Here is a 57,671-nt window from a genome sequence, read left to right on the forward strand (position 1 = left end):
GATTTTAATCGGTTTTTTGAATTTTGGTATGTCAGTTGAATTTTTGAAATGTACCTTTCGATAAAAAAAACAGTACAATCAAACTTGTTATACAACTGCAATCATTGCGTGGCATAAAAGGGTAAGCAATATGGCATTACAGCGCGGCATCTATCAACACTATAAAGGACAACTTTATCAGGTCTTCAATGTGGCTCGTCATAGTGAAACCGAAGAAGAGCTGGTTGTTTACCAATGCCTATATGGGGATTACTCCATGTGGGTACGTCCATTAGCGATGTTTCGTGAAACGGTTCAACTGGCTGATGGACAAATCCAGCCCCGTTTTAAATTGATTCAAGCGACTTAAGCGTAATTTGCTGACTTGGTATTGGGAGGGGCAGAGATGACCAGTAGTGTATTCTTACAACGTATTTCTGATTTATATGATCAGTTCAAGCAACATGATGCTCAACAGTCTGATCGTCTGAGTCGCTATCGGAATATTGAAGCTGAGTCGGCAAAATTATTGGCAATGTTGGTTCGTTGCCAGCAATCAAAACGTATTCTGGAAATCGGTACTTCTACTGGTTATTCAACCTTATGGTTGGCTGAGGCTGCCCAAGCGGTAGATGGCAACGTTCAAACTGTAGAAATTGATCCTTTACGTAGTGCTCAAGCGAAAAAATATGCAGAAGAATTTGAGTTAGAACAGCAAATTGATTTCTGGGTGGGAGACGCAGCGGATTTTCTGGCCCAAGCCAGTGAACCGTTTGATTTTATTTTACTGGATGCAGAGCGTATTCATTACGTGAGTTACTGGGCCGATTTAAAGCGTTTATTACAAAACGCTGGCAGTACCTTGATTATTGATAACGTAATTTCTCATGCTGCCGAAGTAAAAACCTTTTTGGAATTGATCAAGCATGATGAACATTACATGAGTACAACTTTGCCGATTGGCGCGGGCTTATGTATGGTGATCTTGAAGTGAATTGATTTTATCTTGGTGGTTTAAGCGATAAGCTTGTGGACTACAACCCATCACTTTATTAAAGGCACGGGTAAAATTGGCAGGGTTGGAATAACCCAGTTCATAAGCAATCGCTGTAATGGTAAAGCTAGAATTCTCTAACAAATCAATGGCACGTTCAGTGCTGATCTGTTGTTTTAATACCTGAAACTCAACACCTTGCTGCTGCAAATAACGCTGTAAGGTTTTGGTAGAAATGTTCAAGACCTTGGCGCATTCAGTTAAGGTAGGGACTTGATTGGCTTGCTTGAGCATCATGCTGACCCATTCCACAATTTCACCTTGGTGATAGATTTTCTGAATTTGTTCCTGACAACGTTGTTCAACCACTTTTAAACTATGCGCATCTGCCAATGGTAAGGGCAGTGCCAATTGTTGTGCATCAATGACAACCCGTATGCCTGAGATCCAGTTGTAGTTAAAGTGGAAATTGGCTTTGACTAAATGTAGATAACGTTCCTGATAAACTGGTTCTGGGATACTTAAATAGACTTGATAGCGTTGTAATTGCTGACCCGCCAACTCTAATAAGCTGTAGTAAAAGGCTACCGCAATCGCTTCAATATGAAAGGCCAGACACTGCTTGTTCATGTGTAAAATCGGTTCAAATAACAGTTCAACCTTGTTTGATTCTGCTGGAAAATGAATGCTCAACTTAAAGCTCGGCATAATCAGTCTAAAGTACTGTGCAATCAGTCTAAGTGCATGCTCTAGATGAGGACTGGTCATCAGGGCATAACCAACCAAACTGTGTGAACTCAGTTTTAGGTTTTTCCCTAGTTCAAAGGCGAGGTCTTGGGTATTGGGTAGGCTTAAACCAATCGCAATGAATTGTTCAATTTGTTGAACTGACAGCAGTTCTGTTTTCGCAAGTTCATCTTTTAAACGGATGAGCAAATCATTATCGTATTGATGTGTACTGATCAGTATTTCAATCAGCCGCAAATAATAACGCGATGGAATTACGGGAATTTGCTGCTTTTGCACAAGAATTGTTCATTAAAGTCTTAAAATGATAATAGCAAGTCTTAAAATGATAATATAGAGGGGCGATAAAAGCACACACTCAATTCAGGCAAAACATTTTGTGTTTGATTGAGGAAATTTTAATGAATATGCATACTCAAATTGATGTAGAGCAGGCAACAACAAACTTTAAAGATAAAAAACGTCATTTATGGTTATTGGGGTTGGCTGTCCCTACAATTGCAATGAGCGGTCTGGCGGCTTATCAATTTGGCCCGAAGAAAACCAAAAAATTCTTCGCTTCTTTTGGTCCATTATTTATTCATGGCGTTATTCCTGCACTGGATAAACTAATTGGTGAAGACACGGAAAATCCGCCATTAGATGCAATCGCAGACTTGGAAGCAGATCCTTATTATTCACGTATTGTGAAGCTTTTCATACCATTACAATATGCGACCAATATTTATGGCGCTTATTTAGCCAGTCGTAAAAATACACCCGTCGCGGATCAAGTTTTACTTGGAACTTTGGTGGGCATGGTCAATGGGATTGCGATTAATACCGCGCATGAACTTAGCCATAAAACTGGGCGGCTTGAACATTATCTTTCCCACTTGGCCTTAGTACCATCGGGGTATAACCACTTCCGCATCGAACATCCATATGGACACCATCGTCGTGTTGCGACACCAGAAGATCCTGCATCGTCACAATTTGGCGAAACTTTCTGGAAATTCTTACCACGTACTGTCATTGGCAGCTTTAAATCCGCGATTGAAATTGAAAAGAGTCGTTTAGCACGTAAGAAGTTGCCTTTCTTCTGTAAGGAAAATGAGTTGATACATGGCTGGGCGATGTCTGCCGTGTATCATGCGGCTATGTTTAGCAAGTTTGGCATGTGTTCGGTACCGTTCCAAGTCACGCAAGCCGCTTATGCAATTACTTTATTCGAATCAGTGAATTACATTGAACATTATGGTTTAAAGCGCGAGAAAAAGGCCAATGGTCAATATGAGCGTACTTTACCTGAGCATAGTTGGAACAATAATAATGTGGTGACCAATTTGTTCTTGTATCAATTACAACGCCATTCGGATCATCATGCCAATCCAACTCGAAGCTTCCAGACCTTGCGTCATTTTGAAGATGCACCTCAATTACCAGCAGGGTATGGCGCAATGATTTTACCTGCGTTTATTCCATCGTGGTGGTCAAAAATTATGGATGATCGAGTGGTGCAGCACTACAAAGGTGATTTAGACAGAATTAATGTTTATCCTGAGGCCAGACAGAAAATGTTAGAGAAATATGCTGAACAACATAGTGCCACTTAAAGCTCAACCAGATCCAATGCAAATCAGCCCAATTGGGCTGATTTTTTATATTTTAAGCTGAGATACAGAGCCGTTTAAAATGTAGATCAAATTCAAGATATTTGTGCACAAAGGCTGTTTTATCGTTGGTACGAAGCAAATTATTGTAGATAAACTCTGGAACAGGATGATAAAGCTCGCCTGAGCCATTGCTATAGAAAATTTTTAAATAGCGTGAAGAAACATCGTATTTCCAAGAGGTTACAACAACCGGTTTTTCCATATATTCGTCCCCATATTGATTTGATCTTTTAGTACATAATGAATAACTCTGGTGTTTCCTCATTTGACAGTACTCCAACTGGGACGGTCTGACAATTCATATGTGCAGCTTGCTATAAACTTATAAGTATAAGAATTGTAAAAAATTAGCTATAAAATTATAGGATTACTAATCTACGATTTTGAAAAAAACAGGCAAAAAGAAACCACCCTAAAAAGGGTGGTTTCAGACGACTAGGTCTAATCTAGATAATTAGATTTTACCAACTAAGTCGATAGATGGAGCAAGTGTAGCTTCGCCTTCTTTCCATTTAGCTGGACATACTTCACCTGGGTGAGCGTGAACGTATTGAGCAGCTTTAACTTTACGAAGAAGTTCAGATGCATCACGACCGATACCACCCGCGTTGATTTCAACGATTTGGATTTTGCCTTCTGGATCGATTACGAAAGTACCACGGTCAGCAAGACCAGCAGCTTCGATTAATACCTCGAAGTTTTTAGAAAGAGTCCAAGTTGGATCGCCGATCAATGGATATTGGATTTTACCAATAACTTCTGAAGTGTCGTGCCAAGCTTTGTGCGTGAAGTGAGTATCAGTAGATACGCCATAGATTTCAACGCCTAATTTTTGGAATTCAGCATAGTTGTCAGCAAGGTCGCCTAACTCAGTTGGACATACGAAAGTGAAGTCAGCTGGGTAGAAGAATACAACAGACCATTTGCCTTTAAGATCAGCTTCAGATACTTCAACAAATTGACCGTTGTGGTACGCAGTTGCTTTAAATGGTTTAACTTCAGTATTAATTAAGCTCATCATTGTCTCCATGATTGAGGTTTTATTGAGAGGCTAACGCCTTACTTGTTTACGAGATCAAGAATAAATAATTTTTAGTTATTGGGGAAATAGTATTTTTACATGACTAAAATCGGAAAATTGAATAACTCAATCAAAAACGACTTTCACCCAAGGATATCTGCCTTATTTGACTGCATACAGATGAAGCAAACATGACAAACTATCCAAAACTAATGTGCATAACAACATGAAGTCTACGCTGTTAAAATTCAAGGGTAAAATTGAAAAAATCTAAAAATATATAAAAAACCAAGATATACGATTAAATTTTCTACGGCTATCTGTTTTGTTTTTGAGTACTATCTGGTCGTGATCCTTGAGCGTTAGGATAGATTTGCAAAAGAAAAAATACGAATACGATAAGGAGAAGAGAAATTAGTTTGATGAGATTATTGATTTGTTACTATAAAAATACAGGAATTAATTGGCAGGAGTGAAGGAATGGAATCATATAGTGGTCTAGTAAGTCTTACACAAGCAAAAACTTATCTCCCAAAAGAGGGGGCAATATTTATTCCAAATTGTCAGGCAGTTGATTTATTCTCATGTTCGATGATTGTATTGGATGCAAAACAAAGTCAGCAAGAAATAAGAGAAGGCGCTATTTTCATTCCAAAAGTATTAAAAGGAAAAGGTTATCAACACTGGTTACAGGTCTCTACTTTTCTTAATCTTGTCGTTGATTTTGATCCAAACGAAGTAAGTGAATCAAAATTAAGGTCTGTTTTTATTGTTTCAGCTTCGGATGAATAATTATTTAACTTGATTCAAGATCTGAATTTTTAGTGCTAAGCCTCTGCGGTCGCTAAGGTCTAGAAAAGCTTTCTTTGCATAGCAAGGTTTTAAGGCGTAAAATAGGCGATTCTTTTTATTTTCAGGAAAGCTGTTCAGTGCAGAGTCATTTAAATGTAGATCAATGGGTTATGGCACGTGACCGTCACCGTTTAAATCGACTGCGCAAGGATAAGAAAACAGAAAAAGCAGACATCGAAAAACTATTTGAACAGTCCAATCATAAAGTTAAACAGCGTTTAGCCCGTATACCGCAAATCAAGCTCAATCAAGACTTGCCTGTTACTCAATATACAGATCGCCTGATTGCTGCGATTCAAAAGCATCAAGTCATTATTGTGGCAGGGGAAACTGGCTCTGGTAAAACCACGCAACTACCGCAAATTGCGATGCTGGCGGGTCGTGGTCTTACAGGCATGATCGGTCATACGCAACCTCGTCGTCTGGCTGCACGCAGTGTCTCGCAACGCATTGCGGAAGAAGTGGGCGAGAAGCTTGGCGAATCAATTGGCTTTAAGATTCGTTTTAATGAGCAAGGTTCGCAAGACTCCATCGTCCGTTTGATGACGGATGGTATTCTGTTAGCAGAGCTCACCAATGATCGTTTCCTGTCGAAATACGACACGATCATTATTGATGAGGCGCACGAACGTTCACTCAATATTGACTTTATCATGGGCTATCTCAAGCAGTTATTGCCAAAGCGTCCTGATTTAAAAGTCATCGTGACTTCGGCGACTTTAGATGTAAACCGTTTTAGTCAATACTTTCATAATGCCCCAATCTTTGAAGTGGAAGGGCGAAGCTTCCCTGTTGAAGTACGTTATCGTCCCATCTCCGAGCTGAGTATTGTCGGTAGTGATGATGATGAGTTCGATGACTTTGAAGAAAATCTACCACGTGCTGTGGTACAAGCAGTCGAAGAATGTTTTGCCGATGCAGAAAGTCGTGGTCATCCTGAACATGCCGATATTCTGATTTTTGCCAGTACCGAGCAAGAAATTCGGGAATTACAGGAAACCTTGCAAAAGCATGGTCCTCGACATACTGAGGTACTGCCTTTATATGCACGTTTGGCGCTGGCTGAACAGCAAAAGATTTTTAGTCCAAGTGGTAAAGGACGGCGCATTATTATTGCCACCAACGTGGCGGAAACGGCGTTGACGGTGCCGAATATTCGTTATGTGATTGATAGTGGTTTTGCCCGTATTTCCCGCTATAACTACCGTTCACGGGTACAGCGCTTACCGATTGAAGCGATTTCGCAGGCAGCAGCCAATCAGCGTAAAGGCCGTTGTGGTCGTATTGCTGCGGGTGTCTGTATTCGTTTGTACAGCGAAGAAGACTTTTTAAGTCGTCCTGAGTTTACCGAACCTGAGATTAAAAGAACTAACTTGGCTTCCGTGATTATGCAGATGCAAAGTTTAGGTCTGGGCAGTCTGGAAGATTTTGATTTCATTGAACCACCTGATTTTCGTCTGGTGAATGATGGTCGCAAACTCTTGATTGAATTGGGGGCATTAACAGATAAAAAAGCCCCTCTTTCCCAAAGAGGTGAGGAACAAACGATGTTCCGCAAGGGAGATTCATCTAGAGATAATCCCCCTCAATCCCCCTTTACCAAAGGGGGAAGCCCAGATAGCTTAACCAAAGTCGGTCAAATGATGGCGCGTATGCCGATTGACCCACGACTGGCACGAATGCTGATTGGCGGTGCGCACTTTGGCGTATTGAAAGAAACGCTGATTATTGTCAGTGCCTTGGCCATTCAAGATCCGCGTGAACGTCCTGCCGATAAACAAATGCAGGCAGATCAAAAGCATGCTTTATTTAAAGAAGCTGACTCTGATTTTCTATTCTATTTAAAACTTTGGAATACCATTCAAACCAGTCCAGATACACAAACCGAAAACAAGCGCCGTCAGTTTGCACGGCAACATTTCTTGAGTTGGTTACGCTTACGTGAATGGAAACAAACCCATCAGCAGTTAGTAGAGCTGGCTGAAGGCTTAAAACTCAGTTTTAATGAAAAATCAGCCAACTATGAAAACTTACATCGTGCGCTGTTAACTGGCTTGCTTTCATTTATCGCCAACAAAACCGATGAACGTAATACTTTTATGGCGGTACGCCAGCAGAAGGCCAAAGTTTTTCCTGCCAGTACCTTACATAAGACCAATACTGCTTGGGTCATGGCCTTTGAGATGGTGGAAACCTCTCAGGTGTATTTACGTACCTTGGCCAAAATTGATCCAGAATGGATTTTATTGGCAGCACGCGATCTATTGAAATATCATTACTTTGAGCCACATTGGTCGAAAAAAGCAGGCATCGTCAATGCCTATGCGCAGATTTCATTGTTTGGTTTAATCATTGAACCGAAACGCATGGTGAATTTTGAGAAAGTAGATCAGCCTGCGGCACATGAAATCTTCCTACGAGATGCTCTGACTACAGGTAATTTAGGTGTTACACCGCCGTTTTTAAAGCACAACCTGTTGAAGCTCGAAGAAGTTGAACGGGTAGAAGATAAGTTGCGTCGTCGCGATTTGGTGGTCGATGAGGAAACCATTTACCAGTTCTATGCCGAGAAAGTGCCAGAGGAAATTGCCAGTCGTCGTAGCTTTGAAGATTGGCGCGCAACAGTAGAAACAGAAAATCCACGTTATCTTTTTGTAGAAGACGATGCTTTGTGGATGAATGATCGTCCGACCACGCAACAATTTCCAGATTATCTGCATAATGGTCAGTTACGTTTGGCTGCAAGCTATCGTTTTGATCCAAGTCATGATGAAGATGGGGCAACGGTTAAAATTCCTGTACAGGCTTTACCGCAAGTGGATGAAAAGCAATGGTCTTGGGGAATTCCAGGTTGGCGACAAGATTTAATTGAAGCTTTACTGAAGGCACTTCCTAAAGATAAACGTCGTAATCTGGTTCCGATTCCAGATACGGCAAAAAAGTTGATGCAAGGCATTGATGCGGTACATTTACGTGAGCATCTATTTAATTATTTAGCCTTTGCGTTACGTGGCGAGCAGATCACGGAAAAAGATTTTTCTTTTGAGCGGATTGATCAATATCTGGTGCCTTTTATCAAGGTGTTAGATGAAAAAGGTAAACTCATTGCTCAAGGCCGTGACTTAGACGAATTAAAAGCACGTTGTCGTGTTGAAACTCATCGTCCAGTGAAACAGCAAGCCGGTGAGTTCCAGACCTTCCCTGAGAATTTTGTATTTGAAGCCTCACAAAAAGTGACGGGCGTGATCGTTAAGCAATATCAGGCGTTGGTTCCAAGTAAGCGATTTGCTGAGCTTGATGCCAAAGATGAATCGGGCGTGGTGATTCAAACCTTCAATGATCAAGATGAAGCGATCAAGCAACATCGTGAAGGGGTGATTCGTCTGGTGCATATGCAATTGGGAGATTTAATCCGTCAATTGAAAAAGCAGATTTCCAAGCCGTTGGCATTGGCTTATTCACCGTTGGGAGATCGTGCCAAACTGGAACAAATGCTGGTCTATGCAACCTTACAGGTTTCGATTCAGGAGCTACCTAAAAATTCAGATGAGTTTCAGCAACTACTGACTGAAACCAAAAAGCAGTTTTTAGCAAATGGTCAACAGACATTAAGTGATTTAACTGAAATATTTACCCAATGGCAGCAGATTCGCCGTGAATTATTGGTCTTGGATCAGACGATCTTTGGCCGAAGTGTAGATGATATTGAAGATCAGCTTGATTTAATGTCTTTGGCAAACTTTGTGTATAGCCGTCCACCTGAGATTTGGCAGGAATACCCGCGCTATTTAAAAGCACTGCTATTGCGTTTAGATCGTTTGCCCAATAATCTACAACGAGACCTTGCTGCAATTGATGATGTCGATCCATGGATGGACAAAGTGTTTAAATTTAAAAATGATCTTAGAATCAAAGAATTGTATTTGATGTTGGAAGAACTCAGAATTTCCTTGTTTTCTCAGCCGATGAAAACAAAGCTGCCTATTTCACCAACTAGATTACAAAAACTATGGGATCGATTAGCAATCGGTTAAACTGAGAAATATGAAAGTTAGAAGCATTCTTTACAGGAGTTTTACATGGGCATCCGTATAACTGGTACAGGTTTATTCCACCCAACCGAATCTATTTCCAATGAAGAGTTGGTTGAAAGTTTAAATGCTTATGTAGAACAGTATAACCAAGACCACGCAGCTCAAATCGAAGCAGGCGAGATTGAGGCTTTACGCGGCTCAAGCCCTGAGTTTATTGAAAAAGCCTCTGGGATTAAACGCCGTTACGTGGTCGAAAAATCTGGTATTTTAGATCCGAATCGTTTGCGCCCGCGTTTACAAGAGCGCAGTAATGATGAGCTTTCACTCCAAGCGGAGTGGGGTGTGATCGCAGCGAAACAAGCGATGGAAAATGCTGGTGTCACTGCAGAAGACATTGATGTAGTCATCTTGGCATGTTCAAATATGCAGCGTGCCTATCCGGCAGTGGCGATTGAAATCCAGTCAGCCTTGGGTATTCAAGGCTATGCCTATGATATGAATGTGGCTTGTTCTGCGGCAACATTTGGTTTGAAACAAGCCTATGATGCAGTGAAATGTGGTGCTCGTCGTGTGTTGCTGCTGAATGTTGAGATTACTTCAGGCCATTTGGATTATCGTACCCGTGATGCACACTTTATCTTTGGTGATGTTGCAACTGCATCGATCATTGAGGAAACGGAAAGCAAATCTGGCTTTGAAATTTTAGATATTCATTTGTTTACCCAGTTCTCAAATAATATTCGTAATAACTTCGGTTTCTTAAACCGCAGTGAAGATGCGGTGGTGGATGACAAACTGTTCCGCCAAGATGGCCGTAAAGTCTTTAAAGAAGTTTGTCCGCTGGTTGCGAAAATCATTACGGCACAATTAGAGAAACTTGAATTAACCCCTGAACAAATCAAGCGTTTCTGGTTACACCAAGCCAATGCCAACATGAATGAACTGATTTTAAAATTAGTGGTAGGTAAAGACGCTGATCTTGATCGTGCACCGATCATCTTGGATGAGTTTGCTAATACCTCATCTGCGGGCGTCATCATTGCAATGCATCGTACCGGTGAGCAGGTCAATGATGGTGAGTATGCAGTGATTTCTTCATTCGGTGCGGGTTATTCTGTTGGTTCGATTGTGGTACAAAAACATATTGCTTAAGCTTTTGTTTTAATAATAAAAAAACACCACAATCGTGGTGTTTTTTATTGCCAACTAAACGTTAAGCTTCAATGGTTTGAACTGCAATTTTCTTGGCAGGATCAACTTTTCGACGTACTGCTGGTACAGGTTCACCATGGTATTGGCGATCAGCAAAGTAGCTTGAGCGAACCATTGGCGCAGACCAGATATTTCTAAAACCGAGTTTGCGACCATGTTCTGCATAACGCTCGAATTCTTCTGGTGTAACAAAGCGATCGATGGGTGCATGTTGCTTAGAGGGTTGTAGATATTGACCAATGGTGATGTAGTCAAGATCATGTGCTCTAAGATCATCAAGCAGGGCAATCACTTCTTCTTCAGTTTCACCGATACCGACCATCAAGCCACATTTGGTTGGGACATCAGGGCAGTATTCTTTAAACATTTTTAACAGTGTTAAAGAGTGCTGATAATCAGAACCTGGACGCATCGCTTTATACAAACGCGGCACAGTTTCAATGTTGTGGTTGAATACGTCTGGTGGGCATTCGGTCATGATGCGTAAAGCAATATCCATACGACCACGGAAGTCAGGAACCAGAATTTCCAATAAGGTTTTAGGGCTCAATTCACGTGCTTCTTTGATACAATCAACGAAGTGTTGAGCACCGCCATCCAAAAGATCATCACGGTCAACCGAGGTAATCACCGCATATTTAAGGCCGAGATTGGAAATGGTCTCTGCCATATGACGAGGTTCATCTGGATCTAAAGCATTTGGACGACCATGTGCAACGTCACAGAAAGGACAACGACGTGTACAGATGTCACCCATGATCATAAAGGTTGCTGTACCACCACCGAAACATTCAGGTAGGTTAGGACAAGCAGCTTCTTCACATACCGTATGCAGTTTTTGCGAGCGCAAGGTTGTTTTGATACGCTGAACTTCTTCTGGAGCGGTCATCTTGACTCGAATCCAGTCAGGTTTGCGAGGTACTTCAACCGTAGGGATAACTTTTACAGGAATTCTTGCGACTTTTTCCGCGCCACGAAGTTTTATACCCTGTTCAGGTTTACGGTGTTCAGACATATAATTTCTACAGCCTTTGACTTGAGATATCCCGTTATTATAGTCAAATTTGCCGTAATAAAGCATGAAAAGTGGTATTCATTTTGAAAATGTAAATATATAAAAATATATAGTTGTGAAATACATCATCTGCCTGCATATTGGTTATCATATATAAAGCAAAAACGGTTAGAAACAAAGGAGCTTTGAATGCCACGTAAGAAAGAGGTCGTTGGTGGGAATATTGTTAAATATGATGCAGTAATTCTCGGTTCTGGCCCAGCTGGCGAAGGCGCGGCAATGAAGCTTGCAAAAGCAGGTAAACGTGTTGCAATCGTTGATGTTCGTGATCAACTCGGTGGTAACTGCGCACACGTAGGAACAATTCCAAGTAAAGCATTACGTCAAACAGTTTCAAGTATTATTCGTTATCAACGTGATCCAATGTTTCAAAAAGTCGGTGAGTGGAAACAATTCACGATGAAACAGGTGTTGCGTAATGCGCATAAAGTGATTCAGCAGCAAGTCGACACACATACACGTTTTTATGACCGCAATAAAATTGAAGTTTTCCACGGTCGTGCGTATATCCAAGACAAAAACACAGTTTTGATTTTTGGTCAGGATGGCATTAAAGACACCATTATTTGCAAGCAAATTGTGATTGCAACAGGTAGTCGTCCATACCAGCCTAAAGGCCTTGATTTTAATCATCCACGTGTATTTGATTCAGACAAGATTCTTGATCTTGATTATTCAATCCAGAAAATCATCATTTACGGTGCAGGTGTGATTGGTTGTGAATACGCATCTATCTTTATTGGACTCGATCATAAAGTTGATTTGATTAACACTCAGCAAAAACTTTTAAGCTATCTGGATGATGAAATTGCCGATGCATTGTCATATCACTTACGTGAACAAGGCGTATTGATTCGTCACAATGAACAAATCGATCGTTTAGAAACCTTTGATGACCATGTGGTCTTGCATTTGCTCAGCGGTAAGAAAATCAAAGCTGATGCAATTTTATGGTGTAACGGTCGTTCGGGTAATACTGATGGTTTAGGTTTGGAAAATGTTGGCCTGGTTCCAAATGGTCGTGGCCAGCTCATGGTGAATGATCAATATCAAACTGAAGCTGAAAATATTTATGCGGCGGGTGATGTCATTGGCTGGCCATCTTTAGCATCGGCTGCGTATGACCAAGGTCGTTGCGCGGGTGCAAACATGGTAGGCGAAAAGAATGTTAAGCCAATCCGTGATGTACCAACAGGCATTTATACTATTCCAGAGATTTCATCGATTGGTAAGACTGAGCAGGAATTGACTGAAGAAAAAGTACCTTACGAAGTAGGGCAGGCATCTTTCCGTCACTTGGCGCGTGCGCAGATTACAGGTGATACAGTAGGCGAATTAAAGATTCTGTTCAATCGTGACACTTTAGAAGTCTTGGGTATTCACTGTTTTGGTAACAATGCGGCAGAGATTATTCACATTGGACAAGTGGTGATGCATAGCCCAAACAATACGTTGAAATACTTTGTCGAAACAACCTTCAACTATCCAACCATGGCGGAAGCCTATCGCGTTGCAGCGTTGAATGGTATGAATCGTCTGTTCTAACTGGTTTAGACGTTGTATGATTAAAATGCCAATCAAATCGATTGGCATTTTGCTGTCTTATGCTTGAGAAAAGTAGATATGAACTCTCAAAAAAATAATTTGATCATTATTGCCATCATTGTGTTAGTTGCTGCTTATTTGGGTTTTGATTTTAAGCAAAAACAAAATTCAGGTCGTAATTCACCTGCGCAGACTTCAAGTAATCAAGTTTCTATTGATGATCAACAGAAGATCATGCAGGCTTACCAGCAACAACGGAGCAATGTGCAAGTACAGGCACAAGGTATCGTGAAAGCAATTTTGCCAGATGATAACGAAGGTTCAAGACATCAAAAAATGATTCTCAAGCTGGAGAATGGTTTAACGGTTTTAATTGCGCATAATATTGATTTGGCGCCAAGAATCGAAGGTCTTAAAAAAGGTGATACAGTTGAGTTCTTTGGGGAATATGAATACAGCCAGAAAGGCGGGGTTGTTCACTGGACCCATCACGATCCACGTGGCAAACATGTGGATGGCTGGCTGAAATATCAAGGAAGAATGTATCAATAACTTTCTTCCCTAGTCAGTCAGTTGCAAGATGTGCGCTAAATTATCCTGTAATCGCTGATTTTTGACGAAGTTTCCATTTAGGTAGGACTTTAGCTAAATAAGCGTCCATGCACCATACAGGGCCAATTAGAAGGAATTGCAAGTCTTTAAAGAATGAAGGCTTCTTACCTTCAACTTTGTGCCCATAAAACTGCCCGATCCATGCAATCACAAACACGCCAATATAGAAGCCAACGCCGACAGGTAAAATCACAATTAACCACGCCATTACTGCTAATAACGCTGCCATCGCCACAGCTAAAACAATATCTAAACGGGCATAAAAGACCAGCGTTAATACTAAGAGTAATGCGGTCAGCAAGGTACTAAAGTGCGCCAGAATACCAATGATTGAAAATAGAATTGCGGGAACACAGACCCAATGGATTTTTTTGTTGGTTTGGTTTTGGTGACTGTCACTATATTCGTCAAACCATTCGTCGATCGATTTCACTGCGCGCTCCTTGCTGTATTCATTTTTATGTGTTCAATATACCGAAGAAGAGGATAGGGCGCAAAGCATTAAAGATGAGCATGTATAAAATAAAAAAAGCCGCAATAAGCGGCTTTTTAGCTGAGGTCTTAACGATTAAGAGTTAGGACCATCAACGCGTTCGATACTTACATTACCTGTACCTGCGCTCGACATACCGAGTTGCTTGGCAGCACCATAAGATAAGTCTAATACACGGTTACCATGGAATGGACCACGATCGTTAACTTTAACAACAACACTTTTACCATTGTCTTTGTTAGTCACACGGATGTAACAGTTCAAAGGAAGGCTACGGTGCGCAGCAGTCATTGCATTCATATCGAATGTTTCACCGCTTGCTGTTTTGCGACCATGGAATTGACGGCCATACCATGACGCAACGCCACTTTGGCTGAATTTACGAACGGTGTTCGAAGCAACAGTATTCAGTTTTTCAATCACTGAAGGCTCTTCTTCAGGGATATCGATCTTAGCAGCAATCGTTTGGCGACGTACTTTGTCACCTGAACTCTCAGTGATTGAAAGACTATTAACGTTAGAGAAACGAGAGTTAAAATTTTGAGAATCTTTGCTTAGAACGCGGGCAGCCAAATTAGAACCTTCCACATCATTTGATAATGATGAAGACTGTACCATTTCAGCATGTAACGGGCTTAAACTTAAGCCTGCCGTCAGCGCTAGAATATATTTTAGCGAAAACTGCATTGTATAAACTCCTAGAGAACATGCTTTTCTATTTCAATAAAACGCCTTGAAATATAGTGCACATGTCTAATTATTCACTTTTGCAATTACTTTATCTTGCGGCGATAATATTCATCGCTTACGAAGTGTGTCTAGTCCTTCACGATAAATAGTTACAAAAAGGGCAAAAACTTACAGTTTCTGGTTAAAAAATAATCAATATTGTAACAATTTATAAAATATGCCGAATCTATGTACTTTTTTAATAAAAAAATTATTGACTTTTCATTATGTTAAAAAAAGCTAGCCTATCGGCTAGCTACTTCTGTGCCTAATAACCATACAGCAGTTGCATACATACGGCTTCTGTTATAGGTCGTAATGACTTGAAAATTTGGATAAGTAATATAGTAGATGGGACCAAATTGATCTTGTAGTTGAATGACATTGACCAAGTCGAGATCATCAATTTTGACCAAAGGGTTGACGGGTGCGATCCCTAATCTTTTCAACTCACCATAAGGTGTTGGTTGGGTTAAATCCTTGGCAATGATGCTATCAGGATTGTTACCTGTATATCGTGCGGGGAAGCCAATTGGGCGATCACGTTGCCAACCATGTTGAGCTAAATAGTTGGCAATTGATCCGATGGCATCTGCAGCAGAATTTCTTAAATCAATATGGCCATTACCATCATAGTCCACACCTAATTTTTGGATATTACTTGGCATAAACTGAGGGTAACCAATTGCACCTGCATAAGAGCCCACGATACTGTTGGTTGGGTAACCTTCTTTATAGGTCCAAGAAATCAAGGCTGCGAGTTCATCACTAAAATAATCAGCACGTCGTGGATAACCAAAGGCCAGTGTTGCCAAAGCATCTCGAGTGATGAAAGAGCCTTTATTGGCGCCATAACCTGTCTCCACTCCCAGAATCCCGAGAATGACTGACTTAGGCACGCCATATTGCTGTTCTGCACGATTCAGCACATCATCATACTGATTTTTAAAACGAACGCCGCGCTGGATGGTTCCTTCAGCTAAAAACATTGAACGATATTCGTACCATGGTTTACTTTCACCAGGGCGTGTCATGATGTTTAAAATATTGGGCAAGTTGCGCGCGCCGCTCATGGCTGCATCAATTTGCTCGCTGCTTAAACCATACGTTGCCATCGCTTTTTGTTTGAATGCAGGATAATTGGGATGGGTGTAGAATTCATTTGCTTGTACCCAATTGCTGCTCAAGAATAAACCAGCGCTTAAAGTCAAAAATTTAAAAGTTTTATTCAAAGTAGGAAGAAACATAAGTTTATAAAATTCCTCATTATCGATGTGTATGAATAGACATAACCAGTCCAAAAGTTGACATAAGAGTAATAATTGCAGTTCCGCCATAACTCATGAACGGCAAAGGCACACCTACTACGGGTAAAATACCACTGACCATGCCTGCGTTTACAAATACATAAACAAAAAAGGACAAACCAAATGCACCTGCAACCAAACGGCCATAGTTATGGAAGCTTTGAAGGCCTATTTGGAAGGTTCTAAAAATAATTGCACAATAGAGAAGAATAAGCAGGCTAACACCAATCAAGCCGAACTCTTCTGAATAGGCTGCAATAATAAAGTCGGTATGACCTTCAGGTAAAAAGTGCAGGTGGGATTGCGTTCCCTCCAAAAAACCTTTGCCTGAGAAACCACCCGAGCCAATCGCCGTTTTAGATTGAATAATGTTCCAACCTGTTCCGAGTGCATCGGCTTCTGGATTGAATAAAGTTAAGACTCGTTGACGTTGATAGTCATGCAGCAAGAATTCCCATGCAATTGGAATAATAACACCTGCTACACCCACAGCACCCGCGATTAGCTTCCATGAGAGGCCACTGAGGAACAGTACAAAAATACCACTTGCAAGTACCAGTAATGAAGTGCCTAAGTCGGGTTGTTCAGCAATTAAAAGAAAAGGAACAACAATCAACATTAAAGACATTATGACTTGTGGGAAGCTGGGAGGTAGTGCTTTGCGTGACAAAAACCAAGCCACCATCATTGGCATGCCAATTTTCATAAACTCGCTGGGTTGTACGCTACCAAAGCCTGGAATATCAATCCAACGCTGGGCACCCATACGTACTTCACCAAAGACCATCACTGCAATCAGGCACAATACACCGAATACATAAAAGTAAGGTGAAAATGCCTGATACACTTTGGGAGGAATCTGAGCCAAACCGAACATGACCCCGAATCCAATCGCAAAACTGATGGCCTGTTTACTTACAAGACCAACATCTTGTGCCGATGCACTATAGAGAACAGTTAAGCCGAGTGTGGCATTCAGAACTAAAAATAGACACAGCCAAGGGTCGAGGTGAAGTTGTTGCCAACGAGAGGGTTGATTAGCGGTACTCAAGCCATCACGTGGTGCTTGACGCAAAAATTTGTATTGTGAGCTTGGAGACATGCGATTCTAAATCAAGTAAATCAACGCTTCGCGAATGCTAACATAAACACCGATTTAGACAATGTAAATTTAGAAATTGTGACATTTAGAGGTGATTATTTTGGCATAAAAAAAGCGACGATTTTGCAATCGTCGCTTTCTGATCGTGGTTGGCTTATTTTTGTACCAAAAGTTGGTCGAAGTGCTTGGTAAAGACTTCAAGTTCAACCTGGCTCAAGCTAGGGATCAATTTCTTAATGACAATGTGGACAGCCGTTTCTACGCCACTGGTTGCTACGCTCGCAACACCACGTTTCACCATACCCAGACCAAGAGTTTTATTGAATTCAGTCATGAAGTGGTGAATTAAGGCATCAGCAAAGGATTTGAACTGTTGCGTTAAAGCATCACGTTGTTCTTTGCCGTTTCCAGCAGCGACTTCTGCAAAGCTCTTCTTCATATCGTTTACGAGGCTATCTGGTAGCACAGTACCAATACGTTGTTTGCCATCATTATCAATAAACAGGCTCTTTTCCATGAAGGCTAAAGATTCAAGCACCTGTTCATTAGAAGCTTTACCCAGTAGCTGTTTCATTAAGGTTTCAACAATGCTACGAATTTTAATTGCAAGACCTTCGGTTGTATCTCGTTTGTCACTTGGTGGAAATTGTTGAACCAAGTGAACCAACATAGTGTCAATTAACTCATCAGTTAGCTGTAGAGAAATTTTGTCACGTAAAGGGTATTGAGGCTCTTTACTGTCACGGTTGGCTTGCGCAAGTTGAATGTCCTGGCTCAAACTTGCTGACGGAAGAATCCCGAAATAACTGGTCATTGAAGAACGTCCTCTATATCAAATTTATTCGTTTTATTGTCGTGCCAAGCGAATTGGCTCGGGCATCCATGACAAATCTGATACTCGGCATGGGTTAATATCCAAGCCCCCGCGGCGAGTATAAGTTGCATAGACCATCAGCTTTTCTGGTTTTAACAGTTGCCAGATATCTGCAAATATTTGCTCAACACATTGTTCATGAAAACCATTATGCTGACGGTACGAGATAATATAAGCTAAAATGCTGCGATAACAAGGCTTTTTACCTTGCAAACGAATAAAAACAGTGCCCCAGTCTGGCTGACCAGTCACAGGACAATTACTTCTTAATAAATGTGAGTACAGCTCAATTTCAACCTCATCTTCTGCAGTTATATCTAACTGCAGCAAGCTTGAGTCAGGATGTTCTGATAAACGTTCAGGAGTCAGATCATCGATACAGATTCCTTGTGGTTTGGAAATCTCTAAATCGTCGACTTGAAAAAGCTGTAACTCAACTTTCGCGCCAGCAGCATGAGATAAATCACGTTCAACGGTTTCAATAAAAGCCTCTTTAGACTCAAATTGAGTGAAGTTCATGCTATTGAAATAAAGTTTAAGTGACTTTGATTCAATTAAGTTGGGCGAACTGGCAGGTAAGGTCAAGCGACCAATGGCGACTTGAGGCAAACCAAGGCTATTTAGCCATGAAATTTCAAAAACATGCCACCAGTCTTTGCCTTGAGTAATACCTTCAATATGCGCATAGTGTTGGCGAGACTCGGCACGCGCAATTGGAAATAAAACATCTGGCTGATATTGAGTAGGGTATTGGGTATCTTTACCCAATAAAGAATGTTCAACACTCATTCACGCATTCCTGAACCACGAGCTAATAAATGATAGGCAATTGCATAGAGGACAACACAACAAAGCGTCACGACAGCTAAAGAGAAGGCAACGTTGACATCGCTCTGTCCTAAAATACCGTAACGGAAGGCATTAACCATGTATACAATTGGATTAACTAAAGAGACGTTTTGCCAAAATGGACTGAGTGCACTAATGGCATAAAACACACCACCTAAATAGGTGAGTGGCGTCAATACGAAAGTCGGGATAATTGAAATATCATCGAAGGACTTGGCATAGACGGCATTAATAAAACCACCAAGTGAAAATAATAATGAAGTAATAATGACAGTATATATGGTCACAAATAAATTATAAATTTCCAAATGGGTAAAGAACAGGCTCATTATCGTGACGATCAAGCCGACCAACACGCCACGGCTGACACCACCAATGACATAACCCCATAGGATTAGATGTAAAGGTACCGGGCTCATGATCAATTCTTCAATACTTTTCTGAAATTTTGCACTAAAGAAGCTTGATGAAACGTTGGCATAGCTGTTGGTAATCACGGCCATCATAATCAAGCCGGGCACAATAAACTGCATGTAGCTAAAGCCACCCATCTCACCGATACGTGAACCAACCAGATTGCCAAAAATCACAAAGTACAAACTCATGGTGATGGCGGGTGGGAGCAGGGTTTGTGGCCAAATCCGCATAAAGCGACGAATTTCTTTAACCACTAAAGTCCAGAGAGCGGTTTGTAATTGACTGAAATTCATTGATCCGCTCCTGCAAGATTCTTTTCGACCATTTTTACAAACAGTTCTTCCAAGCGATTGGATTTATTACGCATACTGCTGACTTGGATATTTTGTGACTGTAATAACAAGAATAAGTCATTCATGTTATGTGCTTTATCCATCGTGACTTCTAAAGTAACAGGATCAATCAGATTAAATTTAAAACCAATAATATTGAGGTCAAAGGCTTCAATTGGCTCAGCTAAATCACAGATAAATGATTCTTCATTTAGCTGATTGAGGAAACCTTTCATGGTGGTATCTTCTTTAATTACACCACGGTCAATAATCGCGATGCGACGACACAGCATTTCTGCTTCTTCTAAATAATGTGTTGTCAGAATGATCGACGTGCCATTTTCATTCATTTCAGTGAGGAAGTCCCACATTGAACGACGTAGCTCGATATCGACACCTGCGGTTGGCTCATCAAGGATCAACAATTTAGGTTCATGCATCATGGCACGTGCAATCATCAAGCGGCGTTTCATACCACCTGAGAGCATACGTGATTGAATATTGCGTTTTTCCCACAAACCGAGTTTTTCTAAATAGTGTTCAGCGCGTTGTTCGGCCAGTTTTTTAGGAATGCCGTAATAGCCTGCTTGAGTCACTAAAATATCGAAGGTTTTTTCGAATTGACCAAAGTTAAATTCTTGTGGAACAACACCAAGACATTGTTTTGCATGTGAAGGATGGGTATCTAAGTTATGCCCAAAAATTTCAACTGAACCAGATGTTTTTTTGGTTAAAGAGCTAATGATACTGATTGTGGTTGATTTGCCTGCACCATTAGGCCCTAATAATGCATAGAATTCGCCTTCAGGAACGGTCAGATCAATTCCTTTTAACGCCTGAAAACCATTACGATAGGTTTTGGACAAATCGCTCAACACCAAAGCATCAGTCATAAACGTCTCACGTTGTTAAATAGAACGCGTATTTTGAGCGATATGAAAAAATAAACCAAGTAGAAAAATAGGTTTATGGCGTGTTAAAAACAGAACGATTATAAAAATAAGAGAAATAGTGCAGAAAAGAAGAAGCAATGGTGCGCTCAGCGGGACTCGAACCCACGCCACAGGCTTCGGAGACCTGTACTCTATCCAGTTGAGCTATGAGCGCATGCGTGCCACATCATAGGCAAAAAACACAGGCAGGTAAATATATACCTTCTAATAAAGGTGCTTCTTGATTATTAAAACATCAATTTTATTCTAGATTTATCAAGATTCTGCACATCTAACTATAAATGCTGCACTGAATAATTAATTAATTTCAACGTTTGATTCAGTTGAGCAGGCGGAATCCGTGATTCTTGCAAAGAGGTAGTCCATTGCATTTGGCAAGCTTTAAGTTGTTGCAACGAACTAATTGACTGAATTTTCTGGATGAGTGGACGGGCCATTAGACCGCAATAGGTCGTGAGTGTTTGAATCATGACTTGCTGGATTTCCACAAAAGGTAATTTTTCTAGCTCGATGATTTCAGGTTCTATTACTGGCTCAGTGACAACGGGTGTTGGTACAGGCGTAATGGTTTGTTGTACTACAACAGGTGTTGATACAGTTTTGTGATCATTATTTTTTAGTATCGGTTCTAGGTCTGCTTGTTTAACCTGAGGGGGAGCTTGTTCAGCTAACAGGCCCATATCAATGAGTTGCTGAACCAGTTCAGTGGGTGCGATACGTTCTTTATAGTCTTGATCAAGGTCTTTAAAATCTTCATGATCAATTAAAAGCAATAGACGACGTTGACGTGCTGTTAATGCAATATTACGTTCTTGTAACGCAGTTTGCCCAAGCTCAGTTTTAAAAAAATGTGACATCTCTTAATCTCCCCCAAATCAAGATCTAGACGGAGATTAAGATAAGGTTAAAAAATGACAATTATGTTAACAAATTATTAAATATCATCGCCTTGTTTAAAGTAAGCGGCAAATAATCTAAAAACTGAGAACATAATCCCTTATTTAACGAGTTTAGCCTCTAAAGCTTTGCGTAAATACGGGTCAAGATCATCCTGCCGCATCAGCCATTGAATGTAATCGGCAGGGAGGTCTTGGATGGCTGTACCTTTATGTTTGCCAAAAGTAATACTTTTAGGAATACGCGCTTCTTCTGAAGCAAGATAAAGTTGTTCGATATTTTGAATGTTGAGTTGATGAATAATATGCATCAAGATGTTGGCGGTTAGGATAATGTCAGCATCTGCACGATGCGCGCCTTTCAACATTTCTCGTGCTTTATCGCTCCCTTTTGAAATCAAATAAATCAGGGCGGAAATATTATGCGCTTCAGCATCTTCCCAGACACGACGAGCCAAAGCTAAGGTGCAAATCGGTTTTAATTTTGAGATGTCGACACCACAACGCGCAATTGCGGCCACATCGTAGTCAACGTTATGCCCAATGATATAAGTTGTTTCAGCAGGAAGCTGAAACTCATTATAAAAAGGTTGGTCGATTAGATCAGACTCTAAAATATGATGCACAGCCATTGCTGCATAGGAAATTGGTTGACCAACCTGATAAAGCTGGTCAAAAATTTGTTTTTTATCGAGACTGAGTTTTCCATTGTCGATTTCAATTGGAGCATAGGCGATTTCAATTGGCAAACCATTCAGTGTATGTGTTTCAGTATCTAAGATGATTGCTTGCATTTAAAGGCCGCCTAGCTTGAATTGAGTGCTGAGATATCTTACAAGAAATTTACGGCAAGCAGTATTGAATGAGAGAGAGGGGCTTTAAATTTTTAAGAAAGTGGATAAATAAGCAACAAAATAAAAAAGTACTTGAACAATTTGATATTAAGCGCATTCTTATGTAACTAATTGCCTTAGTAAAATAATTACTAAGCTTTAGAATGAAAATGATAATAATCAGGGAAACATGACATGAATATGAAATTATTAACGGTTGCACTTCTTAGCTCAAGCTTGTTGCTTACAGCTTGTAATGACGATAATGACAATATTTCGTTTGTACCTAAGCCAGATATTCCAGAAAATAATATTAAAAACCCTGTGGTGGGTATTCCTGTTGCCTATACCAAGACCGACTTTAGTGCCGTGGCCGCTGAAAGTTCAGTCATGACTTATAAGATGTTGGGGCAGGATGGAAAAGAGACCATGGCAACCAGTTTATTGTTTGTACCTGGTGGGCCAACACCTGCAGGCGGCTGGAAAATTGTTGCTTGGGCACATGGCACCACAGGTGTTGCAGATCAATGCGCGCCAAGTCGCAATGCAACTAATCCAGCCATTCAAAGTATGATTAGCCAATTTCTGGCAGCAGGTTACGTGGTGGTTGCACCCGATTATGAAGGTTTAGGAGAGCCAAGCGGGCGAGAACTTCATCCATTCCTAAATGTAAAAAGTGAAGCCTATTCGATTACCGATGCAGTGGTTGCTGCACGATATTATTTAGCTGGACAAGGTAAACTGCTTTCACGTCAATGGATGACAGTTGGTCATTCTCAAGGCGGACAAGCAGCTTTGGGTGCAGCGCAATATCAAAGTCGGGCTAAGCTGGATTATAAAGGGACAGTTGCTATTGCGCCTGCCTCTAACCTAGGGGGAATTTTGGTGAATGGTAATGCCTCAGTTGCAAATGCACCAATTGCACAACAGATAGGGATGTATGCACAGCTAGATACTTTTACTGCCTTGATCACGGCGGGATTAAGAAATCTTAATCCAAGTTTTAGTTATTCTAATGTTTTTATGACGCCAACGGATACCATAGCAAGTCAAGCTGAATCAGATTGTTATGATGCACTTGAGAATAAATTTATTGATAAAATGACAGATTATGCGAGTAAAAACAATAACAGTTTAGCGAATTATCCTCGGACACAAGCAAATTTTATGACGGTTCCATTGGTAAAAACGTTCTTGGATACTGATTCGCAGCCAGCTCAGGTGAAATTGGATCAACCAGTGGTGATTTATCAAGGTGCGAAAGATACAACGGTCCCTAAAGCTGCAACGGATGTGTTGGTATCAACTGCACAAAATAAAGGGTCAAAAATCCAGTACATTACCAATACTGAATGGGATCATGGCACGGCGTATGTCCTGAATATTGGCAATGTTGTGAATGATGTGAAAGCAGCAATGCCGGCGAATAATTAAGAGACGAGAGCAGCGGCCCAATTTTCTGTTTGAGAAGATTGGGCTTTTTTCAATTTTAGCTTCTAAGATGTAAAAATGTATAAAAAATAGCTTGTTGATTTTTATCTATTAAAACCATGAGTAAGAATGAATAAAATTCACGAATAATTAAATAAATATCAATCTGTGAAACTCTAAACTTCGTGCTACAATATGCACCAATCTTTAGCACGGCTTAAAAGCCCTAATTCATAGGACCCTCCGCTAATGTTTGCCAATATCTCTATTGCTGAATTTGATCCAGAATTAGCTCAAGCGATTGCTTCTGAAGGCGTACGCCAAGAAGCACATATCGAGTTAATCGCATCTGAAAACTATTGCTCACCAGCTGTCATGGAAGCTCAAGGATCAAAACTTACCAACAAATATGCAGAAGGCTATCCTGGCAAACGCTACTATGGCGGTTGTGAATATGTGGACGTGATTGAACAACTTGCAATTGATCGTGCAAAAGAGTTGTTCGGTGCAGACTATGCAAACGTTCAACCACATGCGGGTTCACAAGCAAACTCTGCGGTTTACCTAGCGCTTCTTAACCCAGGTGATACCGTTCTTGGTATGAGCTTGGCTCACGGTGGTCACTTGACTCACGGTGCTAAAGTAAGTTTCTCTGGTAAAACCTATAATGCTGTTCAGTATGGTTTAAATACTGAAACTGGCGAAATTGATTATGAAGAAGTAGAGCGTTTAGCGTTGGAACACAAGCCACGTATGATTGTTGCTGGTTTCTCTGCTTATAGCCAAATCGTTGATTGGCAGCGTTTCCGTGACATCGCAGACAAAGTAGGTGCATACCTTTTTGTTGATATGGCGCATGTTGCTGGTTTAGTTGCTGCGGGTGTTTATCCGAACCCAGTGCAAATTGCAGACGTAACAACGACAACAACGCATAAAACACTTCGTGGTCCACGTTCTGGTCTAATCCTTGCTAAAGCAAATGAAGAAATCGAGAAGAAACTTCAATCAGCTGTATTCCCAGGCAACCAAGGCGGTCCTTTGATGCATGCGATTGCTGCTAAAGCAATCTGTTTCAAAGAAGCCATGTCTGATGAGTTTAAAACTTACCAGCAACAAGTTGTGAAAAATGCACAAGCAATGGCTGAAGTATTAATTTCACGTGGTTATGATGTTGTTTCTGGTGGTACAGAAAACCATTTATTCTTATTGTCTTTGATTAAACAAGACGTAACGGGTAAAGAGGTTGATGCTTGGTTAGGCTCAGCACACATCACTGTAAACAAAAATGCGGTTCCAAATGACCCACGTTCTCCGTTCGTAACTTCTGGTATCCGTATTGGTACGCCAGCAGTGACAACTCGTGGTTTCGGTGAAGCTGAAGTACGTGAACTTGCAGGTTGGATCGCTGACGTGATCGACAGCAAAGGTGACGAGAAAGTGATTGCTGACGTAAAAGCTAAAGTAGAAGCTGTTTGTGCAAAATTCCCAGTCTATGCAAACTAATTTGTATAGCTAAAAAAAGCGCCATAAGGCGCTTTTTTTATGGATAAAGAAAACCTGAAAATATCAATCATTCTAATCTCACAGCCTCACATTGGTGCTTTGTTTTTAAAAGTGCACTCTGAACAAGCTAAAAATGATCCTTTTGGTATTACGAATATTGAAAATCGTATTACTAATCTGGCATGTCTTTTGCTTCATAACAACCTAGATAAAGTTGTCTAGGGTTCCGATGTCTCTGTATGGAGGCATGACTGGTCCGAGAGATAACGGTTCGATAGAACTACACGGAGGGATAAAAGCCCGGGAGGACAGGCATATTGCCATAACGAGGTTAAGCATCCGCAAGAGGTTTGTTATGAATCAATCGTTCTATCACGACAATAAAATACTGTGGCAAGAAACACTACCGGGTGGGCATCACTGGTCTGGTCGCATTCAACGTGGTGGTGTTTTACAGTTTGAAGCATTGGGGCGTCAGGCCAATGTATCTTTGTTCTGTGTCAATGCAGATGACAAGTTCGAGCGCTTTAATATGCCGGATAGTCTAAAAGCCCAACACACGGCTTTTCTCTCGACAGGGCATGTTCTGTATTCTGATCTGGGCCGTGTGATGGCCTCCATTATTCAAGATGAGCATGGCTGGAATGATGTATTTTGTGGTCCAAGTACCGCACAGCACATTGCACAACAGTTTGGCCAGAAAAACTTTCAGGATGCGCGTAATGATATGCATCGAAATGGTTTGGATAGTTTATTGGTGGAACTGACCAAGTTTGGTCTAGGCCAAGCGGATTTGAGCGCGACGGTGAATTTATTTTCAAAAGTCCAGCCCGATGATCAGGGGCGATTAAGCTATGTCACAGTGGATAATCAACAGCAAAAGATCGAACTGCGCTTTGAAATGGATTGTCTCGTCTTTCTTTCTGCGGCACCACATCCACTCGATTCATCCACACAATACCAACCTTCTGATATCCAACTCCGCCTATTCAAAGCCAATGCCTTAACTGAACAGGATGTTTGTCGGGATTCATGTGCGCAAAATCAGCGTGGTTTTGCCAATAACACACGCTATTACGCATTGTCCAATTAAGGTGGGGAGTGAGAAAATGACAGCATCAGCAAAAATTGAACAGATTGTTTTAGACCAGATTTGCCTTGCAGGTGAAGCATGGATGGGTGAGGTGAAACAAGGTCAGTATTTCCGCATTATTGATCTGGAAGGCAACCAAGCCGTTGATACCTTATTTATCAGTGCCAACAACGCCGAAGAACGTTATAGCGCAACCGATACCTTGGCGCAAAATCAACAGCTTTATTTGGAAAAAGGCACGACCTTATTTAGTAATTTTGCCCGCCCAATTGCTCGCATTGTCGATGACAATTGTGGCAGACATGACACCTTAGGCGGGGCATGTTCATGTGAAAGTAATACGGTCCGTTATGCACATGATAAATATCCGATGCACAGTTGCCGTAATAATTTTATGTACGCCTTGGCACAGCATCCGATCGCCAAAAAGTATCAGCTCAATGTCCGTCATATTGGGCCCAATATTAACTTTTTTATGAATGTGCCCGTGACTGCAGACGGCCATTTAAAGTTTGAAGATGGTGTTTCGGCAGCGGGTAAATATGTCGAGATCAAGGCCGAAATGGATCTGATCGTGCTGATTTCAAACTGTCCACAATTGAATAATCCGTGCAATGCCTACAATCCGACCAAAATCCAGCTTGTTATACGTGACGCGTGAGGTGGCATAATGTTTAAAAAAGTACTCATTGCCAATCGTGGTGCGATTGCCTGTCGTGTCATTCGTAGCTTAAAAAAACTTGGGATTCAATCGGTTGTGGTCTATTCCGAAGCAGATCGGGACTCCTTGCATGTCAGTTTAGCGGATGAAGCGATTTTTATCGGTGATTCACCTGCACAGCAAAGTTATTTAAATATTGAAAAAATTTTGGCTGCAGCACAGCACACTGGGGCTGAAGCGATTCATCCGGGTTATGGTTTTTTATCAGAAAATGCCGAATTTTGTGATCTGTGCGAGCAACAGGGGATTGCCTTTATTGGCCCAAGCTCACAGCAAATGCGTGATTTTGGTCTAAAACATACCGCACGAGCATTGGCGATTCAGAATCATGTGCCCTTGCTACCAGGCAGTCAGTTACTCCATGACTTGGATGATGCACTGTTTCAGGCCGATCAGATTGGCTATCCCGTGATGCTGAAAAGTACCGCAGGCGGTGGCGGTATTGGCATGCGTCTGGTCTGGAATGAACAGGAATTAAAAGAAGCCTATCAAACCGTTTCCTATCTGGCGCAAGCCAATTTTAAAGATGCAGGACTGTATCTGGAAAAGTTTGTCGAAAATGCCCGTCATATTGAGGTGCAGATTTTTGGAGATGGTCAAGGCCATGTCATTGCACTGGGTGAGCGTGATTGTTCGGTACAACGCCGTAATCAAAAAGTGATTGAGGAAACGCCTGCGCCGCACTTGAATGATGCGCAACGCACGTATATTCAACAGGTTGCCATTCAATTGATGCAGTCGGTGCAGTATCGTTCCGCGGGTACGGTTGAATTTGTGATGGATACCGACACCCAACAGTTTTACTTTCTGGAAGTGAATACACGCTTGCAAGTGGAACATGGGGTGACGGAACAGGTGTATGACGTTGATCTGGTGGAATGGATGGTGAGCTTGGCCAGTGGGGATTGGCAAGCACCGCAACAGATTGCACCGCCCAAAGGTCATTCGATTCAAGTGCGTTTATATGCTGAAGATCCGATTAAGAACTTTCAACCCAGCGCGGGCTTATTGACCAGCGTTAAATTTGACACCCAGTCAAGGGTGGAAACTTGGGTCGAAACTGGCTCAAATGTTTCCTCATTCTATGACCCGATGATTGCAAAAATTATTGTGACGGCAACGGATCGAGAGCAGGCCATCGTTGCTATGCAAAATAGCCTAAGTAATACGGAGATTGCAGGGATTGAAACCAATCTCGAGTACCTACAGGAAATTATTGCGGGTGAGGTATTTGGGCAAGGCTCACAGACCACGCGTTTCTTGAATCAGTTTCAATGGAAAACCCAGAAAATAGAGGTGTTACAGGCAGGGATTCAAACTGCAGTGCAGGATGTAACAGGTCGCTTAGGGTATTGGGATGTGGGTGTTCCGCCTTCAGGTGCGATGGATGCATTGAGCTTGAATGTTGCCAATCAATTGTTGGGCAATACGTTCAACAGTTCGGGGCTAGAATGTACTTTACTTGGACCGACCTTAAAATTTCATTGTGATAGTCAGATTGCCATCACCGGTGGTGAGATGGAGGCCAGTTTGGATGGTCAGCCAGTCGCGATGTGGTCAACTATTAATGTGCGTAAAGGTCAGGTGTTAAAATGCGGTCGTATCAGTACGGGTTGCCGTAGTTATATTGGGATTAAACATGGATTTAATCTGCCTGCTTATTTGGGCAGTTTGGCCACGTTTACTCTGGGGCAATTTGGTGGTCATGCAGGGCGTAACTTACTGATCGGTGATATGTTGCCCATCACTGAGGCGAAAGTTGAGCAAACAGTTGCATTAAAACCTGAGCAAATCCCAAGTTTTAAAACCGAATGGGAAATCGCGGTCATGTATGGTCCGCATGGCGCACCTGATTTCTTTACGCCGAATGATGTTGCCATGTTTTTTGATCAAGACTGGGAGATTCACTTTAACTCGAGTCGTACCGGTATTCGCTTGATTGGCCCGAAACCTGAATGGGCACGGATTGATGGCGGCGAAGCAGGCTTACATCCATCGAATATCCATGATAATGCTTATGCGATTGGTGCCATTGATTTCACTGGGGATATGCCGATTATTTTAGGGCCTGATGGTCCGAGTTTAGGCGGCTTCGTTTGTCCTGCGGTGGTGATCAACTCAGAGTTATGGAAATTAGGTCAACTCAAAGCAGGTGATAAAGTCAGATTTATCCCTGTCAGTTATGCACAGGCGCAACAGTTAGAACAGCGTTATCAATCGGCCTTACAGAATGAAACGGCATCACAGATTAATTTTGAACCGATGTGCAAAGCAGAGCCTGTCACTTTAAAAAATGCCGTGTTGGCGACTTTGGATCAGGGTGCCGATAAACCCAAAGTGAGCTATCGCCCCGCAGGCAACCAATATTTGTTGGTTGAATATGGTGAACTGGTCTTAGATCTGAATTTACGTTTCCGTATTCATGCCTTAATGCAATGGGTGCAGCAACAAAATATTCAGGGCATCATTGATCTGACTCCGGGCATTCGTTCATTGCAGATTCATTATGATTCAATGGCTTTGGAGCAACTGGATTTACTGCGCTTGTTACAAGTGGCTGAAAGTGAATTACCTGATATTGAACATATGCAGGTACCGTCTAGAACTGTGTATCTGCCCTTAGCTTGGGAAGACTCACAAACCCAACTTGCCACCGAAAAATATACGCAATTGGTTCGTCCAGATGCACCGTGGTGTCCAGATAATATCGAGTTCATTCGCCGTATTAATGGTCTTGCATCGAAGCAAGCAGTAAAAGACGTGGTCTATGACACGGCTTATTTAGTGATGGGTTTAGGTGATGTCTATCTGGGTGCACCTGTTGCGACACCGCTAGACCCGAGACATCGCCTAGTCACCACCAAATATAATCCTGCTCGAACATGGACACCTGAAAACGCCGTCGGAATTGGTGGGGCTTATATGTGTGTTTATGGCATGGAAGGGCCGGGTGGCTATCAGTTTGTAGGACGTACCACACAGGTGTGGAGCCGTTATCGTCAAAATCCGAATTTTGAACCGCACAAGCCGTGGTTGCTCAGATTCTTTGACCAAATCCGTTTCTATGAAGTGTCCGAATCTGAGCTGTTGGAAATGCGGGAAGACTTTAAAGCAGGACGTTTGCAACTGCGGATCGAAGAAGGGGTGCTGAATCTCAAAGACTACAATGCTTTTCTAAAAGACAATGAAAGCAGTATTCAGGCTTTTAAACAGGTTCAACAAAGCAATTTTGAAGAGGAACGCCGTCGCTGGCATGAAGCGGGTTTGGCGGAATATGTTTCTGAAAGTCTAGATGCGGTACTGGATGATTCAGAGATCACAGTTCCAAACGGTGGCATGATCGTGGAGTCACATATGCCGGGTTCGGTCTGGAAAATTGAATGTACCGTGGGGGATATTATCGAAGAAGGTGAAACCTTGGCGGTAATTGAAGCAATGAAAATTGAAATTCCAATCCTTGCGCCTGCAAAAATGAAAGTCGACAGTATCTTGATTGATAAAGCACAAACGGTAAAAACAGGACAGGCATTATTCACGCTTGCGCCTGCTGGATAACGATTAAATTCATGATGCAGAAAAGGCCCTATGATGAAACATTGGGCTTTTTTTATGTGCATTTATTCAGCAATTCACACGGTTTTTTCTACTTTATTTGGCCAAAAAACTGGCATAGATACTGCATTAAATATTACGAATTATAAATTTGGTATTACTAAGACTGAGGTGGTTATGAAAACGCAATCAATCCTAATTCAGTATTTCAAAGTTGCAGCACACTGTTTTGCCAATTTACTGAGCGTCCGAGCAGGTCTGTATGTAAAGCAAACCCAGCTGCCTAAACAGTAGTCTGATCGTTATGAATGCGCGTCCTAGACTGACTCGAATCAGTATTACCGTCCCTGAAAAGACGGTTGAAGCCTTAGATCAAACCATTGTCGAAGAGCATTATGAGAGTCGCTCTCAGGCAATTGTCGACATGATCAACAAGCATTTAATTGCTGAACAGGCACAGCAAAATGCAGTCATGGTGGGAACACTGACTTTGCTCTATGACGCCAGTTGTATGCCGTTGCGGATGCAACTGTTGGATTTACAGCAAAAATTCTTAGAACAGGTGATCAGCTCCTTACATATTCAACTGGATCAACAAAAAATATTGGAAGTCATGCTGTTACAGGGGGGCAGTAATGACCTTAAACAGATTAGTCAGCAATTTACTGCCTTAAAAGGGGTGATAAAAGGGCATCTGGAACTCATGGATGCCGTGATGCCACCCTTACAGCAAAATGAATAGGAAGCGTCGGCATTGGTATTGTCGCTGAACACGTGATTGAGACGTGCTCTGGGCAAAATTTTCAAAAAAGATATGGGGTGATTATGAAGCAAGCAATAGCAACGTTATCTGTTTCAGTGCTGTTCGGGCTGGTACTTAGCGCGTGTGATAATTCGGCTAAAGTACCAACGGCGGAGAAAGCGACCGAGGCCAAAGATGTAACGACAACCACGCCTATTACGATTGGCTATAGTGATTGGCCAGGTTGGGTTGCTTGGCAAGTGGCGATTGAAAAGGGCTGGCTCAAAGACGCAGGCTTAAATGTTGATTTTAAATGGTTCGATTATTCAGCTTCAATTTCTGCATTTGCGGCTAATCAACTGGATGCGGTGTTTATTACCAATGGCGATAATTTAGTCAATGCCTCGGGCGGGAGCAAGGGCATGATCATTATGGTGACAGACTATTCTGCGGGTAATGATGTCATTATTGCCAAGAATGGTATCAACAGTATTCAGGATTTAAAAGGCAAATCCATTGCTACAGAAAAAGGATTGGTCGATCACCTGTTGTTATCGACGGCTTTAAAGGATGCCAAGATTCCTTTTTCAGATATTAAACTGGTCAATTCAGTAACCAATGAACTTCCTCAAGTGTTTGGCAGTCAGGATGTTGCTGCGATTGCAGTTTGGCAACCTGTGGCCAATCAAGCGTTAAAAGCTGTTGCAGGTTCCAAGATTATTTATAGCTCCAAAGACAAGCCGGGTTTGATCTACGATACCCTTGCGGTGAATCCAAGTCATTTATCTGCGCATCAAGAGGACTGGAAAAAGCTAATCCAAGTGTGGGATAAAACGGTGAAGTATATCCAAGACCCTGCCACACATGCCGATGCGGTAAAGATCATGGCCAATCGTGTCGGCGTTGATTCTCAACAGTATGAGCAATTTATTGAGGGGACATATTTACTGGATATCGCAGCGAATAAGAAAGTGTTCCAGAAGGGAACTGGTTTTGATTCGATTTATGGTTCGACCTATCACGTCAATCAATTCAATCTCAGTAATGGCATTTATAAAACGGCAGTGGATGTGGATGGCTTGATTTATCCAGCTTTGATGGATGAGTTGAAATAGCTAATCTATAAAAAATCGCTCTCATAGAGCGATTTTTTATTTCCAGATTTTAAAATCTGAAGGACAATCTTTTTAAATAATTGATAGTCCTTTCTAGAATCAATCACATACAAACAGGATTAGTAAGTTCGTGTGGCATTTTTTAATAAATGCTTTTGTTCAGCAGCCAGCCATTGCTGTGTATCCGTGGTGGTTGCGGTTGTGGTACTAAATACAAAATCAGGTTGATAGATATCCAGATGAAAATAAAGTCGATACAGTTCACCTTCAATCTGTTTCAGTTGGGTCAGGGTATTGGCATCTTCTATTTCAAAATCATCGAGTGAAATCGATTGCTGCAAACGACTACTGATTGTACTAAAATCAATAGAAGAACCATTTAAAGCAACTGAGACTTCATAGCTTTCGATCACTTCAGGATCATTTTCAGGATGATCAATTGAACCATTTTTCAGTTGATTTTGTTGTTGGGGAAGGCGTGATTGTGCATAAGCCATGTGCTGACCGCTGATCATCAAGCCGCCATCTATAGCTATCATCTGTTGTGTTGCGATATGTTGCATCTGAAAGAGGCGTAAACCGAGCAGTAAGCCCTGTTGAGCCTGTTGCCGCCAATCTTCTACATAGGCATGGGAAGGTGAAAACTCTAAAATACTGTTGCCTATTGGGTAAAGCTTAGCAGGTTCAGGCCATTGAATATGATTCTGATAGTTTTGATGAACCTGCCAAGAGAGTAATTCGCGATCTGAATCCCATAGAGTATCGCCAATCCATCCTTGTCGATCATGTACTGTGGTTTGATTGGCATCGATCAGTCGTAGGTCAATGCTGAAAGATTTGGACTGAAACCAATACACAATGGTTTTTTCATCGGTCATACCATTAAAGAAGCTGATACTTTTGCGTCTAAAACATCCCAGTAAATAGCGGGGTAAGGGCAAGTGATCATCAATTGGGGTTGGCTCCAGTTGCGCGAGTAAGTTGATTAGATTCATTCACTTGCTCCTTGTTCATTTAAACCAAAGGAGTACAGTGGACGGGCATTTACAAGTACCAGTTCACCCGACTCAATCCGTTGCTTGAGGTACATAAAGGTTTGAGCCGTCTGATTGAATAGATGCTCACCGCCTTTGATTGGTGGATATAACGGCGCTTCATTGGGAATCAGTGGCTGAATCAGATAGTCATAATCACAGGAGAAGAACAGCGGAAAAGAATAACGTTCTTGCTGTACGCGTTTCACACGATGCTTGGTTGCCAGATAACGACCATTGGACAAGATCTCCATCATATCGCCAATATTCATTACCATGGTGTTTTCAATTAAGGGAATATCGATCCATTCACCCTGTTTATTCAGAACCTGTAAACCTTCCGCCGTTGGAAATAACAGGGTAAAACATTCATAGTCGGTATGTGCACCAATGCCCGATTGATCGTGTGCCTCAGGATTATAAGGATAATGAATCAGTCTCAATTGGCTCGGTGCATGCTTTAAATGTGGTTCAAAAAAATCTTCATTCAGCTCAAGTGCCAAAGCAAAAGCTTTAAATAGCTGATTGCCGATGGCTTTGATATGTTGATAATAATTTAGGACGCTTTGCTTAAAGATTGCATCCTCTGGCCATAGCGTTGGGCCGAGTAAAGGACGACGATGCAGCTCACCGAGATAGTCATAATTGATGTCATAGGATTCTTTTAAATCATAGATATTGGCTTTGAATTGTTCTTCACCGATTGGTACATAACCACTATGATTTTCGGAAAGACCAATATAATGCTGCATTTTAGTGGCTTGGTCTTGGCTAAAATAGTGCAGTGCGGTTTGTTTTAACTGATCGAACAGTTCGGGCTGAAATTGTTCCCCTTGAATGTATAAGAAGCCAACCTCCTTACAGGCTTGATCAAGTTGCTTCACCACCTGTTTGCGATCTTCTAAACTCGCACTGTTGAGGAGTGAAATATCAATTAAGGGCAACACATAATCATGGTTCATGAGATTCACCATTGGCTGGTCGTCCAGCAATAAATGAAGCAGATTGGGTCGTCCCAAACGCTATTTTATTTCTGTGTACTCATTTGAGTCATACGTGGAATTTTAGGTAAATCCTGTAGTGCAGGGTCGAGTTGTTCCTCTTGGTGATGTACCAACAGATCAACCCGTTCCCGTAGTTGTTTAAATTCAGGCGAATGCACCAGCTCAATTGTCCGTGGACGCGGTAAATTCACCTCAATAATCTCTTTGATCTCGCCCGGATTGGCTTTTAAGGCCACAATACGATCTGCCAGTAAAATAGCTTCATCCATGTCATGCGTGACAAATAAAATGGTGATATCAATGTTTTGCCATAAGTCCATCAAATGCTTTTGCATTTTTTGTCGGGTGTAGGGATCGAGTGCACCAAAAGGTTCATCCATGAGTAAAATTTTGGGTTCATTGACTAAAGCTCGGGCAATAGCGACACGCTGTTTCATCCCACCAGAAAGTTCATGTGGGAACTGATTTTCATATTTTTCTAAGCCAATAATATTAATCCACTCACGTGCCATTTCTTCGGCACGGGTTTGACTGATGCCTTTCATCAAAGGGCCAAACATCACATTTTCTTTGACGGTTTTCCATGGAAATAAGGTATAGCCTTGAAACACCATGCCACGTTCTGAACTTGGGCCTTTAATCTTTTGCCCCTCAACCAGAACCTCACCACTGTGGTAGTCATCTAGACCTGCAACCACACGACTTAAGGTTGATTTTCCACAGCCGGAAGGGCCAATCACACAGACAAACTCGCGTTTATGAATACTTAAATCAATTTGGTTCAGTACCGTGCGTTCAGATGTGCCATGCTGAAAAATCTGCGTCAGTTGCTTGGTTTCCAACATCACGGGACGTGTATAAATATGCTCAAAATAGGCTTTGGCATCAAAATTATCCGTCATATTTATACTCCCTTTTTCCATTTAAATAGGTATGTGCCCAGTTTCATTAAAATCAAATCACACAACAGTCCAATCACCCCAATAATCAGGATGGCGGCATAAACATTGTCAAAGTTTTGATAGCGTGCTTGTTGAGTAATGAACCAGGTAATTCCTGAGGTGGCACCAATCAGTTCCGACACAATCAGATAGGTCCATGCCCAACCGAGCAACACCCGTTGATCTCGATAAATGTCAGGCAGTGCAGCAGGAATCACCACATGAAACAGGCTTTTAAGCTTATTCGTGCCTAGGGTATAACCTGCTTCAACCAAACCGCGATCAACCATGCGAGTGGTATTGGCAATGATCAGAATTTGTTGAAATAAAGTACCAATCACAATAATGGCAATTTTCGGGGCATCATTAATGCCTAAAATCGCCACTGCCAATGCCCCAAAGGCAGGTGCTGGCAGGTAGCGAAAGAACTCGACAAAGGGTTCAGTCAGCTTAGAGATGGTATTGGAAAAACCACACAGGATGCCCAACGGCACACCGATTAATGAAGAGATAAAAAACGCCGTAAATACAATCTTGATACTGTGCCACAGGCTTTGATGTAACCACGGCGCATCAGCCTGTTGCGGGGGCGTGGTAAATGAAGTGAAAAGCGCTTTCGCCACTTGATGAGGGGCAGGCAAATAAATTGGATTGACCAGAATACCTGTAGGCGGTGTTTTACCTTGATTGACTGCATCTTGAGCCTCAGCATAATAAGCTTGCTTATCTATTCGGGTGCCTGCCTGTAGATAAGTGGCTGAGCCTGCATTGGTAATTTGAACTTGTGGATGCCAGATAAAAGGTAAGTAACTGACACAGCTCCAGATCAGGATGGGAATCAGAAAAGATCCCAAACTTAAGTAAAGCTTCTTCCTTTTCGACAGTACTGAATGATGCATAGGCGCACACCCGTAGTAATACTAATTGAATAAAACGTAATACTCATTAGCAAGTTTGATGCCAGTACTGAGCTTAAAGGGTCAAATCATGATGAGCTGTTTTGCGTTGAGGGTGGGATAGGCACTTTTCCATACTTTTCACGGGTTTGTGCCTATCTGTGATGAAGTCTTTAATGTTTGAATAGATTCAGATTATTGAATTTAATCAGCAATTGATCAGGAGCTTCCACCCATGTTGGATCAGGCTGAATACAATCGATGGGACAGACAGCAAGGCAGGTGGGTGCTGTGTAGAAACCGATGCATTCAGTGCAACGTTGTGGGTCGATTTCATAGACTTTTGCACCTTCATTAATCGCTTGATTGGGGCATTCAGGCAAACACATATCGCAATTGATACATGCACTGGTAATGATGAGTGCCATCTTAATCTGCCGAATAGGCCAAAGCCGCAGATTGTAACCCAGTTGTGGCGTGAGGCAGATTGCGAATCAACAGTGCATATTCAATATCGATGTCTGGGGAAAATGGAATTTCCACGATATGGCCTGAACCCTTGGCATTTTTAATGGCATTGCCTTTAAGATCACGCATCTGTCCCAAGTGAAAGTGGAGATTGCCTTTGGGTGTCATTAACTCAAGTGAATCACCAACCACAAAGCGGTTCTTTACCTCAATGCGGATATGGTCACCATTGCGTCCAATCACTTCACCGCAAAATTGTTGATAGTCAAAATGCGATGAACCATCGGCATAATTTTGATAATCGCTATGCACATGGCGGCGCAAGAAGCCTTCGGTATAACCACGATTGGCCAAACCTTCTAGTTGGGTCATGAGACTGGGGTCAAAGCTTTTCCCTGAAAGTATATTAAGGTTTTTAATCTAACGCGTCATTTAATCACTAAAAGAGTGCAGTGAATGAATCAAAACGATACGTGTAAGGATGGGGGATTATTATGTCTATTGTACTTATTGTTAAGTATGTTTTTTCAGAATAAATGATTTTTTAATGTTTAGTTTTTAATTTTAAAACGATTATTGATTTTTAATCTAAATTTTTATGGTCTTTTATTTGAATTTAAATGGTATTAAATGTTAAATTTTGAATAATTTGTTTTTATTATTATTTTTTTAATTAAAATACATGGATTGGTTTTGCATTATAATGGTGCGATTAATTTTATTTAATTAGGTGTTAGTGTTTTTTTTTTGATATTGTTTTGATTTTTAATGGTTTATTTGGTTGTGTTTTTTGTTTTTTACGATGATAAATTTTAATTTTTTATTTTTAATAAATATTTTGTTACAAATACGATTGCTTTATTTAATGATTAAGCCTTGAAGTGAGCGAGATTTAATTTTATTTTTTGTTTTGCGAATATTTTATTCGTTAATAAAAAACTGGGAGTAAAATTATCATTAACAAGTGCGGAAGTAGAAATAGTTTTAAAGTTAATGCCTGCTGAGAATTTAACGCAAGTAGTATGTTCTTATGAGGATGAGTTGTAAAATATGCTCTAAATACCCCGCTTAAAGTGTATTGGTTAATAATTAGTTATATATTTATAGGTTGACATGATTTTTTTGCAAGGACTGAGTAAAAATTTTTATTTATTTCAATTTAATATTCTTTTTACATCCACAAGTCTTAGAAGTGTACGAGTTATAATTGCTTGGTGGATAATGAGTGCAACAAATGATGTCAAGATTTTTGCTGCTATGATTGCTTTAGGTGGTTTTTTTGATCTTTTTTCAAGAGTGATATTTGGATTTTTTGGGGATATATTTAATAAGAAAAAAATTCTTTTATTTTGTAATTTTATTAGCATGCTTGTTATATTGGTTTTAACTTTTTTTTATTTTGTGAAACTATACAATATTCTGATTATTGCTTTCTCTTTAGTTATTCTTGGAGTTTGTGCTGGTATTAGAGAACCACTTCACTCAAGTATGTTGTCATCGCTAGTACCTAAAGAAGAATTAGATATTGCTTTAAGATTTAAAACGGTGATTTCTTCATTTGTAATGTTTTCTGGTCCAATTTTGGCTACAGCTATTCTATCAGTATTTAATATTCTTTATGGGTTAATAATAATTTTTTCTATTTTGCTTTTTTCTTTTTTGTTAATTTTGAATGTTAGTTATTTTGAGAGTAGTGAAAAATTGATAAAGGAGAATTTTTTCTATGAATGGTATGTAAATACTAAAGATAGTTTGTATTTTGTTTTTCAGATTAAGTCTGAGTTTTATATATGTATATTGATACTTTTAACTAATTTTGTTTTTTCATCAATGTTTACTATAGTTATGCCATCTTTGGTTTATAATAAATACAATAAGGATGTATGGTTGCTGGTTTTTGCTGAAGGGGCTTTTGCTACTGGCTTGTTTTTAGGGGGATCAAAAATTATTGCATATTTAAATGAAAAGTGGAATCGATATACAGTAATACGTCTAGGGTTTTATGGTATGGGGTTCTCATTGTTTTTAATGGGGCTTGGAATATTTTTTCTTGGAAAATATGTTTATTTGCTTGCTTTGATACTTTCATTTATATTTTTATTGTGTGGTATATCCTTTAGCATTATTGCGACAAATACAATGGCTGTTAGGCTTAAAGCTACACCAAGGAAATTTCAGAATAGGATTGTTAGTGCTGTCGCATTCATGTCAGGTTTAATGGTTCCTTTTGGTAACGTTGTATGTGGTTTTTTGATTGATCATATTGGTTTGCCTTTGACGATTGCTGGATTTGGTGTTTTTATTCTAATAATTACATTTTATTTTATCAAATCTAAAAGTATTAAAGAAATATATTCGTTAGAGGATGTGGAACTTACTGAAATTTATAAGAAAAAATATGGTTCTATATTCAGTAGGTGAGATAGGCGGGTGTTGTCGATGAGAAAATATAGAATTTTCTTTAGTAATAATCGTCTAAGGTTATTTAATAAAAACACATGATGTTCAACTTTATTTATGATGGCTTATTCGGCGTATAAATTAAAATTTCTTATATTGAGATATGACATAACAATAACAACTTAAAGATGCAGTATGATATCTGCTCCGGATTTTGTTATTTGATGTGGCTTTTAGGAGAATAAAAAAGCACCCGAAGGTGCTTTTTAAATTAGTGATGACGATGCTTTCTTTTTTTCTTGTATTTTTTAGATTGCTGATTGTCATAATAACGGTCTTGACCGACTTTACGGCCTAGAGCAGAACCACCCGCTGCGCCAGCTGCAGCACCGATATAACCACCCGTGCTACCACCGATGTTTTTACCAACAGTATAACCACCGACACCACCTAGACCACCGCCAATAGCAGCTTCAGTACGGGTACGTTTGCTACTTGCTGCCGCTGCACCACCAGCGCCACCCAAAGCAGAGCCAATCATTGCACCGTTATTACCACCGATTTCTTTACCTACTGCAGTACCAACCACACTACCAAGTGCAGATGTTGCAGCAACACGGGTTGCATTATCAGCATGAGCAGCAGTAACCAATGATGAGCTTGCAAAAATAGCAGCACATAACCAAGTATTTAATTTCATTTTTGACTCCGTGTCCGCAATTCATCGGACCTCTTTTTCATGGCTGCAAATGTAACAAAATTTGAGTATGAAAGTATGGAGAAGCTTTTCTGAATTATTACTCTTTGGTGTCTAGATTGTAGTGTTTTGTTTCTTAAAATAGCGCAAAATGCGAGTTAAGTTCGATTAAACAACAAGATAGTCAATAACTGCACAAAAACAATGAAACCTTATTTTAAGGTTCCATTTATTTTTTGATTAATTTAATGGTTCATCTTTTATTGTTTGTTCTTCGAGTTTGGGCTGACGTGGATTGAGTTCGGCTTGCAGGCGTAGATAGTTTAAGTCACGAATATTCTTTTGGGTTGCCACTACACCAAACAGACTTAATAGAAATGACATGATGTAAAAGCCTTTTTCGCTCATACTGAGTTCGGCATTCCATAAGCTTATTAAAAGTAGTCCGATGCATAGGGCCATTGAAGCCCAACATAAGCCATAGTAAATCGCCGTGACGGGAATCTCTTCCAGTTGATCACGCACTGTTTTCTGTAACGATGCGGCGGAAAACAGTCCATAGAGTAAGATGACGAGGTAATAACCTTTTTCATGCAAGGGCATATTGGTATTCCATAGACCGATCATAAAGCCAACGCCACCTGCAAGTAAGGCTACCCAGCTTGCAGCGATAAAGGCTGAAGTGGGGCGGTTTATAAAATTATTCATAAATTATCCTATTGTTTTATCTTTCTATTTGTCCTTCATTATTTATATATAAGGGTTGATCAGAGAACAAGCAATGAAAACTAAAACTGAACAATTTGTGATGAAATGGGTGAGGAATGGTAAGTTCGCCAGTTTCTCTATGTCTTTTAAGCGGTGGAGTCTGTAAACTATGCGCAATTTTTTGATTTTGCTCGTGCTTCATTGGCACTGAGTCTTTAGATTTTGAGATATTCCGCCCATGAAAGCATCACTCCGTTTAAGACTCGATCAACTTTGTGATCGTCACGAAGAGCTGACTGCATTACTTGCAGATGTAGAAGTAATTTCGGACAATAAACGTTTTCGTAAACTGTCTCGCGAACACAATGATTTAACTGAAATCACTGAAGTTTGGAGCAAATATCGTCAAGCTGAAGAAGATATCGAAACTGCTGAAACGATGAAATCAGATCCTGATTTCAAAGATATGGCAGAAGAAGAAATTAAAGAAAATAAAGCACTTTTGGTTGCACTTGAAGAGCAGTTAAACGTGTTGATGATTCCGAAAGATCCAAATGATGCCAATGCAGCCTATCTTGAAGTGCGTGCTGGAACGGGCGGTGATGAGGCGGCGATCTTCTCAGGCGATTTATTCCGTATGTATAGCAAATACGCTGAAACACAAGGTTGGCGTATTGAAGTGCTTTCTGAAAATGAAGGCGAGCATGGTGGTTATAAAGAAATCATTTGCCGTATTGATGGTGAAGGTGTCTATGGCCGTTTGAAATTTGAAAGTGGCGCCCATCGTGTACAACGTGTACCTGCAACTGAATCCCAAGGTCGTGTACATACTTCGGCTTGTACGGTTGCGATTCTGCCTGAAGTCGATGTAGATACTACAGTCGAAATCAATCCAGCCGATTTACGTATTGATACCTATCGTGCATCCGGCGCAGGCGGTCAGCACATTAACAAAACTGATTCAGCGGTGCGTATTACCCATATTCCTTCGGGTGTGGTAGTGGAATGTCAGGAAGAACGTTCGCAACATAAGAATAAAGCCAAAGCGATGGCGTTGTTGGTCTCGCGTTTAGAAAATGCCAAACGTGCAGCCGCTGATGCAGCAACTTCAGAAATGCGCCGTGACTTGGTCGGTTCTGGTGATCGTTCTGAGCGTATTCGTACCTACAACTATCCACAAGGTCGTATGACTGACCATCGTATCAACCTGACTTTATATAAGTTAGATGCGATTATGGAAGGTGATTTAACAGAATTACTGGACAGCTTGCATCGTGAATATCAGGCGGATCAGTTGGCAATGCTTGCACAGGAAAATGGCGGCTAATGAATATTGCTCAAGCCTTAGAAATCAAAGGTGAAATTGATAGCTATGAACGTCAGGAGGCGGCATGGTTACTCGAACATCTTTTGGGTGTAAATAGTTTAGAACTCAAATTAAGACTTGAGCAAGAGTTGACCGAAATGCAGGAGCAGGCTTATCTGGATGGGCTGGCTCGTATCGAACAAGGTGAACCTTTGGCCTATGTCACAGGTTCACAACCCTTTTGGACGCTCGATTTAAAAGTCACTCATGACACTTTGGTGCCGCGTCCAGATACTGAAATTCTGGTTGAAACAGTATTAAAACTGCCACTTGATGCAAAGGCCAATATTGTCGATTTAGGTACGGGCACAGGTGCGATTGCTTTGGCGCTTGCAAGTGAACGTGCTCAATGGCAAGTGACTGCAACAGATATTTATGCCCCGACTTTAGATGTGGCTCAGGACAATGCTGTTCGACACGGGCTGATGCAGGTGAAATTTGCCTGTGGGGCTTGGTTTGATGCTTTAGAACAGCAACGGTTTGATCTGATTGTGTCGAATCCGCCGTATATTGATCCTGAAGATGTGCATATGCAAAAGCTCCAGTCCGAACCTGAGCGTGCCTTGACGGCTGATAAGCAAGGCATGGCGGATATTGAGATCATTATCACCCAAGGCAAGAATTGGCTTAAACCGAATGGCTGGATTGTGCTTGAACATGGCTATGACCAAGGCCAAGCAGTACGAGATATTTTTGAGCAACAAGGTTTTGAGCAGATCAAGACCATTCAGGACTATGGCGGCAATGATCGTGTAAGTCTAGGACGAAAGCCCGTTTAATCTTCAATATATTGCTGTACTGCATCGGCTAATCGGTTGTCACCTTGTTGTTGCAGTCCATTTACAACCCCTAAGGCATCTTCTTTATCTCGATTTTGGCTCAGCTTAAACTTGCTTGTAATGTGCGAAATCTGAATTTCAATGCCAACAATCCCTTGAAGTTCCCGAGCAATATACTCACTTGGTGCATCCGACATTTTCCATGGCGTTGCTTGTTTGGCTTCATGAACCCGTGTCAGTTTAGCCAAAATGCCACGTAGGGCTTTTTCATCATGTAAGAAATAAATGCGACCTTTGACATGAACCACTTGATAGTTCCATGTTGGTACATGTTGATGGTGTTGCTGCTTGCTCGGATACCAGTTTGGTGAAATATAAGCTTGCTCACCCTGAAAAATAATAAGAACTTCAGTGTCGTTTTTAATTTGCGTATGCAACGGATTATTCTTGGCAATATGTGCAACCAGTGTCGCTGTCTGGCTTTGCTCATCACGCAATAAATGAAAGGGCAAATGATTGGCTTCTATGCCTTCAGCACTATGGCTCATTAAAGTCGCAAAAGGATAGTCCTGAATCAATTGATAGAGTTTCTCAAGATCTGTTTCTTCAAATATTTCTGGTAAATACATCATTTACTCCTTTGAGCGTTCTGAGCGATCCAAAAGTTCCTTTTTATATGGTGAAGATTTACGATAGCTGCCTGGACTGAGTCCTGTCCATTTCTTAAAGGCGCGATGGAACGCACTTGGGTCATGGAAATGCAGATCATCACTGATATTTTGAATTGAATCATTACTTTTGCACAATCGTTCAATCGCAATATCACAGCGAATGTCATTTTTAAGTTGCTGATAACTGACACCTTCCTGCTTTAAGCGACGCTGAATGGTGGCAGTTGACATATTGAGTTGTTGTGCAATCTCTTTCAATTCATCCCACTGTGATGGTGGTTGTAACAGCAATTGGCGACGAATTTGTAAGCTTAACGAGTTCTCATTCTTAAAGCGTACAATCAGGTTATAAGGGGTTTTTCTTAGAAAATCATTGAGCGCCTGTTTGTCTTTTTTGATTTTATGCTTGAGATAATGGGCATCAAACTCAATCTGATTCTGGTCGGCATTAAATTGAATATCTTCGCAAAAGCGCACCCGATAATCCTGTAGTTCGACTGGAGAATGACATCTAAAGCTCATTTTATGAAAGCCAATACGCTGTCACTCAACCAGCACATCAAACTATGCACCAGCATTAGATAGGTAGAATAAGTGAACATCCGTTTGGGATGCTCATGATCGTGCAAGATCAGATAGGCTTTGGAACCGCGTTGTACCAATTCACCGTGAATATCATCGAGCACCAGACTCAGGAATTTTAAAATCTCCTGAATGGCTTGCTCTAAGGTTTCAGCATTGAAGGCTAATTTTGCCAATAGACGATAACTGCCTCGGCGCATGGGATGGCGATCCATGCCCAAAAACTCATCATTCATGCTTTCTGCAAGTTCGACCCATAACTGCGCACATTGCGTCACGGGCACACGGGCTTTAGATGAGGTCAGTAATTCTGCTGAAATGCCTGCACGATTGGCGATATTGACAATATTTAAACCACGACTTGCGGCGACACTCAACGCTTCACGAAGCAAAGCATTTGAAATGGTGTCCTTAGCTGAATTAAGATCAAAGTTTAGGTTTTTATTCATATATCAATAAAATACAGGAGAGTAATTAGATTGAATGCTCAAAAGTTGCATTAAATTTGCTACTTTTTGAAATTGTATCGGAAAAAAGTTGCCTTTAGGCTTAGTGATAAAAATTTATATCTTTAATTTGATAGGAAACGTAAATGAAAATTCAGGGAAAACATTTTGTTATTACAGGTGGCGGTTCAGGTTTAGGTGCAGCAACAGCGGAATACTTGGTTGAAAAGGGCGCTTCGGTCACATTGGTCGATATGAATGTCGATGCTGGAGAACAACAAGCGCAAGCCTTGGGGGCAGCAGCAGAATTTGTAAAACTAGATGTGACGGATGAAGCTGCGGCAGAGCAGTTCTTTAAAGATATGTTGGCGAAACATGGCAGCATATATGGCCTGATCAATTGTGCTGGCATTGGCCCTTCTGCAAAAGTAGTGGGTAAAGACGGCGTACATGATTTGGCGATGTTCTCTAAAACTTTACAGATCAATGTAACGGGGACTTTTAATATGCTGCGTTTTGCAGCAGACGCCATGAGTAAAAATACTGTTGCAGAAGGTGATGAAGATCGAGGCGTGATTGTGAATACTGCTTCGGTTGCTGCTTTTGACGGCCAAATTGGACAAGCGGCCTATTCAGCATCAAAAGGTGCAGTGGTGGCAATGACGCTACCGATTGCGCGGGAACTAGCTCGCCATGCGATTCGTGTCATGACCATTGCCCCTGGGATTATGGAAACGCCAATGTTGAAAGGCTTGCCTCAAAATGTGCAAGATGCCTTGGGACAAATGGTGCCTTATCCATCGCGTTTAGGTCGCCCAGAAGAGTTTGCGCGTTTAGTGGCACATATTGCTGAAAACTCCTATCTCAATGGTGAAGTGATCCGTTTAGATGGTGCGATTCGTATGGCGCCGAAATAAGTTAAGCTTTTATGCAAACGCCGTTGTGGAGAGCATTTCATAACGGTTTTTTATACTTTGGTGTTTACGCTATTGGATATTGTTTCTAGAGCAATTTCGATTTAAGGTCGAAAAATAATAAAAATGATTCAACAAGAAGGAATAGACCGATGCAACCCATGATTTTTTTATCCATAACATTGGCACTGACCTTAACAGGCTGTATCGGCAATATGAACCCGACAGGTGGCAATTCAAGCCCGAATTATCCGTACTATGTGACACAGCAACCGATGTTGGTTAAAAAGATCTATGTTCCAGCAGGAACAACCTTGGTTTATGAGGAACAGTACTTCAAACAAGGTAAGCAGCCTGAGATCATGTCAGAAAATAAACTGACCGATATTCGGTTGCCGATTGGTCAAAGCATTGATTGGGGCGGTGTACCGGTCACCATGATTTCTCAGTTCTTTAATTCAGCTATGCGCGGCTATTCTGTACATGCCGACTTTAAAAAATTGGATGCAAATAAACGAACCAGATTTTCTCAGTTATGGCAGCGTTGTAATGATGATCTAGGAATCAGTATCAAAGATCGAAAGGATTGGTCATTTAACAAAGCCAATATTGCTGATGTGCAAAGCTGTAGTGGTCTTTATCAACGTTACTTTAAAAATATTCAAGAACAGCAGCAGTTTTTAGATCTTATGTATAGTGAGTTGATGAAAGTCAATGATCAATAAAAGAGACAAAGCTTGTTTGGCTTTGCCTTATATCAAAGACTATTTGGCCTTAACTTCATCACCAATCAAATAGAATGTCCCACCTGCAATGTAATGTAGGCTGCGCAACGCTTTACTGGCATCTTGAAAGTGCCAATGTCCATCGCGAAATACGCGTGAATCCGCCCAAGCACCGACTACGGAACCGATAAATAAGTCGTGCGCTTGTTGATTGTGTGGTTCTGGAATCACTTTACAGACTAGCCAAGCCAGACTGCCTGCCACCAGTGGCACGGGGAAATCATCTTGGTAAAACAATTCGGTTTTGCATTCTTCTAATTTGTTTGGATGCTCAAACTGACTGATCGTTCCGAGTTGATGCACTAGATCAATCTGTGCATAGCAGGGAACTTGCAAGGCAAAATAACCACTTTGCTCAACCAGTTGACGGGTTTTGGTGCTTTTATCTAAGACTACAGTGACTTTTGCAGGTGTTAATTCCAAAGCACAGGCCCAAGCTGCTGCCATGACATTGCATTCTTGTCCGTATTGAGCAGAAACCAAAACCGTTGGGCCGTGATTTAATAAGCGATAGGCTTTGGAAAGTTCAACAGCCTTTATTTCCGAGTGGCGCATACAACATCCAAAAGGTGGGAGTACTCTGTCATTGTTACACAAACTTCCGCAAAATTTTAACCAATTTCCCAACGTTTACAGGCACGATTAAAACTGCAAATGTGACAGTACCCGATTTTTAATCCAGCTGATCGTTTGAACTTAAACAGTCAAGATAATTTGAAAATGTGCATTCATCGGAATCTTTTCGATCAATCATAATTTTGGCGCGAATTGTTATGATTTTGGCACAAATTGTTTTAGTCTAAAAATCACATAAAAGTTTGAAGGAGTATGATTTTTGCCAGTCGTTTGTATGCTCGGAATGATTCCAGATACGAAGAAAAAGACTAAATCTCTGTAATAAAAATGAAAAATGCTAGGAGCAAAAACGTGAAGAAAAAATATTTAAATGTCATGGCGTTGATGGCAGGCATGGTGGTGAGCAGCGGATCTGTGGTACACGCAGGTTTGTTTGATTTTTTTGCACCCAAGGCATCATGGCAAAACTGTAATGTGAACTCTTGTTCAATCGGCGGTAGCACCAGTGTTACATCAAGTTATGCGAAAACCAAGTATCCAATTTTATTGGCGCATGGGATGGCCGGTTTCTCTGCGGTAGGTCCTTTGCAATACTGGAATGGGATTACTGAAGACTTGGTTGGTAATGGTGCGAATGTCTTCGTTGCACAGCAAGCTTCGTTTAATTCTTCGGAAGTACGCGGTGAGCAACTATTGCTACAGGCAAAGCAGGTATTGGCGATTACTGGTGCAGAGAAAATTAATTTAATTGGCCATAGTCATGGCTCTCAATCGGTTCGTTATGTTGCCAGCTTGTTGCCGAATAAAATTGCATCAGTCACAGCAGTTGGTGGTCCAACTAAAGGTTCAGATGTGGCAGATGTCGTCGACTCAGTGGTTAAATCACCTGCGGGTCCAGTCTTGGCACCTGTGATCTCAGCAGGGGTTAATGCCTTCTTCTCATTAGTGGGGATTGGTTCAGGGCATTATTATGATCAAGATGCGATTGCAGGTTTAAACTCATTAACCACCAGCGGTTCAGCCAATTTTAACCAACGTTTCCCCGCAGCTGTACCAACTACAGCATGTGGTTCAGGTACTGAACTGGTGAATGGCGTGCGTTATTATTCGTGGAGTGGAACCAGTCCATTTACCAATGCATTAGACCCAATGGACTATGCATTAACTGCAACATCGTTACTGATTTCTGGAGAAAATGATGGCTTGGTACCGCGTTGTTCGAGCCATTTGGGTACGGTAATCCGTGACAATTATGCATTTAACCATTTGGATGAAGTCAATCAAATCCTCGGTTTGGTTGGATTCTTACAAAATCCGGTCACCCCTTATCGGACTCAGGCAAATCGTCTGAAAAATCTAGGTTTGTAATTCATTAATGAAAGGAGCAATCCGTTGCTCCTTTCATTTTTAACGGTTCAAACAAAGAAAGAATGATAAATAGAGCAAGGGATTATGAACGGTAAATTTTTGAATAATAAAACCATCAGTTTAGTTTTGATTGTATGTTTATTGCTCTTGTTGGCTTTAATCTATTGGATATTTAGACCAGATGCTCAAAATACACCGCATGAGCCAAACCAACAGGCTCAATCACAGCTTATAGGTAATGGCTTAGAAGCCAACGCGCAAAATAATCAAAAAGGCAAAATGCCAGAATTGGCTGCTTCATTGCGCGGTACAGAAATTGATTGTCCAATTCAGGTCGATGCCAATGGTAAATTAATTTTAACGGTTGGTATTCGCAGTTGTTTCGATTATTTCTTTTCCAGTTTAGGTGAGAAAACCGAAACAGAATTGGTTGCTGATATCCGACAGTACCTTACTGCGACTTTACCTGACACAGCTTCGAGTTATGCCAGTCATCTGTTAGATCAATATGTAGCCTATAGTCATGCCTTAAAAAATATAAAACCAACGGGCAACTTTAAGACGGGCGATATTGATGGGTATCAGAAAGTGATTGATCAGATGTATAAAGTACAGCAGCAGTTTTTTAATGCGGCTGAGATTAATGCCTTATTTGGTAATGAACGTAACCTGAATCAGTTCAATATTGATCAAATGCGTATCCATGCCAATAAAACCCTGACCGCTCAGCAAAAGGCAGCTGAATTGGCGAAATTGATTGATCAGCTTCCGAGTACACTGGCCGATGGCGTTCGGGTTTCGATGCAATTTTCTGAATTGCAGCAATTAACTCAAGAAGTACGGGAAAAGGGTGGTTCTGCACAAGAGCTTCGGAATATGCGTGAAAGTTTATTAGGGCCAGAAGCGGCAGATCGTTTGGAAAAGGTCGATCAAGAAGAAGCAGGGTGGCAAACACAGGTCAATGGCTACTTGGCCGCACGTGATCAGATTTTAAAGAGTGACGCCACGGATGCCAGTAAGCAGCAGGCGATTAATCAGTTACGTAATCAATCCTTTGGCAGCAAAGAGGATTTGTTAAGAGCGCAGTCTTATGAAATGATGCATGATCGGAAGTAGAGCAAAAGTAATAGATGGAAATATAATCAGTCATAATTTTATTTAGGTAAGGTTGAATATGTATGTAGCTGATTATATTGGTTTAGCATTGATCCAAGATATGACAGATAAGAGTTTGCCTCTGTCTGAAGTCTTGGTTAAGGGGAAAAAGACAGGGGTTATGGTTGGGGGTAAAGTGTTAGAAGGTATGGTCTGTGTATATTCTCACTGCTATCTTCTTTTCCTTAGCCAGGATTGTATCTTCGAGGAAAATTTAACTTTGGCATTAGTCGACCTGGATAAAAATATATTGTTGGAGTCATTATGCATAGGACAGGCTTATCAGACAGATATCTTTACTGGCCCGAGGATATGTAATGATAAAATCTTATTTGAATTTTTAGCTGAAAAAACATGGGTTCTTCAAGTATTACAAACTGCCAGAATTCGATTTCCTATTTCTTTAAACGCTTTGATACATCGTGGTTTTCAATTTAAATCTTATCTCCGATTAGTAAATTAATTTAAATGACGTATGCCGTCATGAACATATATCCGCTGGTCATGGTTCTATTTGTAGTTTTCTAAATGACGTATGCCGTCATGAACCAAAAATAGATCATGTAATCGCCATTTTTAAATTTCTAAATGACGTATGCCGTCATGAACTAAATTGCAATTGCATGGTTAAAGCCTCCTCATTTCTAAATGACGTATGCCGTCATGAACTATAAAATAATGAAAATAATATCAGCCAAAACATCAAGTTATACTTAAAAAAGCATCATTACCCAAAGTTTCTAACTGATATAGTAACTTATTGATTTTATTAAGCTGTTAAAGAGTAAGAAAAATATTGGGGTAAAAATAGCTTTTTGTCAAAAGAAAACAGAGCTGGTTCCAATTTATTACTTTCCTCCAAGCAGACATCGACTTAAAATCAGCAATACCCTTGATGATAAAGAAGCAAACCACGTGTCAGACCATTTAGAAAACGAATTTGAGCTAAGCAATGAGGAAATGCATCTCTATAGTCGTCAGATTTTATTAGATGGTTGGGATATCGAAGCACAAGAAAAACTAAAACTCGCCAATGTGTTGATTATCGGCGCAGGCGGAATCGGCTGTACCAGTGCCGAGCTGTTGGCACGTGCAGGTGTAGGTAAAATTACCATTGTCGATGCCGACACGATTGAAATAAGTAATCTACAAAGACAAATTGCCTTTACGACAAATGATTTAGGTCGATACAAAGCAGAAATATTGGCAAAGCATCTACAAGACATTAATCCGCATATACAGGTCAGTTATCAAAATATACGATTTGATGAAACGAATGCTGATGAACTCGTACAGCATCAAGATGTAGTCTTAGATGGCTGTGATAACTTTACAACTCGTTATCTGGTCAATGCAGTGTGTAAAAAACATCAAGTCCCTTTAATTAGTGCGTCGGCGATTGGTTTTGAAGGACAGATGTTTATGGTAGATGCTGATTCAGCCTGTTATGAATGCCTGTTTCCGAAAGAAGATCATGCCAATGAAGGGCTGCGCTGTGCGGAGTCAGGCGTATTAGCCACCACTCCTGTAATGATAGCGTCATTACAAGCACATCACACATTGCTATTTTTAGGCTTAGGTTTGACTCCACTCAAGCAAAAACTATTGCTTTGGAATGGCTTAAATTTAACGCAACGTATTCTTAAATTTGAAAAAGATATAAATTGTCCAGTTTGTCAGGCAACTTGATCGGTAAATTGAGCAAAATTTGCTAAACTAATGCCATCTGTGAGGCAAGAAAGATTATGAAAAGAAATATTTTATTCGATGGATTACGCTCTGTTGCACGTATTGGTGAAACAGTGGTGGTTGCAGCACAAGCAGGTGTGAAGTATGCAACTGAGAAACCAAGCAACGCCAAACTTATGCGTGAGACCTTTGAGTCGCTTGGTTCGACTTATATTAAACTGGGTCAATTTATTGCCAGTACGCCGTCTTTATTCCCACGTGAATACGTTCAGGAATTCCAAGGCTGTTTAGATCAAACGCCAACCTTACCATTTAGCTATATCCAAAAAGTTTTGGCAGAAGAGTTTGAAGGGCGCAACCTCAATGAAATTTTTAGTTTTATTGATGAAAAGCCTTTGGCTTCGGCTTCAATTGCACAAGTGCATGCCGCTCGATTGGTCACGGGCGAAGATGTGGTTTTAAAGGTGCAAAAGCCGGGTGTTGAAACTATTCTTTATACCGACTTGAATGTGGTGCATTGGGCAACAAAGCTACTTGAAAGAGCTGTTCCAAAAATCAAGTTTGCATCACTTTCTGAAATTGTAGATGAGATCAAAACACGTATGGTGCGTGAAGTTGATTTTATTGAAGAAGCTCAGAATCTGGATGACTTTATTCAATATTTGAATGTTTCAGGCAATCAAGCGGCAACGGCACCGAAAGTTTATCACCAGTTTTCAACGCGCCGTGTACTCACCATGCAGCGTTTGTATGGCGTGTCATTGACTGACTTTGATGTGGTCAAACAATATGCCAAAGACCCAACTCAGGTCTTGATTACGGCCATGAACACTTGGTTTGGCAGTTTAATGCTGTGCAAGAGTTTCCATGCCGATTTACATGCAGGCAATCTGATGCTGCTAGAAGATGGTCGTATCGGTTTTATTGATTTTGGTATTGTCGGTCAATTAAAACCTGAGGTTTGGACTGCGTGTATGGCATTTATGGATGCATTACAGCAAACCAATTACATCGCCATGGCTGAGAACATGCTGAAAATGGGCATGACCCATCAGAAAATTGATACTCAAATCTTGGCTGATGATTTAGAGCGCTTGTTTAGTGGGGTGTTACTGGCAGATCCACAAGAAATTCTTAGTTCTAATCCGGCAGATTTAAATGACATCATGATGGATATGGTGGCAGTAGGTGAGCGTCACGGTATTAAATTCCCGCGTGACTTCGCTTTGTTATTCAAGCAAATGCTATATTTTGATCGTTTCATGCGTGTTCTCGCACCATATACCGATATTTATGCTGACCAACGTTTAAAAATGGTTCACAATATTGAACCTGCTTCGTTTTTAAAGCATTAATTTATTTATCGGTTCATTAGGTCATTATGGATGCCATTATAATTGAAGGGTTGAAGGTTGATACCGTGGTTGGTTGTTTCAACTGGGAACGCCAAATTATTCAACCTTTAATGCTAGATCTCACTATTCATAATGATCTAATGCAAGCTGCACAATCAGATGAGCTAAACGATACGCTCAACTATGCGCAAATCTGCGAGCTTGCAGCTCAAGTGATTCAACAAGCCCAACCTAAGCTGATTGAGCACGCTGCACAATTGGTGCTTGAATGTCTATTTACTACCTTTCCTTCGATTGAATCGATCAGTATCACCATTCGCAAACCCGCCATCATTGCACAAGCCAATGCAGTAGGAATTCGCCTTGAACGCAACAGAAACAATTTTTGCGCTCGCACTGGCGAGTAATCTCCAGCAACAACAAAATTTCACTTTTGCTTATCAACAAATCGCAAGTTTGGGTGTAGTGGAGTTTTCGCCAATTTATGAAATCCCATGTCGGGATGGAATTGGTGCCGATTATTGGAATTCAGCCTGCTTATTAAAAAGTCGATGCAGTCTTGCTGAAATGACTGAAATTCTGAAAAAACTAGAAGCACAATCTGGTCGAGTTCGTCCATCACATCAGATCAGTTTGGATGTTGATGTGATTGCATGGGGTGAAACTTTAGAGCATATGCAATTTAATCCAAAAAAGTTACCATTAGCTTTGGATGTCAAAATTCCTTTATATGATTTGTGGCAGCATGCAGATTTAGCTCATTTCCAAAGTACAGATTATCCTGTCATTACAATGTAATGTTGTAGCTGGGTAATACCATAATAATTAGGAAGAATTTTCATGAAAAAGATTTTGCTTTTGTCGACTTTGACGATTTTACTTTCGGGTTGTGCGGCCATGAGCGTCGAGCAATGTAAAACAGCCAATTGGTTCAATGTGGGCGAAAAAGATGGCTCGAATGGGCATGATTCACGCTTGGATAAATATTATTCTTCCTGTCAAAAAGCCAATATTGTGCCGAATCAAAAGCTGTATGATCAAGGTTATCAAAAAGGCTTGAGCTATTACTGCCGACCGGAAAATATTTTTAGTGAAGCCTTGGAAGGTCGTGGCGATATTCATGTGTGTCCAATCGAAAAGCGTGAATCTTTACGTAGTTACTATCAAGTTGCCAATGAATATTATCAGGCAGATTCAGAGTTTAATCGCTCCCAAAGCGATATGAATCGTTATTTAAAAGAGTTGGAACGTAAAGATCTTTCGAATAAAGTTCGGGATGATTATCAAAAACGCTTATATGATCTACGTATCAATAGCAGTTGGGTACAGTCTCGTTATCAACAGGCTGTCCGAAATCTGGAACGTTTTAAGGCAGAACATGGTTTGAATTAAAACTTTAAGTAATAACGCTTATTTTAGAAAATCCATGCTTGCAGCCGTGGATTTTTTGTTTTTAGTGCACACATTTGAGTTACATACCTGATGGTATAGGGATGTTTAAATGGTGAAGAAACAAATAAATAATGAAGGGAGGAATTCTGTATGCAAGCCAAGTTACTTATTGCCTTGGGGATTATGCTCTATGGCAGCATGAACTCAGCCTATGCAATTGATGCCAAATATAGACAACAATTAGAACAATCAGGGTGTACACAAGTCAGTGAAGCACAGGGTTGTGATATTAGCAAAAGCAAAGAAGAAAATAGCAACGCTGGATTTGTTGAACAAACGCTAGAAACACCACCGCCAACCCTATCAACTCAGCAACCACAGTGGATTGCCGAAAGGTCGGATGGAACAGCACTGGCATTCATTAGAATTGACCAGCAACAACGAGTCTGGGTTAATGACACGCGTGTGATTGCGGTCAATAAAAAGGATCGGTTGACTTTTAGGCAGGGTAAAATTAATTACACCATTTTTACTGATTTAAATAAGCAGTCGCAAAGTTTTTGGGATGACCGTTATTCAACTGATAAAGGCAAAATTGTATTTCGTTAATTTTGATTGTGTTGGGTAAAATCAAAGGGAATTATTTTGCAATAATTCCCTCGGACAGTTTAAAGATAATAACTGGTTTTGGTCATCAGTTTTGAAATGGCAGTCATGGTAATGCGTACAGGTACAGGCAAATCTACGCCACCTGCATTGAGTGCCGTGTCACGATGATGCAACTCATCTTCATTCATCTGCTCCAGGATTTTACGTGAACGGTCATCATGAGCGGGGAGCTGCTGGATGTGTTCTTGTAAATGTTGACTCACTTGGCGTTCGGTTTCAGCGACAAAGCCTAAGCTGTATTTGTCGCCTGCAATCCCTGCAATTGCACCCATTCCATAAGACAACCCGTACCAAATTGGATTTAATACACTAGTGTGGCTATCTAGTTCTTTTAAGCGATCTTCACACCATGCCAAATGGTCTTGTTCTTCAATCGCGGCTTGCTGCATTTCTTCACGTACATGTGGCAGTTTTGCAGTCAGTGCCTGACCGTGATAAAGGGCTTGAGCGCAGACTTCACCACTATGATTGACGCGCATTAAACCTGCAACATGGCGGGCATCACTGACACACAGTTGTGACGGTTCTTCATTGGCAGGATTACTGCGTTGTGCACTGGTCGCACCAGGTACCAAACTACGTAAAGCTTGATCAAAGGAATTAATAAGTTTATCGAGACCTGTGTAATGACGCATATATTAATCCTCTAATGTGTTGGGCGCATTTTCCAATAACGGTTTTAGACGTTTTAATAACCAAAATGAAAAAATTGCACTTAAAACAGCGGTAATGGTAAATAAGATTTTAATATCAATTTTTAAAATGCTTAAGATCAAAATAGAAAAAACTGCGGAAGAGACCATAAATACAGCATTTAAAATATTATTTGCGGCAACAACACGAGCACGATGTGAGCGTGGTGAATAGGCTTGCATCATGGCATAGAGAGGCACGATATAGAACCCACCACTAATTCCCAGTAAAGTCACTGCCAGCATCACATGGTAATAGACCGCACCCAGTGTAAACATATCTTTTAAACTGAGTAACTCACCTGTACGCTCAGGAACAAAAGCCAGGCTGGCTGCCAGATAGAGGGCAAACACAGTCAAACCAATTGCCCCATAGGGCACCATTTTGATATTGATATCAGTACCACCGATGCGTCTACAAAGTAAAGAACCGACACCGATACCAACCGAGAAAAAGGTAAGTAACAGGCTGACCACATTTTCTGAGGCATGCAGGTTTTGTTGAGTTAGTTGTGGAATTTGAGTCAGGTAAGTTGCACCATAAAACCAGTACCAAGAATTACCCAATAAAATCACAAACACAATCGGAATACTTTTGGCGTAGGCAATGGTTTGAAAACTGGTACGAATAAAGTTCCAGTCAATTTCGAGATCTGGTGCTGCAACTTTTTGCGGCAGAATAAAGCGGCTACATAAATAGCCTATGCAGGCAATCGCTACGACAGTCACACTGATCCACAGCAGGTTGCCGGCAGACGAAGCAATAACCGCACCGCCTAAAATCATTCCCAGTAAAATTGCAATTGAAGTACCTGACTGAAACAGGGCATTACCTGACATCAGCTCTTGTGGTTTTAAAATTTCAGGCAAAATCGCATACTTAATCGGGCCAAAACAAGTGGAATGGGTACCCATTAAAAACAAGGCAAACAGCAATAACCATAGATTTCCAAGCAGGAAACCAGCAGTACCAATCAACATGATCACGATTTCTAATATTTTAATAAAACGAATCAGTTGAGAGCGCTCATATTTATCTGCGATTTGTCCAGCAGTTGCCGAGAAAAAGAAGTAGGGCAAAATAAACAATAAGGCAGCTAAATTATTTAAGGTACTGATCTCAGCACTTTGTTGTTGAATCCACCCATAAGTAATCACCAACAGTAGCGCTTGCTTATAAACATTATCATTCAGTGCGCCAAAAAACTGAGTGAAAAACATCGGGGCGAAGCGACGCGATGTCATTAAGCGCTCATCTTGTTTCATCATGTGTTCACTTCATTGTGATTTATAAAAAAATGTGACGAACTGTAAAAATGTGATGAAATGCATGTATGATACCTATGTCTGATTGGATGAAAAATCAAAGATTTGAAGTTATTTCACCCATCAAAAACGATAAATTAAAAAACAAGTTTAGAGTTTTACATGCCATCTAAAACGAAGTTTAAACAGTCGACACTGGTTCATTCTATGCATTTAATTTTTAAAATGCAGGGGGTTCCTAAACTTATTTGTAGTAGTTTTTTAATTAGTTCTTGTATATCAGTTGTTTATGCTCAAGAGCAAATTTTGGGTGCGCCTGAAAATCAGGCAGCCGAACAGAACGAGCATGTCGCTACAGTGGCAGTTGCTGCCGCTGCACCAATCCCGCCAGCGATGAATACTTCTGATTCGGGGATATTACCCGGACAAGACAGTTTGGCTGCATTAAAAGAACAAGAACAGTCAAGTAATCAGATTAATGAATTAAAACCAATTCAATTGGATGATAATCTGGAAAATTTGCCTGTGATTCCCGTCGATCAGAGTATGGCAAATGAAATTTTTCGTGTTGCAGAAGATGCCAAAAATGAAGCACAAGCATATCGAGACCAAACCGCTAAAAATCCTGCTCCTGTCATTGGCGATGTTTCGCAAACTGAATTAACTGAGATTAAACAGGCTCCGTTGAATATTGACCAGTTAATGAGTGATATCCAGTCAGACAGTAAAATTGTGGTTGAAGCCAATGAAACGGGTAAAACCTTAGCCGAGTTCCAAACCAAGTCAGATCAACCTGCTGAAAAAGTTGGCTTCTTTAAGCGCATCATTAACCGTTTGCGTCCGGATAATTTAATCAATGCTGATAAAATTCCGCGTATTTCTGCTGATGTGAGTGGTGCACCACCTATTCTGGCGCTTAATATCAAGGCCAAGTTGTCAAGCTTTACTAAAGAGTCTTTTGAAGATTTTAATGTTGCGTTGCCTCAGTTGCGTGCATTGACCAATCAAGCTGCACAGGCGGTGGGTTATTACAATGCGACTTATAGTTTTGTCAAAGAAAGTGACAGTAAGGTAAAAGTGATAGTGGTTCCCAATGAACCCGTCAAAATTAAAGAACAAAATATTGAATTTACCGGTGCAGGCGCAAATA

At 40.8% G+C, this 57,671-nt stretch carries 55 protein-coding genes, 1 tRNA gene, 2 pseudogenes, 1 CRISPR repeat array and 1 riboswitch (1 of these 60 running past the window's edge); of the genes and pseudogenes, 30 read left to right on the forward strand and 28 right to left on the reverse strand.

The genetic code is table 11. The features are described from left to right. Positions 1-130: 130 nt before the first annotated feature. Positions 131-349: a DUF1653 domain-containing protein gene (locus tag Aba26S_RS00005; protein WP_005242021.1), complete on the forward strand. Its 219-nt coding sequence runs from the start codon at positions 131-133 to the stop codon at positions 347-349. 36 nt (positions 350-385) lie between these two features. Beyond that, the gene (locus Aba26S_RS00010) at positions 386-973 is read left to right on the forward strand and encodes an O-methyltransferase (protein ID WP_005242019.1); all 588 of its coding nucleotides are present in this window, start codon (positions 386-388) and stop codon (positions 971-973) included. On the opposite strand, the gene Aba26S_RS00015 is transcribed toward Aba26S_RS00010, so the two are convergent. Further along, positions 950-1,999 (reverse strand): AraC family transcriptional regulator, encoded by a 1,050-nt coding sequence (locus Aba26S_RS00015; RefSeq protein WP_043969663.1) that lies wholly within the window; start codon positions 1,997-1,999, stop codon positions 950-952. The two genes, Aba26S_RS00010 and Aba26S_RS00015, sit on opposite strands and share 24 nt — an antisense overlap. A 122-nt stretch (positions 2,000-2,121) precedes the next feature. Here Aba26S_RS00015 and Aba26S_RS00020 point away from each other — a divergent pair, with 122 nt between their 5' ends. Further along, positions 2,122-3,315, forward strand: a complete 1,194-nt coding sequence (locus Aba26S_RS00020; protein ID WP_043969664.1) for an alkane 1-monooxygenase — start codon at positions 2,122-2,124, stop codon at positions 3,313-3,315. Between the two features lie 52 nt (positions 3,316-3,367). On the opposite strand, the gene Aba26S_RS00025 is transcribed toward Aba26S_RS00020, so the two are convergent. Both Aba26S_RS00025 and ahpC read right to left on the reverse strand, forming a co-directional pair. Beyond that, a complete protein-coding gene (locus Aba26S_RS00025; RefSeq protein ID WP_005204416.1) occupies positions 3,368-3,577 on the reverse strand; it encodes a KTSC domain-containing protein in 210 nt (69 codons plus the stop codon). Between the two features lie 252 nt (positions 3,578-3,829). After that, positions 3,830-4,393, reverse strand: a complete 564-nt coding sequence (ahpC, locus tag Aba26S_RS00030; RefSeq protein WP_005242015.1) for an alkyl hydroperoxide reductase subunit C — start codon at positions 4,391-4,393, stop codon at positions 3,830-3,832. Between the two features lie 483 nt (positions 4,394-4,876). On the opposite strand from ahpC, the gene Aba26S_RS00035 reads away from it, so the two are divergent. From Aba26S_RS00035 to Aba26S_RS00045, 3 genes are all read left to right on the forward strand, one after another. Beyond that, positions 4,877-5,188: a hypothetical protein gene (locus Aba26S_RS00035; RefSeq protein WP_043969665.1), complete on the forward strand. Its 312-nt coding sequence runs from the start codon at positions 4,877-4,879 to the stop codon at positions 5,186-5,188. 137 nt (positions 5,189-5,325) lie between these two features. Next, positions 5,326-9,282, forward strand: coding sequence for a DUF3418 domain-containing protein (locus Aba26S_RS00040; protein ID WP_043969666.1), 3,957 nt, complete (start codon positions 5,326-5,328; stop codon positions 9,280-9,282). A 45-nt stretch (positions 9,283-9,327) separates the two neighbouring features. Continuing rightward, positions 9,328-10,434, forward strand: a complete 1,107-nt coding sequence (locus tag Aba26S_RS00045; protein ID WP_005242012.1) for a beta-ketoacyl-ACP synthase III — start codon at positions 9,328-9,330, stop codon at positions 10,432-10,434. A gap of 61 nt (positions 10,435-10,495) precedes the next feature. Here Aba26S_RS00045 and lipA read toward each other — a convergent pair whose 3' ends face one another. Beyond that, on the reverse strand, positions 10,496-11,509 hold the full coding sequence (lipA, locus tag Aba26S_RS00050; protein WP_043969667.1) for a lipoyl synthase: 1,014 nt from the start codon (positions 11,507-11,509) through the stop codon (positions 10,496-10,498). Between the two features lie 189 nt (positions 11,510-11,698). Here lipA and sthA point away from each other — a divergent pair, with 189 nt between their 5' ends. Both sthA and Aba26S_RS00060 read left to right on the forward strand, forming a co-directional pair. Then, on the forward strand, positions 11,699-13,114 hold the full coding sequence (gene sthA, locus Aba26S_RS00055) for a Si-specific NAD(P)(+) transhydrogenase (RefSeq protein ID WP_004806376.1): 1,416 nt from the start codon (positions 11,699-11,701) through the stop codon (positions 13,112-13,114). 78 nt (positions 13,115-13,192) lie between these two features. Then, on the forward strand, positions 13,193-13,666 hold the full coding sequence (locus tag Aba26S_RS00060) for a DUF3465 domain-containing protein (protein WP_005242009.1): 474 nt from the start codon (positions 13,193-13,195) through the stop codon (positions 13,664-13,666). Between the two features lie 40 nt (positions 13,667-13,706). Here Aba26S_RS00060 and Aba26S_RS00065 read toward each other — a convergent pair whose 3' ends face one another. The 11 genes from Aba26S_RS00065 to Aba26S_RS00115 form a co-directional block, all read right to left on the reverse strand. Next, complete coding sequence (locus Aba26S_RS00065; RefSeq protein WP_016652220.1) at positions 13,707-14,159, reverse strand: DUF962 domain-containing protein; 453 nt, start codon at positions 14,157-14,159, stop codon at positions 13,707-13,709. 135 nt (positions 14,160-14,294) lie between these two features. Next, positions 14,295-14,906, reverse strand: coding sequence for a septal ring lytic transglycosylase RlpA family protein (locus Aba26S_RS00070; protein ID WP_004654033.1), 612 nt, complete (start codon positions 14,904-14,906; stop codon positions 14,295-14,297). 287 nt (positions 14,907-15,193) lie between these two features. After that, positions 15,194-16,195, reverse strand: a complete 1,002-nt coding sequence (gene mltB, locus Aba26S_RS00075; RefSeq protein ID WP_005242007.1) for a lytic murein transglycosylase B — start codon at positions 16,193-16,195, stop codon at positions 15,194-15,196. Between the two features lie 19 nt (positions 16,196-16,214). Next, positions 16,215-17,357 (reverse strand): rod shape-determining protein RodA, encoded by a 1,143-nt coding sequence (gene rodA / locus Aba26S_RS00080; RefSeq protein ID WP_005242006.1) that lies wholly within the window; start codon positions 17,355-17,357, stop codon positions 16,215-16,217. A 154-nt stretch (positions 17,358-17,511) separates the two neighbouring features. Beyond that, positions 17,512-18,171, reverse strand: a complete 660-nt coding sequence (locus Aba26S_RS00085) for a hypothetical protein (protein ID WP_005242005.1) — start codon at positions 18,169-18,171, stop codon at positions 17,512-17,514. A 33-nt stretch (positions 18,172-18,204) separates the two neighbouring features. Further along, positions 18,205-19,020 carry an NADPH-dependent 7-cyano-7-deazaguanine reductase QueF gene (gene queF, locus Aba26S_RS00090; protein ID WP_005242004.1) on the reverse strand — a complete coding sequence of 272 codons (816 nt, stop codon included), beginning with the start codon at positions 19,018-19,020 and terminating at the stop codon, positions 18,205-18,207. Next, positions 19,017-19,790, reverse strand: a complete 774-nt coding sequence (locus Aba26S_RS00095; protein ID WP_043969668.1) for an ABC transporter permease — start codon at positions 19,788-19,790, stop codon at positions 19,017-19,019. Before Aba26S_RS00095 ends, queF begins: the two co-directional genes overlap by 4 nt. Continuing rightward, the gene (locus Aba26S_RS00100) at positions 19,787-20,722 is read right to left on the reverse strand and encodes an ABC transporter ATP-binding protein (protein ID WP_005242001.1); all 936 of its coding nucleotides are present in this window, start codon (positions 20,720-20,722) and stop codon (positions 19,787-19,789) included. The genes Aba26S_RS00095 and Aba26S_RS00100 overlap by 4 nt, the downstream gene beginning before the upstream one ends. Positions 20,723-20,860: 138 nt before the next feature. Continuing rightward, a tRNA-Arg gene (locus Aba26S_RS00105) sits at positions 20,861-20,936 on the reverse strand. A gap of 121 nt (positions 20,937-21,057) precedes the next feature. Continuing rightward, positions 21,058-21,639, reverse strand: coding sequence for a hypothetical protein (locus Aba26S_RS00110; protein WP_043969669.1), 582 nt, complete (start codon positions 21,637-21,639; stop codon positions 21,058-21,060). A gap of 140 nt (positions 21,640-21,779) precedes the next feature. Then, entirely contained in the window at positions 21,780-22,472 is a 693-nt protein-coding gene (locus Aba26S_RS00115) for a putative quorum-sensing-regulated virulence factor (RefSeq protein ID WP_043969670.1), read from the reverse strand. A 234-nt stretch (positions 22,473-22,706) separates the two neighbouring features. Between Aba26S_RS00115 and Aba26S_RS00120 the strand changes: the two genes are divergently transcribed. The 8 genes from Aba26S_RS00120 to Aba26S_RS00155 all read left to right on the forward strand — a co-directional run bounded on the left by Aba26S_RS00120 (position 22,707) and on the right by Aba26S_RS00155 (position 32,668). After that, entirely contained in the window at positions 22,707-23,945 is a 1,239-nt protein-coding gene (locus Aba26S_RS00120; protein ID WP_043969671.1) for an alpha/beta fold hydrolase, read from the forward strand. 246 nt (positions 23,946-24,191) lie between these two features. Beyond that, positions 24,192-25,445: a serine hydroxymethyltransferase gene (gene glyA, locus Aba26S_RS00125; RefSeq protein WP_005241997.1), complete on the forward strand. Its 1,254-nt coding sequence runs from the start codon at positions 24,192-24,194 to the stop codon at positions 25,443-25,445. Between the two features lie 39 nt (positions 25,446-25,484). Next, positions 25,485-25,667 carry a hypothetical protein gene (locus Aba26S_RS00130; RefSeq protein WP_043969672.1) on the forward strand — a complete coding sequence of 61 codons (183 nt, stop codon included), beginning with the start codon at positions 25,485-25,487 and terminating at the stop codon, positions 25,665-25,667. Continuing rightward, positions 25,653-25,754, forward strand: a riboswitch (guanidine-I (ykkC/yxkD leader). Its footprint overlaps the gene before it by 15 nt. 46 nt (positions 25,755-25,800) lie before the next feature. Then, on the forward strand, positions 25,801-26,538 hold the full coding sequence (locus Aba26S_RS00135) for an urea amidolyase associated protein UAAP1 (protein ID WP_043969673.1): 738 nt from the start codon (positions 25,801-25,803) through the stop codon (positions 26,536-26,538). A 16-nt stretch (positions 26,539-26,554) separates the two neighbouring features. After that, positions 26,555-27,199: an urea amidolyase associated protein UAAP2 gene (locus Aba26S_RS00140; protein ID WP_043969674.1), complete on the forward strand. Its 645-nt coding sequence runs from the start codon at positions 26,555-26,557 to the stop codon at positions 27,197-27,199. 9 nt (positions 27,200-27,208) lie between these two features. Continuing rightward, positions 27,209-30,814, forward strand: coding sequence for an urea carboxylase (gene uca, locus Aba26S_RS00145; RefSeq protein WP_043969675.1), 3,606 nt, complete (start codon positions 27,209-27,211; stop codon positions 30,812-30,814). 301 nt (positions 30,815-31,115) lie between these two features. Continuing rightward, positions 31,116-31,553, forward strand: a complete 438-nt coding sequence (locus Aba26S_RS00150) for a CopG family ribbon-helix-helix protein (protein WP_043969677.1) — start codon at positions 31,116-31,118, stop codon at positions 31,551-31,553. Positions 31,554-31,636: 83 nt separating this feature from the next. Continuing rightward, positions 31,637-32,668 (forward strand): ABC transporter substrate-binding protein, encoded by a 1,032-nt coding sequence (locus Aba26S_RS00155; protein WP_005241990.1) that lies wholly within the window; start codon positions 31,637-31,639, stop codon positions 32,666-32,668. A 119-nt stretch (positions 32,669-32,787) separates the two neighbouring features. Here the strand turns inward: Aba26S_RS00155 and Aba26S_RS00160 are convergent, their stop codons facing one another. From Aba26S_RS00160 to Aba26S_RS00185, 6 genes and pseudogenes are all read right to left on the reverse strand, one after another. Further along, positions 32,788-33,663, reverse strand: a complete 876-nt coding sequence (locus Aba26S_RS00160) for a hypothetical protein (RefSeq protein WP_005241989.1) — start codon at positions 33,661-33,663, stop codon at positions 32,788-32,790. After that, positions 33,660-34,676: an isopenicillin N synthase family oxygenase gene (locus Aba26S_RS00165; RefSeq protein WP_005241988.1), complete on the reverse strand. Its 1,017-nt coding sequence runs from the start codon at positions 34,674-34,676 to the stop codon at positions 33,660-33,662. Before Aba26S_RS00165 ends, Aba26S_RS00160 begins: the two co-directional genes overlap by 4 nt. A 53-nt stretch (positions 34,677-34,729) precedes the next feature. Further along, a complete protein-coding gene (locus tag Aba26S_RS00170) occupies positions 34,730-35,608 on the reverse strand; it encodes an ABC transporter ATP-binding protein (RefSeq protein ID WP_043969678.1) in 879 nt (292 codons plus the stop codon). A gap of 2 nt (positions 35,609-35,610) precedes the next feature. Further along, a complete protein-coding gene (locus Aba26S_RS00175; protein ID WP_005241986.1) occupies positions 35,611-36,546 on the reverse strand; it encodes an ABC transporter permease in 936 nt (311 codons plus the stop codon). 170 nt (positions 36,547-36,716) lie between these two features. After that, complete coding sequence (locus Aba26S_RS00180) at positions 36,717-36,971, reverse strand: YfhL family 4Fe-4S dicluster ferredoxin (protein WP_043969679.1); 255 nt, start codon at positions 36,969-36,971, stop codon at positions 36,717-36,719. A 1-nt stretch (position 36,972) separates the two neighbouring features. Then, a pseudogene (locus Aba26S_RS00185) lies at positions 36,973-37,413 on the reverse strand (U32 family peptidase C-terminal domain-containing protein); the annotation flags it as partial. 711 nt (positions 37,414-38,124) lie between these two features. On the opposite strand from Aba26S_RS00185, the gene Aba26S_RS00190 reads away from it, so the two are divergent. Next, positions 38,125-39,432: an MFS transporter gene (locus Aba26S_RS00190; protein ID WP_043969681.1), complete on the forward strand. Its 1,308-nt coding sequence runs from the start codon at positions 38,125-38,127 to the stop codon at positions 39,430-39,432. A gap of 250 nt (positions 39,433-39,682) precedes the next feature. Here Aba26S_RS00190 and Aba26S_RS00195 read toward each other — a convergent pair whose 3' ends face one another. Both Aba26S_RS00195 and yiaA read right to left on the reverse strand, forming a co-directional pair. Further along, a complete protein-coding gene (locus Aba26S_RS00195) occupies positions 39,683-40,111 on the reverse strand; it encodes a hypothetical protein (RefSeq protein ID WP_005241982.1) in 429 nt (142 codons plus the stop codon). Between the two features lie 237 nt (positions 40,112-40,348). Beyond that, the gene (gene yiaA, locus Aba26S_RS00200) at positions 40,349-40,816 is read right to left on the reverse strand and encodes an inner membrane protein YiaA (RefSeq protein ID WP_005241981.1); all 468 of its coding nucleotides are present in this window, start codon (positions 40,814-40,816) and stop codon (positions 40,349-40,351) included. A gap of 238 nt (positions 40,817-41,054) precedes the next feature. Here yiaA and prfA point away from each other — a divergent pair, with 238 nt between their 5' ends. Together prfA and prmC are read left to right on the forward strand one after the other, a co-directional pair. Then, a complete protein-coding gene (prfA, locus tag Aba26S_RS00205) occupies positions 41,055-42,143 on the forward strand; it encodes a peptide chain release factor 1 (RefSeq protein ID WP_005212840.1) in 1,089 nt (362 codons plus the stop codon). Next, a complete protein-coding gene (gene prmC, locus Aba26S_RS00210; RefSeq protein ID WP_005241980.1) occupies positions 42,143-42,961 on the forward strand; it encodes a peptide chain release factor N(5)-glutamine methyltransferase in 819 nt (272 codons plus the stop codon). Before prfA ends, prmC begins: the two co-directional genes overlap by 1 nt. Here prmC and Aba26S_RS00215 read toward each other — a convergent pair. After that, positions 42,958-43,590 carry an FMN-binding negative transcriptional regulator gene (locus Aba26S_RS00215; protein ID WP_043969682.1) on the reverse strand — a complete coding sequence of 211 codons (633 nt, stop codon included), beginning with the start codon at positions 43,588-43,590 and terminating at the stop codon, positions 42,958-42,960. The two genes, prmC and Aba26S_RS00215, sit on opposite strands and share 4 nt — an antisense overlap. 3 nt (positions 43,591-43,593) lie before the next feature. Then, a pseudogene (locus tag Aba26S_RS00220) lies at positions 43,594-44,663 on the reverse strand (AraC family transcriptional regulator). A 143-nt stretch (positions 44,664-44,806) separates the two neighbouring features. Between Aba26S_RS00220 and Aba26S_RS00225 the strand changes: the two are divergent. Continuing rightward, positions 44,807-45,577: an SDR family NAD(P)-dependent oxidoreductase gene (locus Aba26S_RS00225; RefSeq protein ID WP_005241977.1), complete on the forward strand. Its 771-nt coding sequence runs from the start codon at positions 44,807-44,809 to the stop codon at positions 45,575-45,577. Positions 45,578-45,726: 149 nt separating this feature from the next. Further along, positions 45,727-46,299, forward strand: coding sequence for a hypothetical protein (locus Aba26S_RS00230; RefSeq protein ID WP_043969683.1), 573 nt, complete (start codon positions 45,727-45,729; stop codon positions 46,297-46,299). 39 nt (positions 46,300-46,338) lie between these two features. Here Aba26S_RS00230 and Aba26S_RS00235 read toward each other — a convergent pair whose 3' ends face one another. Then, on the reverse strand, positions 46,339-46,914 hold the full coding sequence (locus Aba26S_RS00235) for a flavin reductase family protein (protein WP_043969684.1): 576 nt from the start codon (positions 46,912-46,914) through the stop codon (positions 46,339-46,341). Between the two features lie 372 nt (positions 46,915-47,286). Between Aba26S_RS00235 and Aba26S_RS00240 the strand changes: the two genes are divergently transcribed. From Aba26S_RS00240 to Aba26S_RS00280, 8 genes are all read left to right on the forward strand, one after another. Beyond that, positions 47,287-48,303: a triacylglycerol lipase gene (locus tag Aba26S_RS00240; RefSeq protein WP_005241974.1), complete on the forward strand. Its 1,017-nt coding sequence runs from the start codon at positions 47,287-47,289 to the stop codon at positions 48,301-48,303. Between the two features lie 84 nt (positions 48,304-48,387). After that, complete coding sequence (locus tag Aba26S_RS00245) at positions 48,388-49,419, forward strand: lipase secretion chaperone (RefSeq protein WP_043969685.1); 1,032 nt, start codon at positions 48,388-48,390, stop codon at positions 49,417-49,419. Positions 49,420-49,919: 500 nt separating this feature from the next. Then, a CRISPR array of direct repeats spans positions 49,920-50,133; the repeat unit is 28 nt; unit sequence TTTCTAAATGACGTATGCCGTCATGAAC. 285 nt (positions 50,134-50,418) lie between these two features. Further along, a complete protein-coding gene (locus Aba26S_RS00255; RefSeq protein WP_280638629.1) occupies positions 50,419-51,147 on the forward strand; it encodes a HesA/MoeB/ThiF family protein in 729 nt (242 codons plus the stop codon). Positions 51,148-51,203: 56 nt separating this feature from the next. Next, positions 51,204-52,502, forward strand: coding sequence for an AarF/ABC1/UbiB kinase family protein (locus Aba26S_RS00260; RefSeq protein ID WP_005241970.1), 1,299 nt, complete (start codon positions 51,204-51,206; stop codon positions 52,500-52,502). 26 nt (positions 52,503-52,528) lie between these two features. Then, positions 52,529-52,909 carry a dihydroneopterin aldolase gene (gene folB, locus Aba26S_RS00265; RefSeq protein WP_043969688.1) on the forward strand — a complete coding sequence of 127 codons (381 nt, stop codon included), beginning with the start codon at positions 52,529-52,531 and terminating at the stop codon, positions 52,907-52,909. Then, positions 52,866-53,300, forward strand: coding sequence for a 2-amino-4-hydroxy-6-hydroxymethyldihydropteridine diphosphokinase (locus tag Aba26S_RS00270; RefSeq protein WP_043969689.1), 435 nt, complete (start codon positions 52,866-52,868; stop codon positions 53,298-53,300). The genes folB and Aba26S_RS00270 overlap by 44 nt, the downstream gene beginning before the upstream one ends. 42 nt (positions 53,301-53,342) lie before the next feature. Then, positions 53,343-53,894, forward strand: a complete 552-nt coding sequence (locus Aba26S_RS00275) for a DUF2799 domain-containing protein (protein ID WP_005241967.1) — start codon at positions 53,343-53,345, stop codon at positions 53,892-53,894. A gap of 150 nt (positions 53,895-54,044) precedes the next feature. Next, positions 54,045-54,503 (forward strand): hypothetical protein, encoded by a 459-nt coding sequence (locus tag Aba26S_RS00280; protein ID WP_043969690.1) that lies wholly within the window; start codon positions 54,045-54,047, stop codon positions 54,501-54,503. Positions 54,504-54,562: 59 nt separating this feature from the next. Here the strand turns inward: Aba26S_RS00280 and coq7 are convergent, their stop codons facing one another. Both coq7 and Aba26S_RS00290 read right to left on the reverse strand, forming a co-directional pair. Continuing rightward, positions 54,563-55,198 carry a 2-polyprenyl-3-methyl-6-methoxy-1,4-benzoquinone monooxygenase gene (gene coq7, locus Aba26S_RS00285; RefSeq protein WP_005274783.1) on the reverse strand — a complete coding sequence of 212 codons (636 nt, stop codon included), beginning with the start codon at positions 55,196-55,198 and terminating at the stop codon, positions 54,563-54,565. Between the two features lie 3 nt (positions 55,199-55,201). Next, positions 55,202-56,524, reverse strand: a complete 1,323-nt coding sequence (locus Aba26S_RS00290; protein WP_026040154.1) for an MFS transporter — start codon at positions 56,522-56,524, stop codon at positions 55,202-55,204. Between the two features lie 159 nt (positions 56,525-56,683). On the opposite strand from Aba26S_RS00290, the gene Aba26S_RS00295 reads away from it, so the two are divergent. Beyond that, a protein-coding gene (locus Aba26S_RS00295; protein ID WP_043969691.1) for an autotransporter assembly complex family protein crosses the window boundary here: on the forward strand, positions 56,684-57,671 show its beginning. 1,730 nt of this gene lie beyond the right edge of the window; 988 of the gene's 2,718 nt are visible here — the first part of the coding sequence; its start codon is at positions 56,684-56,686; its stop codon lies off the right edge, out of view.

This window comes from Acinetobacter sp. NBRC 110496 (assembly GCF_000876115.1).
Taxonomy (GTDB): Bacteria; Pseudomonadota; Gammaproteobacteria; order Pseudomonadales; family Moraxellaceae; genus Acinetobacter.

Excerpts from the sequence above, each read along its gene's own strand:
- queF (WP_005242004.1), bottom strand. The coding sequence starts at position 19,020 with ATGAGTGTTGAACATTCTTTATTGGGTAAAGATACCCAATACCCTACT.
- Aba26S_RS00020 (WP_043969664.1), top strand. The coding sequence starts at position 2,122 with ATGAATATGCATACTCAAATTGATGTAGAGCAGGCAACAACAAACTTT.
- glyA (WP_005241997.1), top strand. The coding sequence starts at position 24,192 with ATGTTTGCCAATATCTCTATTGCTGAATTTGATCCAGAATTAGCTCAA.
- Aba26S_RS00060 (WP_005242009.1), top strand. The coding sequence starts at position 13,193 with ATGAACTCTCAAAAAAATAATTTGATCATTATTGCCATCATTGTGTTA.
- Aba26S_RS00190 (WP_043969681.1), top strand. The coding sequence starts at position 38,125 with ATGATTTTTTTGCAAGGACTGAGTAAAAATTTTTATTTATTTCAATTT.
- rodA (WP_005242006.1), bottom strand. The coding sequence starts at position 17,357 with ATGTCTCCAAGCTCACAATACAAATTTTTGCGTCAAGCACCACGTGAT.
- Aba26S_RS00120 (WP_043969671.1), top strand. The coding sequence starts at position 22,707 with ATGAATATGAAATTATTAACGGTTGCACTTCTTAGCTCAAGCTTGTTG.
- uca (WP_043969675.1), top strand. The coding sequence starts at position 27,209 with ATGTTTAAAAAAGTACTCATTGCCAATCGTGGTGCGATTGCCTGTCGT.
- Aba26S_RS00010 (WP_005242019.1), top strand. The coding sequence starts at position 386 with ATGACCAGTAGTGTATTCTTACAACGTATTTCTGATTTATATGATCAG.
- Aba26S_RS00005 (WP_005242021.1), top strand. The coding sequence starts at position 131 with ATGGCATTACAGCGCGGCATCTATCAACACTATAAAGGACAACTTTAT.
- Aba26S_RS00235 (WP_043969684.1), bottom strand. The coding sequence starts at position 46,914 with ATGCGCCACTCGGAAATAAAGGCTGTTGAACTTTCCAAAGCCTATCGC.
- Aba26S_RS00150 (WP_043969677.1), top strand. The coding sequence starts at position 31,116 with ATGAATGCGCGTCCTAGACTGACTCGAATCAGTATTACCGTCCCTGAA.
- Aba26S_RS00195 (WP_005241982.1), bottom strand. The coding sequence starts at position 40,111 with ATGAAATTAAATACTTGGTTATGTGCTGCTATTTTTGCAAGCTCATCA.
- coq7 (WP_005274783.1), bottom strand. The coding sequence starts at position 55,198 with ATGCGTCATTACACAGGTCTCGATAAACTTATTAATTCCTTTGATCAA.
- Aba26S_RS00070 (WP_004654033.1), bottom strand. The coding sequence starts at position 14,906 with ATGCAGTTTTCGCTAAAATATATTCTAGCGCTGACGGCAGGCTTAAGT.
- Aba26S_RS00025 (WP_005204416.1), bottom strand. The coding sequence starts at position 3,577 with ATGGAAAAACCGGTTGTTGTAACCTCTTGGAAATACGATGTTTCTTCA.
- Aba26S_RS00275 (WP_005241967.1), top strand. The coding sequence starts at position 53,343 with ATGAAAAAGATTTTGCTTTTGTCGACTTTGACGATTTTACTTTCGGGT.
- Aba26S_RS00175 (WP_005241986.1), bottom strand. The coding sequence starts at position 36,546 with ATGCATCATTCAGTACTGTCGAAAAGGAAGAAGCTTTACTTAAGTTTG.
- folB (WP_043969688.1), top strand. The coding sequence starts at position 52,529 with ATGGATGCCATTATAATTGAAGGGTTGAAGGTTGATACCGTGGTTGGT.
- Aba26S_RS00135 (WP_043969673.1), top strand. The coding sequence starts at position 25,801 with ATGAATCAATCGTTCTATCACGACAATAAAATACTGTGGCAAGAAACA.
- Aba26S_RS00255 (WP_280638629.1), top strand. The coding sequence starts at position 50,419 with ATGCATCTCTATAGTCGTCAGATTTTATTAGATGGTTGGGATATCGAA.
- Aba26S_RS00290 (WP_026040154.1), bottom strand. The coding sequence starts at position 56,524 with ATGATGAAACAAGATGAGCGCTTAATGACATCGCGTCGCTTCGCCCCG.
- lipA (WP_043969667.1), bottom strand. The coding sequence starts at position 11,509 with ATGTCTGAACACCGTAAACCTGAACAGGGTATAAAACTTCGTGGCGCG.
- ahpC (WP_005242015.1), bottom strand. The coding sequence starts at position 4,393 with ATGAGCTTAATTAATACTGAAGTTAAACCATTTAAAGCAACTGCGTAC.
- Aba26S_RS00170 (WP_043969678.1), bottom strand. The coding sequence starts at position 35,608 with ATGACGGATAATTTTGATGCCAAAGCCTATTTTGAGCATATTTATACA.
- Aba26S_RS00110 (WP_043969669.1), bottom strand. The coding sequence starts at position 21,639 with ATGTCACATTTTTTTAAAACTGAGCTTGGGCAAACTGCGTTACAAGAA.
- Aba26S_RS00215 (WP_043969682.1), bottom strand. The coding sequence starts at position 43,590 with ATGTATTTACCAGAAATATTTGAAGAAACAGATCTTGAGAAACTCTAT.
- Aba26S_RS00260 (WP_005241970.1), top strand. The coding sequence starts at position 51,204 with ATGAAAAGAAATATTTTATTCGATGGATTACGCTCTGTTGCACGTATT.
- Aba26S_RS00165 (WP_005241988.1), bottom strand. The coding sequence starts at position 34,676 with ATGGTGAATCTCATGAACCATGATTATGTGTTGCCCTTAATTGATATT.
- Aba26S_RS00115 (WP_043969670.1), bottom strand. The coding sequence starts at position 22,472 with ATGCAAGCAATCATCTTAGATACTGAAACACATACACTGAATGGTTTG.
- Aba26S_RS00035 (WP_043969665.1), top strand. The coding sequence starts at position 4,877 with ATGGAATCATATAGTGGTCTAGTAAGTCTTACACAAGCAAAAACTTAT.
- Aba26S_RS00225 (WP_005241977.1), top strand. The coding sequence starts at position 44,807 with ATGAAAATTCAGGGAAAACATTTTGTTATTACAGGTGGCGGTTCAGGT.
- yiaA (WP_005241981.1), bottom strand. The coding sequence starts at position 40,816 with ATGAATAATTTTATAAACCGCCCCACTTCAGCCTTTATCGCTGCAAGC.
- Aba26S_RS00100 (WP_005242001.1), bottom strand. The coding sequence starts at position 20,722 with ATGACTGATGCTTTGGTGTTGAGCGATTTGTCCAAAACCTATCGTAAT.
- Aba26S_RS00130 (WP_043969672.1), top strand. The coding sequence starts at position 25,485 with ATGGATAAAGAAAACCTGAAAATATCAATCATTCTAATCTCACAGCCT.
- Aba26S_RS00045 (WP_005242012.1), top strand. The coding sequence starts at position 9,328 with ATGGGCATCCGTATAACTGGTACAGGTTTATTCCACCCAACCGAATCT.
- prfA (WP_005212840.1), top strand. The coding sequence starts at position 41,055 with ATGAAAGCATCACTCCGTTTAAGACTCGATCAACTTTGTGATCGTCAC.
- Aba26S_RS00085 (WP_005242005.1), bottom strand. The coding sequence starts at position 18,171 with ATGACCAGTTATTTCGGGATTCTTCCGTCAGCAAGTTTGAGCCAGGAC.
- Aba26S_RS00230 (WP_043969683.1), top strand. The coding sequence starts at position 45,727 with ATGCAACCCATGATTTTTTTATCCATAACATTGGCACTGACCTTAACA.
- sthA (WP_004806376.1), top strand. The coding sequence starts at position 11,699 with ATGCCACGTAAGAAAGAGGTCGTTGGTGGGAATATTGTTAAATATGAT.
- prmC (WP_005241980.1), top strand. The coding sequence starts at position 42,143 with ATGAATATTGCTCAAGCCTTAGAAATCAAAGGTGAAATTGATAGCTAT.
- Aba26S_RS00280 (WP_043969690.1), top strand. The coding sequence starts at position 54,045 with ATGCAAGCCAAGTTACTTATTGCCTTGGGGATTATGCTCTATGGCAGC.
- Aba26S_RS00245 (WP_043969685.1), top strand. The coding sequence starts at position 48,388 with ATGAACGGTAAATTTTTGAATAATAAAACCATCAGTTTAGTTTTGATT.
- Aba26S_RS00155 (WP_005241990.1), top strand. The coding sequence starts at position 31,637 with ATGAAGCAAGCAATAGCAACGTTATCTGTTTCAGTGCTGTTCGGGCTG.
- Aba26S_RS00180 (WP_043969679.1), bottom strand. The coding sequence starts at position 36,971 with ATGGCACTCATCATTACCAGTGCATGTATCAATTGCGATATGTGTTTG.
- Aba26S_RS00160 (WP_005241989.1), bottom strand. The coding sequence starts at position 33,663 with ATGAATCTAATCAACTTACTCGCGCAACTGGAGCCAACCCCAATTGAT.
- Aba26S_RS00140 (WP_043969674.1), top strand. The coding sequence starts at position 26,555 with ATGACAGCATCAGCAAAAATTGAACAGATTGTTTTAGACCAGATTTGC.
- Aba26S_RS00095 (WP_043969668.1), bottom strand. The coding sequence starts at position 19,790 with ATGAATTTCAGTCAATTACAAACCGCTCTCTGGACTTTAGTGGTTAAA.
- mltB (WP_005242007.1), bottom strand. The coding sequence starts at position 16,195 with ATGTTTCTTCCTACTTTGAATAAAACTTTTAAATTTTTGACTTTAAGC.